Origin of the sequence: Pokkaliibacter plantistimulans (assembly GCF_003194385.1) — a bacterium.
GTDB classification, from domain to species: Bacteria; Pseudomonadota; Gammaproteobacteria; order Pseudomonadales; family Balneatricaceae; genus Pokkaliibacter; species Pokkaliibacter plantistimulans.
The window spans coordinates 1-41,050 of sequence record NZ_LAPT01000066.1; the positions used below are offsets into that span (position 1 = coordinate 1).

44 protein-coding genes are annotated in these 41,050 nt (G+C 58.3%); 35 read left to right on the forward strand and 9 right to left on the reverse strand.

Annotated features, from left to right (window positions below):
* The first annotated feature begins 272 nt into the window (after nucleotides 1–272).
* The 3 genes from WH50_RS13595 to cmoB all read left to right on the forward strand — a co-directional run bounded on the left by WH50_RS13595 (nucleotide 273) and on the right by cmoB (nucleotide 3,836).
* The gene (locus WH50_RS13595; protein WP_110187799.1) at nucleotides 273–1,985 is read left to right on the forward strand and encodes a putative bifunctional diguanylate cyclase/phosphodiesterase; all 1,713 of its coding nucleotides are present in this window, start codon (nucleotides 273–275) and stop codon (nucleotides 1,983–1,985) included.
* 84 nt (nucleotides 1,986–2,069) lie between these two features.
* On the forward strand, nucleotides 2,070–2,792 hold the full coding sequence (gene cmoA / locus WH50_RS13600) for a carboxy-S-adenosyl-L-methionine synthase CmoA (RefSeq protein ID WP_110187800.1): 723 nt from the start codon (nucleotides 2,070–2,072) through the stop codon (nucleotides 2,790–2,792).
* Between the two features lie 102 nt (nucleotides 2,793–2,894).
* On the forward strand, nucleotides 2,895–3,836 hold the full coding sequence (gene cmoB, locus WH50_RS13605) for a tRNA 5-methoxyuridine(34)/uridine 5-oxyacetic acid(34) synthase CmoB (protein WP_110187830.1): 942 nt from the start codon (nucleotides 2,895–2,897) through the stop codon (nucleotides 3,834–3,836).
* Nucleotides 3,837–3,989: 153 nt separating this feature from the next.
* Here cmoB and WH50_RS13610 read toward each other — a convergent pair whose 3' ends face one another.
* Nucleotides 3,990–4,760, reverse strand: a complete 771-nt coding sequence (locus WH50_RS13610; RefSeq protein ID WP_110187801.1) for a methyltransferase domain-containing protein — start codon at nucleotides 4,758–4,760, stop codon at nucleotides 3,990–3,992.
* A 679-nt stretch (nucleotides 4,761–5,439) separates the two neighbouring features.
* On the opposite strand from WH50_RS13610, the gene mnmG reads away from it, so the two are divergent.
* The 14 genes from mnmG to atpC all read left to right on the forward strand — a co-directional run bounded on the left by mnmG (nucleotide 5,440) and on the right by atpC (nucleotide 17,837).
* The gene (gene mnmG, locus WH50_RS13615; RefSeq protein WP_110187831.1) at nucleotides 5,440–7,323 is read left to right on the forward strand and encodes a tRNA uridine-5-carboxymethylaminomethyl(34) synthesis enzyme MnmG; all 1,884 of its coding nucleotides are present in this window, start codon (nucleotides 5,440–5,442) and stop codon (nucleotides 7,321–7,323) included.
* A 72-nt stretch (nucleotides 7,324–7,395) separates the two neighbouring features.
* Nucleotides 7,396–8,040 carry a 16S rRNA (guanine(527)-N(7))-methyltransferase RsmG gene (rsmG, locus tag WH50_RS13620; RefSeq protein WP_110187802.1) on the forward strand — a complete coding sequence of 215 codons (645 nt, stop codon included), beginning with the start codon at nucleotides 7,396–7,398 and terminating at the stop codon, nucleotides 8,038–8,040.
* 56 nt (nucleotides 8,041–8,096) lie between these two features.
* Nucleotides 8,097–8,879, forward strand: coding sequence for a ParA family protein (locus WH50_RS13625; RefSeq protein ID WP_110187803.1), 783 nt, complete (start codon nucleotides 8,097–8,099; stop codon nucleotides 8,877–8,879).
* 9 nt (nucleotides 8,880–8,888) lie between these two features.
* Nucleotides 8,889–9,830: a ParB/RepB/Spo0J family partition protein gene (locus tag WH50_RS13630; protein WP_110187804.1), complete on the forward strand. Its 942-nt coding sequence runs from the start codon at nucleotides 8,889–8,891 to the stop codon at nucleotides 9,828–9,830.
* 208 nt (nucleotides 9,831–10,038) lie between these two features.
* A complete protein-coding gene (locus WH50_RS13635) occupies nucleotides 10,039–10,431 on the forward strand; it encodes an ATP synthase subunit I (RefSeq protein WP_165838423.1) in 393 nt (130 codons plus the stop codon).
* Nucleotides 10,432–10,442: 11 nt separating this feature from the next.
* Complete coding sequence (gene atpB / locus WH50_RS13640) at nucleotides 10,443–11,285, forward strand: F0F1 ATP synthase subunit A (protein WP_110187806.1); 843 nt, start codon at nucleotides 10,443–10,445, stop codon at nucleotides 11,283–11,285.
* A 90-nt stretch (nucleotides 11,286–11,375) separates the two neighbouring features.
* Nucleotides 11,376–11,633: a F0F1 ATP synthase subunit C gene (atpE, locus tag WH50_RS13645; RefSeq protein ID WP_104153085.1), complete on the forward strand. Its 258-nt coding sequence runs from the start codon at nucleotides 11,376–11,378 to the stop codon at nucleotides 11,631–11,633.
* Nucleotides 11,634–11,691: 58 nt separating this feature from the next.
* Nucleotides 11,692–12,162: a F0F1 ATP synthase subunit B gene (locus tag WH50_RS13650; RefSeq protein WP_104153086.1), complete on the forward strand. Its 471-nt coding sequence runs from the start codon at nucleotides 11,692–11,694 to the stop codon at nucleotides 12,160–12,162.
* A gap of 12 nt (nucleotides 12,163–12,174) precedes the next feature.
* Nucleotides 12,175–12,711 (forward strand): F0F1 ATP synthase subunit delta, encoded by a 537-nt coding sequence (locus WH50_RS13655; protein ID WP_110187807.1) that lies wholly within the window; start codon nucleotides 12,175–12,177, stop codon nucleotides 12,709–12,711.
* A gap of 16 nt (nucleotides 12,712–12,727) precedes the next feature.
* Nucleotides 12,728–14,272, forward strand: a complete 1,545-nt coding sequence (atpA, locus tag WH50_RS13660) for a F0F1 ATP synthase subunit alpha (RefSeq protein ID WP_104153088.1) — start codon at nucleotides 12,728–12,730, stop codon at nucleotides 14,270–14,272.
* Between the two features lie 56 nt (nucleotides 14,273–14,328).
* A complete protein-coding gene (gene atpG / locus WH50_RS13665; protein WP_110187808.1) occupies nucleotides 14,329–15,189 on the forward strand; it encodes a F0F1 ATP synthase subunit gamma in 861 nt (286 codons plus the stop codon).
* Between the two features lie 41 nt (nucleotides 15,190–15,230).
* Nucleotides 15,231–16,607, forward strand: coding sequence for a F0F1 ATP synthase subunit beta (atpD, locus tag WH50_RS13670; RefSeq protein WP_104153090.1), 1,377 nt, complete (start codon nucleotides 15,231–15,233; stop codon nucleotides 16,605–16,607).
* A gap of 50 nt (nucleotides 16,608–16,657) precedes the next feature.
* On the forward strand, nucleotides 16,658–17,083 hold the full coding sequence (locus WH50_RS13675) for a F0F1 ATP synthase subunit epsilon (RefSeq protein WP_104153091.1): 426 nt from the start codon (nucleotides 16,658–16,660) through the stop codon (nucleotides 17,081–17,083).
* A gap of 328 nt (nucleotides 17,084–17,411) precedes the next feature.
* The gene (gene atpC, locus WH50_RS13680) at nucleotides 17,412–17,837 is read left to right on the forward strand and encodes an ATP synthase F1 subunit epsilon (protein WP_110187809.1); all 426 of its coding nucleotides are present in this window, start codon (nucleotides 17,412–17,414) and stop codon (nucleotides 17,835–17,837) included.
* Nucleotides 17,838–17,845: 8 nt separating this feature from the next.
* Here the strand turns inward: atpC and WH50_RS13685 are convergent, their stop codons facing one another.
* Together WH50_RS13685 and WH50_RS13690 are read right to left on the reverse strand one after the other, a co-directional pair.
* Nucleotides 17,846–19,018, reverse strand: coding sequence for a pyridoxal phosphate-dependent aminotransferase (locus WH50_RS13685; RefSeq protein ID WP_110187810.1), 1,173 nt, complete (start codon nucleotides 19,016–19,018; stop codon nucleotides 17,846–17,848).
* Nucleotides 19,019–19,127: 109 nt separating this feature from the next.
* Nucleotides 19,128–19,703 carry a helix-turn-helix domain-containing protein gene (locus tag WH50_RS13690; RefSeq protein WP_207780303.1) on the reverse strand — a complete coding sequence of 192 codons (576 nt, stop codon included), beginning with the start codon at nucleotides 19,701–19,703 and terminating at the stop codon, nucleotides 19,128–19,130.
* 189 nt (nucleotides 19,704–19,892) lie between these two features.
* On the opposite strand from WH50_RS13690, the gene WH50_RS13695 reads away from it, so the two are divergent.
* Together WH50_RS13695 and WH50_RS13700 are read left to right on the forward strand one after the other, a co-directional pair.
* Complete coding sequence (locus tag WH50_RS13695; RefSeq protein WP_110187812.1) at nucleotides 19,893–20,408, forward strand: GNAT family N-acetyltransferase; 516 nt, start codon at nucleotides 19,893–19,895, stop codon at nucleotides 20,406–20,408.
* Nucleotides 20,409–20,411: 3 nt separating this feature from the next.
* A complete protein-coding gene (locus tag WH50_RS13700; protein WP_104153096.1) occupies nucleotides 20,412–20,849 on the forward strand; it encodes a DMT family transporter in 438 nt (145 codons plus the stop codon).
* A 19-nt stretch (nucleotides 20,850–20,868) separates the two neighbouring features.
* Here the strand turns inward: WH50_RS13700 and WH50_RS13705 are convergent, their stop codons facing one another.
* Nucleotides 20,869–21,609 (reverse strand): TrmB family transcriptional regulator, encoded by a 741-nt coding sequence (locus WH50_RS13705; protein WP_110187813.1) that lies wholly within the window; start codon nucleotides 21,607–21,609, stop codon nucleotides 20,869–20,871.
* A 154-nt stretch (nucleotides 21,610–21,763) separates the two neighbouring features.
* Here WH50_RS13705 and glmU point away from each other — a divergent pair, with 154 nt between their 5' ends.
* Together glmU and glmS are read left to right on the forward strand one after the other, a co-directional pair.
* Complete coding sequence (gene glmU, locus WH50_RS13710) at nucleotides 21,764–23,134, forward strand: bifunctional UDP-N-acetylglucosamine diphosphorylase/glucosamine-1-phosphate N-acetyltransferase GlmU (protein ID WP_110187814.1); 1,371 nt, start codon at nucleotides 21,764–21,766, stop codon at nucleotides 23,132–23,134.
* A gap of 4 nt (nucleotides 23,135–23,138) precedes the next feature.
* Nucleotides 23,139–24,968, forward strand: a complete 1,830-nt coding sequence (gene glmS / locus WH50_RS13715) for a glutamine--fructose-6-phosphate transaminase (isomerizing) (RefSeq protein ID WP_110187815.1) — start codon at nucleotides 23,139–23,141, stop codon at nucleotides 24,966–24,968.
* Nucleotides 24,969–25,007: 39 nt separating this feature from the next.
* On the opposite strand, the gene WH50_RS13720 is transcribed toward glmS, so the two are convergent.
* Nucleotides 25,008–25,436, reverse strand: coding sequence for a DUF3828 domain-containing protein (locus WH50_RS13720; RefSeq protein WP_110187816.1), 429 nt, complete (start codon nucleotides 25,434–25,436; stop codon nucleotides 25,008–25,010).
* A gap of 157 nt (nucleotides 25,437–25,593) precedes the next feature.
* On the opposite strand from WH50_RS13720, the gene WH50_RS13725 reads away from it, so the two are divergent.
* Nucleotides 25,594–26,238, forward strand: coding sequence for a DedA family protein (locus WH50_RS13725; RefSeq protein ID WP_110187817.1), 645 nt, complete (start codon nucleotides 25,594–25,596; stop codon nucleotides 26,236–26,238).
* 26 nt (nucleotides 26,239–26,264) lie between these two features.
* On the opposite strand, the gene WH50_RS26645 is transcribed toward WH50_RS13725, so the two are convergent.
* Nucleotides 26,265–26,477, reverse strand: a complete 213-nt coding sequence (locus tag WH50_RS26645; RefSeq protein ID WP_207780304.1) for a hypothetical protein — start codon at nucleotides 26,475–26,477, stop codon at nucleotides 26,265–26,267.
* Nucleotides 26,478–26,718: 241 nt separating this feature from the next.
* Between WH50_RS26645 and WH50_RS26120 the strand changes: the two genes are divergently transcribed.
* Nucleotides 26,719–26,910, forward strand: a complete 192-nt coding sequence (locus WH50_RS26120) for a hypothetical protein (RefSeq protein ID WP_133251323.1) — start codon at nucleotides 26,719–26,721, stop codon at nucleotides 26,908–26,910.
* 106 nt (nucleotides 26,911–27,016) lie between these two features.
* Here WH50_RS26120 and WH50_RS13740 read toward each other — a convergent pair whose 3' ends face one another.
* Nucleotides 27,017–27,328: a hypothetical protein gene (locus WH50_RS13740; RefSeq protein ID WP_110187818.1), complete on the reverse strand. Its 312-nt coding sequence runs from the start codon at nucleotides 27,326–27,328 to the stop codon at nucleotides 27,017–27,019.
* 29 nt (nucleotides 27,329–27,357) lie between these two features.
* Nucleotides 27,358–27,630, reverse strand: a complete 273-nt coding sequence (locus WH50_RS13745; protein ID WP_133251324.1) for a hypothetical protein — start codon at nucleotides 27,628–27,630, stop codon at nucleotides 27,358–27,360.
* A gap of 521 nt (nucleotides 27,631–28,151) precedes the next feature.
* Between WH50_RS13745 and WH50_RS13750 the strand changes: the two genes are divergently transcribed.
* From WH50_RS13750 to WH50_RS13805, 12 genes are all read left to right on the forward strand, one after another.
* Nucleotides 28,152–29,468, forward strand: a complete 1,317-nt coding sequence (locus tag WH50_RS13750; protein ID WP_110187820.1) for an MFS transporter — start codon at nucleotides 28,152–28,154, stop codon at nucleotides 29,466–29,468.
* A 53-nt stretch (nucleotides 29,469–29,521) separates the two neighbouring features.
* Nucleotides 29,522–30,274 (forward strand): fructosamine kinase family protein, encoded by a 753-nt coding sequence (locus WH50_RS13755; protein ID WP_110187821.1) that lies wholly within the window; start codon nucleotides 29,522–29,524, stop codon nucleotides 30,272–30,274.
* Between the two features lie 147 nt (nucleotides 30,275–30,421).
* Nucleotides 30,422–31,525: a sensor domain-containing diguanylate cyclase gene (locus WH50_RS13760; protein ID WP_165838424.1), complete on the forward strand. Its 1,104-nt coding sequence runs from the start codon at nucleotides 30,422–30,424 to the stop codon at nucleotides 31,523–31,525.
* A gap of 179 nt (nucleotides 31,526–31,704) precedes the next feature.
* A complete protein-coding gene (locus tag WH50_RS13765; protein WP_110187823.1) occupies nucleotides 31,705–31,914 on the forward strand; it encodes a Flp family type IVb pilin in 210 nt (69 codons plus the stop codon).
* 31 nt (nucleotides 31,915–31,945) lie between these two features.
* Nucleotides 31,946–32,371 carry a prepilin peptidase gene (locus WH50_RS13770; RefSeq protein ID WP_116453722.1) on the forward strand — a complete coding sequence of 142 codons (426 nt, stop codon included), beginning with the start codon at nucleotides 31,946–31,948 and terminating at the stop codon, nucleotides 32,369–32,371.
* A gap of 75 nt (nucleotides 32,372–32,446) precedes the next feature.
* The gene (locus WH50_RS13775) at nucleotides 32,447–32,986 is read left to right on the forward strand and encodes a TadE/TadG family type IV pilus assembly protein (RefSeq protein ID WP_110187824.1); all 540 of its coding nucleotides are present in this window, start codon (nucleotides 32,447–32,449) and stop codon (nucleotides 32,984–32,986) included.
* 34 nt (nucleotides 32,987–33,020) lie between these two features.
* A complete protein-coding gene (gene cpaB, locus WH50_RS13780; RefSeq protein WP_110187825.1) occupies nucleotides 33,021–33,908 on the forward strand; it encodes a Flp pilus assembly protein CpaB in 888 nt (295 codons plus the stop codon).
* Between the two features lie 70 nt (nucleotides 33,909–33,978).
* Nucleotides 33,979–35,253: a type II and III secretion system protein family protein gene (locus WH50_RS13785; protein ID WP_207780305.1), complete on the forward strand. Its 1,275-nt coding sequence runs from the start codon at nucleotides 33,979–33,981 to the stop codon at nucleotides 35,251–35,253.
* Nucleotides 35,250–36,347 carry a CpaE/TadZ family protein gene (locus WH50_RS13790; RefSeq protein WP_104154702.1) on the forward strand — a complete coding sequence of 366 codons (1,098 nt, stop codon included), beginning with the start codon at nucleotides 35,250–35,252 and terminating at the stop codon, nucleotides 36,345–36,347. The genes WH50_RS13785 and WH50_RS13790 overlap by 4 nt, the downstream gene beginning before the upstream one ends.
* Nucleotides 36,348–36,368: 21 nt before the next feature.
* The gene (locus WH50_RS13795) at nucleotides 36,369–37,658 is read left to right on the forward strand and encodes a TadA family conjugal transfer-associated ATPase (RefSeq protein WP_243410109.1); all 1,290 of its coding nucleotides are present in this window, start codon (nucleotides 36,369–36,371) and stop codon (nucleotides 37,656–37,658) included.
* Nucleotides 37,655–38,506 carry a type II secretion system F family protein gene (locus tag WH50_RS13800; RefSeq protein ID WP_110187827.1) on the forward strand — a complete coding sequence of 284 codons (852 nt, stop codon included), beginning with the start codon at nucleotides 37,655–37,657 and terminating at the stop codon, nucleotides 38,504–38,506. Before WH50_RS13795 ends, WH50_RS13800 begins: the two co-directional genes overlap by 4 nt.
* Nucleotides 38,507–38,517: 11 nt before the next feature.
* Entirely contained in the window at nucleotides 38,518–39,420 is a 903-nt protein-coding gene (locus WH50_RS13805) for a type II secretion system F family protein (protein WP_110187828.1), read from the forward strand.
* A gap of 464 nt (nucleotides 39,421–39,884) precedes the next feature.
* Here WH50_RS13805 and WH50_RS13810 read toward each other — a convergent pair whose 3' ends face one another.
* Nucleotides 39,885–40,862, reverse strand: a complete 978-nt coding sequence (locus WH50_RS13810; RefSeq protein ID WP_110187829.1) for an IS110 family RNA-guided transposase — start codon at nucleotides 40,860–40,862, stop codon at nucleotides 39,885–39,887.
* Nucleotides 40,863–41,050: the final 188 nt, after the last annotated feature.

Genomic DNA, 41,050 nt, shown 5'->3' on the forward strand with positions numbered 1-41,050 from the left:
AGTTGCCGATGATCCGGACACCGCGTTAACAGGCTGTTGAAAAACGTTATCGAGGCAGCCGAGACAAGGAAATACCCCGAGGGCACAAGAAACAGGCGAAAAAGCGGAGTTTAGTGGACTAAGTGAGCATTTGACTCGCTCCGCTCACCCCTTCGGGGCCGTGCTAAAGCACGTTCAGCCTGTGGCTGTGAGCCTGTTTTTGACGCGGTATTCGGCAACGCAGATAGATTTTCAACGACCTGTTAAAGGGTGCTGTGCACCAGGGAGCCTATATGCACGTGCTGATAGTGGATGATGACAGCATTGACCGGGAGCATCTGAAGCGCACCCTGTGGGCCGATGATTCCTCCTGCCGGATTGTCGAGGCGGCGACGGTGGATGAAGGCCTGAACTGCTTCAGCCAGGCGCGTTTTGACGTGATGCTGCTGGATTACTCCATGCCGCAACGGGATGGCATCGAAATGCTGATGGAACTGCGCAATGGCAAGCGTGATCACAGCACCGCCATCGTCATGATGAGTGTGTCGGAAGAGGAGCAGCTGGCCCTCGACTGCCTGCGTGCCGGGGCGCAGGACTTTTTACCCAAGTCGGAAATCAACGCACCAAGGCTGCACCGCGCCATCCTGCAGGCACAGACCCGCTTTGCGCTGGAGCAGGAACTGGTGAAGAGCTATCAGCGGGTCAAGCAGCTGGCCGAATCTGACAGCCTGACCGGCCTTGCCAACCGCTACCTGTTCGATGAGTCACTGAAATTCGCCGTCACCGGCCGCAAACGCAGTATCGGCAAGCTGGCGCTGATCCTGATTGATCTTGATCACTTCAAATACGTCAATGACCACCATGGCCACGCGGTCGGCGATCAGCTGCTGCGCAAGGTGGCCAACCGCATGCGCGGCTGCCTGCGCGGTAATGAAATGTTCGCCCGTCTGGGGGGCGATGAGTTCGCCATTACCCTGGGCTATATCGACAACCCTCAGGATGCCAGCCGGGTTGCGCAGCGGCTGCTGCGGGTGCTGGAAAAGCCCTACGAAATCGACGGTGCCTTTATCAATACCGGTGCCAGTATCGGCATCGCCATACACCCTGATAACGGCGATACGGTGGAAGAGCTGTTTAAGCACGCTGATATTGCCCTGTACCGGGCCAAGCGTCATGGGCGCAATCAGTTCTGTTTCTTCCATCAGGAGATGCAGACCCAGTTTTCCCGCCGCTATCAGCTGGAAGTGCGGCTGCGCGAGGCCATGCACCGCAACGAGCTGGTGATGCACTATCAGCCGGTGTTTGAGTCCGGCCAGCGCGATCTGGTCGGTTTCGAGGCACTGATTCGCTGGTCACTGGATGGGCGGTTGTGCAGCCCGGCAGAATTTATCCCGGTGGCGGAGGAGTCGGCACTGATTCATGGCATCGGCCGCTGGGTCATCGAGCAGGCGATCGGTCAGCTGGCGATCTGGCATCGGAGCAGCGGCAAGGCGCTGAGTATGGCCATCAATATCTCTGCGGTGCAGCTCAATGATCCGGGTCTGGCGGCATTCCTGAACAGTTGTCTGATCTTTCATGGCGTGGCCCCGGCGCAGGTGGAAATCGAGCTGACCGAAACCGCACTGCTGGATGATGCCGAAGAGAAACTGGCCAATATTGCCGCCATTCATGCGCTGGGTTGCCTTATCGCGCTGGATGACTTTGGCACCGGCTTTTCCTCCATATCCCATCTGCGCAGCTTCCCTATCAGCATCGTCAAGATCGACCGCAGCCTGATGCCGCCCAATGAGGATGACAGCCGGGCACTGGCGCTGATCCGCGGTGTGGTGCTGATGGTCGATGCACTGGGGTTGCAGCTGGTGGGTGAAGGGGCCGAAACCGAGGCCCATACTCAGCTCTGCCAGCGCCTGGGTATCCACCGCATCCAGGGTTACTACCTGGCGCGACCAGCGGCCTGCGATGATATCGAGCAGCGCTTTTTCGCACCGGCCGCGCCGGTCAATTAGACAGCAACAGGACAACATTCGTGCAGTGATGACGGTCGGAGAGTAGAATAGCCGCCTCTTTTCTTGCCTATCCAGTGTTGAACCATGCGCGATCAAATCTATGCCGCGCCCCTGCCTGAGGTCAGCGGCTTTGCCTTTGACGAAGCGGTGGCCCGGGTCTTCCCCGATATGATTCGCCGGTCTGTGCCCGGCTATACCACCATCATCCCCATGATTGAACTGATTTGCGCACGCTACGCCCGTGCCGGAACCCGGCTGTACGATCTGGGCTGCTCTCTGGGTGCATCCACACTGGCCATGCGCCACGGCGTCAAACAGCGTGACTGCCAGCTGATCGGTGTCGATAACTCTGAAGCCATGCTCAGCCAGTGCCGCGCCTATGTCGAGGCTGACTCTGCCAGTGCGCCGGTGGAGCTGGTGCTGGGGGATATCCGTGATCAGGCAATCGACAATGCCTCGGTGGTGACGCTGAATTTCACCTTACAGTTCCTGCCGCCGCAGGATCGTCAGCCACTGCTGCAGACCATTTTTGACGGCCTGCAGCCCGGTGGTGTGCTGATCCTGTCGGAGAAAATCTGCTTCAACGAACCGGAGCAGAGCATTCAGGAAGTGCTGCATCATGATTTCAAACGCGCCAACGGCTATTCCGATCTGGAAATCAGCCAGAAGCGCACTTCGCTGGAAAATGTGCTGATCACCGAGAGTATCGAGGCCCATCAGCAGCGGCTGAAAGCCGTGGGCTTCAGTCAGGCGCTGGTGTGGTATCAGTGCTTTAACTTTGTTTCCATGCTGGCGGTGAAGGTATAAGGCATGACAACGAACGCCTTACCTTTGTCCGCAGCGCCTCAAGGTGCCGCGCAGCAACCCGGCTGGAATTATCTCGACTGGTTTGGCCCGGCGTTGCAGCAGATGCGCGCGGGCAACCTGCAGGCCTGGGCCGACAGCCTGCCGGCGCATCTGACCCGACTGTTTGAAGAAAAGCCCCACGGTGATCTGGCCCGCTGGCTGGCTGCCTGGCAACAGTTGCCAGAGGTGGCGGATGCCGAGGTCGATCTCAACAGCGATACCCTGACGGTACGCAGTGCGGCGGGCCTCAGCCCTGCCGCCCTGCAGCAGCGGCATGAGGCACTGTGGGGCCTGCGACCCTGGCGCAAGGGGCCATTTGAGTTTTTCGGTGACTTTATCGATACCGAATGGCGTTCCGACTGGAAGTGGCAGCGCGTCAGCCCCCATGTCGATCTGCGCGGTTGCCGGGTACTGGATGTGGGCTGTGGCTCGGGTTATCACTGCTGGCGGATGGCCGGAGCCGGAGCCAGTGAGGTGTACGGTATCGACCCGTCGATGCTGTTCCTGTTCCAGTTCCATGCGGTCAAGCGTTACCTGCCACAGGCGGCGGTGCATTTCCTGCCGATCCGTATGGAAGATATGCCGGCCAGTCTGGCAGCCTTCGACCGGGTGTTCTCCATGGGCGTGCTCTATCACCGCCGGGATCCGCTGGAGCACCTGATACAGTTGCAGCAGACGCTGGTGTCGGGTGGCGAGCTGATTCTGGAAACGCTGGTGGTGGAGGGCGATGAGCGCACCGTGCTGATGCCGGAAGATCGCTATGCGATGATGCGCAACGTCTGGTTCCTGCCGTCGACGGCCATGCTGGAGCTGTGGTTAAGACGGCTGGGCTTTCGTGATGTGCGTACTGTGGATATCTCTGTTACCACGGTGGATGAGCAACGCAGTACGGAATGGATGAGTTTCCAGTCACTGCCGGACTTCCTTGATCCTGAAGATCAGCGCAAGACCATCGAGGGCTATCCTAGCCCGCTGCGTGCCACCGTGATTGCGCGCAAAGCCTGATCACTGTCCACAGCCCTGCGGTCTGACAGGAAGGCGATATTTACCCACAGCCTTCCTGCTTCACTCTTCCTTCTTTATATACACAGCACGCGGGCGCCCGGTAGCGGACACGTTGTGCACACGTCCCCTCGCAGATTCATTTCAGCTGTTTGTTCACAGCGGCCGGTAACACAACATGTGGACATAACGGCCCAGATCCCGGTAGGGCGGCACCCGGGCAAACTGGTGTTCGGCAGGCAGCACCTGTTCAAGGGTAACCTTAGCGCGAAGCTGGCGGGGAATATGATCGTAGACGCCACGAATACCGGTCCAGGTACGCACTTCCAGACCCATGGCCTGCAACCAGTCATGAACCTGCTGGGGTTCCAGCGGGCCGGGTGGGGTCAGGGAGCCCTCGCGGCGGCGGAAGGTGTCGCCCATGCCTTCACTGAACTGGGCACTGCTCAGGTAGCGCCAGCGCAGGGCGTGCTTGTTATAGAACATCACCGAAAAGAAACCACCGGGTCTGACCAGCGGAAGCAGGCGTTGTAATGCCTCGAACGGGTCGACCAGCCATTCCATCACCGCATGAAACAGCAGCAGATCAAACTGACCAAGACGCTCTTCACTGAGTACCTGCAGTGGACCGTGGATAAACTGTACCTCTGCACCGGGAGCGGTACGGGCAAATTCCTCGCGGGCCAGTTTGAGCATTTCCTCCGACAGATCGCACAGGGTGACCTGATGACCACGGGCAGCCAGTGTGGCACTGAACTGACCAATACCTCCGCCGGCATCCAGTACCTTTAATCCGGGCTGGCTGAGATCAGGCCCGGCCTGCTGAAAGTCTTCCTGCAGCAGTGCCAGACGAATCTGGCCCTTGATCGTATCGTAGATCTGCTTCTGAAATTGCTGACTGAGCTGATCAAAGTTCTGGTCTTGCATCTGTTACCACCCCGATATCACGGCTGCAGAGTGTACGCCAAACCGCTGTCAGGCGGTGGGCTTCTCGCAGGATTTCTGCCCGGCACTTTGCCCGTCTGCGCAATTTTTCCCTTTTTATCGCACAAAAAATTTTCCTGTCACTGACAGGCCATGTGCATAACCTGCCTGCGAGTCATCCACAGCCCCGGATGTGGATGATATGCCCTGAGCTATGGCTGTTCAGCACTAACGAGGAGAGTGTGTTGTGTATAACTGGGTGAGAGGTTATGGCGGGGAAATGTGTGTAACTCTGTGACTTATGTGCATAAAGGCTGTCTGTAAGCTCGGTTTGTTATGACCCCTGTGTATAACAGCCCAGGTTCTGCCTGCCTTATCCCCAATGTACCGCCAGCTGCCCCACCTATATAAAACATAGTTATTAATAATATATATATTTGTTTTTATTGAATTTTATTTAGTTATCAACAGATTTTTTCCACATCATTACTATCAAATCTATCATCTTTAAGGCTGATAGCCTTAGACTGTAGCAATGAGCACAGCGTGCAGTGTGGATATATTCAGATTTGCCGGCTATGCAGGTATACTTACCGCCCTTTTCCGAAGGCATGGCCTTCATGGCACCTTTCGTCACCCTTGCTGACGTCCCGGTGCATGGTGTAGATGAACGAGGTGTGTGGTGGATTTCCCAAAACGTTTTGATGTGATCGTGATCGGTGGCGGTCACGCCGGTACCGAAGCGGCCCTGGCGGCAGCACGCATGGGAGTCAGAACCCTGCTGCTGACCCACAACATCGAAACTCTGGGGCAGATGTCCTGTAATCCAGCCATCGGTGGTATCGGCAAGAGCCATCTGGTGAAGGAAATTGACGCTCTGGATGGCGCCATGGCACGGGCTACTGACCTGGGTGGCATCCAGTTCCGCGTACTCAATTCACGCAAGGGGCCTGCGGTAAGGGCAACCCGCGCACAGGCTGACCGCATCCTCTACAAGGCAGCGGTGCGGGATATGCTGGAGAACCAGCCCAACCTGACACTGTTCCAGCAGGCGGCAGATGACCTGATCGTTGCAGGTGGGCAGGTCAAGGGTGTCGTCACCCAGATGGGGCTGAAGTTCTATGCCGAGCAGGTGGTGCTGACCGCAGGTACCTTCCTCGGTGGTCTGATTCATATCGGTCTGGAAAACTACAGCGGTGGCCGGGCGGGTGATCCGCCCTCGATCCGTCTGGCACAACGTCTGCGTGAACTGCCGCTGCGTGTTGACCGTCTGAAAACCGGCACACCGCCCCGAATTGATGCCCGCACGGTTGATTTCAGCGTCATGGGAGTGCAGCCCGGTGATACACCCACCCCGGTGATGTCTTATCTGGGCAACGTCAGCCAGCATCCGCGCCAGATCAACTGTTTCATTACCCATACCAACGAGCGCACCCACGACATCATCCGCGCCAATCTGGATCGTTCACCGATGTATGCCGGTGTGATCGAAGGCGTCGGCCCGCGCTACTGTCCGTCTATCGAGGACAAGGTGGTGCGTTTTGCTGACCGTGATGGTCATCAGGTCTTTATCGAGCCTGAGGGGCTGACGACCCACGAGCTGTATCCCAACGGTATTTCCACCAGTCTGCCCTTCGACGTGCAGCTGCAGATCGTCAACTCCATCCGTGGCATGGAAAACGCCCATATCGTGCGCCCCGGCTATGCCATCGAGTACGACTTCTTCAATCCGCAGGATCTGCAGGCCAGTCTGGAAACCAAGGTGATCAATGGCCTGTTCTTTGCTGGTCAGATCAATGGCACGACCGGTTACGAAGAGGCCGGTGCACAGGGCTTGCTGGCGGGTATCAACGCCGCGCTGCGAGCGCAGGGCAAGGACAGTTGGTCACCGCGTCGTGACGAAGCCTATGTCGGTGTACTGGTGGATGACCTGATTACTCAGGGCACCAGCGAGCCTTACCGGATGTTTACCTCGCGCGCCGAGTACCGGCTGATTCTGCGTGAGGACAATGCTGATTTGCGTCTGACCGAGATCGGTTATCGGCTGGGTGTGGTTGGCGAGGAGCGCTGGCAGGCCTTCTGTGCCAAACGTGAAGCCATCGAGCTGGAACGTCAGCGCCTGAAAGATGTGTGGATCCAACCCAACAGTGACGTGGCCCAGCAGCTGGAGCCGCTGATGGGGCAGCCGATGAGCCGGCAGAACTCGCTGGAAGAGCTGATCAGACGGCCTGAGCTGGATTATGCCAAGGTCATGCAGGCGACGGGTGACGGCGTCAGCGATGAGCAGGTGGCTGAGCAGGTCGAGATCGAGATCAAGTACGCGGGGTATATTGATCGCCAGCTGGAAGAAATCGAACGTCTGCGCCGTAGCGAGAACATGCCGCTGCCACAGGACATGGACTATGATCAGATCGGTGGTCTGTCCAACGAGATTCGCAGCAAGCTGAAAAATATACGCCCCAGCAGTATTGGTCAGGCCGGTCGCATCCCCGGGGTGACGCCTGCTGCGGTATCGCTGTTGCTGGTGCATCTGAAAAAGCGTCAGGTTTTGCAGAAATCAGCCTGAGCGCTGATTAATTAACATCAGGTGTCCGGTCGATGCAGACCGGACCGGTAACGCAGTGATCGTGGATACAAGATGGTGGTAAACGAGCAGATGCTGCAACAGCAGCTCAGCGCAGGTCTGGCGCAGATGCAGATCACGGCCAGTGACGAGCAGCAGCATAAGCTGATGGAATATCTGGCCCTGTTGCGCAAATGGAACAGCACCTACAACCTGACTGCCGTGCGTGACGTCAGCGAGATGGTCTGGCGTCATCTGCTGGACTCCATCAGCGTGCATCCGTATCTGCAGGGCGAGCATCTGATCGACGTCGGTACCGGTGCCGGTCTGCCCGGTATTCCGCTGGCCATCATGAATCCCCAGCGTCAGTTCACCTTGCTGGACAGCAATGGCAAACGCACCCGTTTTTTAACTCAGGTCAAGCTGACACTGGGTCTCGATAATGTTGTTGTAGTGAACACCCGTGTAGAATCCTGGCAGCCGCCGGTTCCGTTCGATGTGATTCTGTCCCGTGCCTTTGCGTCATTGCAGGACATGGTGGATGTCACAGGTCATTTACTGGCCGATCATGGGGTCTTCATGGCCATGAAGGGCCTGTATCCTCAGGACGAGATCGACGCCTTGCCCGCCACCATCCGCATCCAGGCAAGCTATCCGCTGCTGGTTCCGGACTGTGATGGCGAACGTCACCTGCTGGTTATGCAGCAGGCAACGGTATGACCGGCAGTAGCAGCATCCACTCCATCATCACCAAGGGCATCTAAGGGAGCTTCAACGTGGCACGAATCCTGGCTGTGACCAACCAGAAAGGTGGCGTCGGCAAGACCACCACCTGCGTCAACCTGGCGGCCTCATTGGCAGCAACCAAACGTCGGGTGCTGATGGTGGATATTGACCCTCAGGGTAACGCCACCATGGGCAGTGGTGTCGACAAGCATGCACTGGATATGACCGTATATGACGTACTGGTCGGCACTGCCAAAGCATCGGAAGTGCGGATACGCCAGACCCCGGGTGGGTTTGACCTGCTCCCCAGCAATGCCGATCTGACCGCTGCTGAGGTCGAGCTGCTGGATATGGCTGATAAAGAAAAGCGCCTCAAGCATCAGCTGAACGAGCTGGATCAGGACTACGACTACATCCTTATCGACTGCCCACCTTCACTGAACATGCTGACCGTCAATGCACTGGCAGCCGCCGATGGTGTGCTGATTCCGATGCAGTGTGAGTACTACGCACTGGAGGGGATCAGCTCACTGATCAACACCGTCGAGCAGATTCGCGGTGCCATCAACCCGCAGCTGCGCATTGAAGGCATTCTGCGGACCATGTACGACCCGCGCACCAGTCTGGCCAACGAAGTGTCCAGCCAGCTGACTGAGCATTTTTCCGATCTGGTCTACCAGACGGTGATCCCACGTAATATTCGTCTGGCGGAAGCGCCCAGCCACGGTCTGCCTGCGCTGCTGTACGATAAACAGTCACGCGGCGCGGTGGCCTATCTGGCACTGGCGGGCGAGTTGAACCGCAAACAGCAACACACCCAACTGGCGAGCTAAGGCAGGCTGATGAGTACGAAGAAGCGTGGCCTCGGACGTGGACTGGATGCCCTGCTGGGGGCCGGTCGTCAGCCAGTCAGTGTCAGCAGCATTGACGAACCCACTATCGAATCCTGGTTAAGTGAGCCTCAGAGTGGTGGCAGCGAAGAGCAGGCAGAGGACTCTGCCGTGCCAACCCTGCGCTTCCTTGATGTCGCGCTGATCATTCCGGGTATGGCGCAGCCGCGTCAGGTGATCGAACCGGAAAGCCTGGAGCAGCTGGCGGCCTCTATCCGTCAACAAGGTGTCATGCAACCTGTGGTAGTAAGACCACAGGGAGACAAGTTCGAACTGATCGCCGGTGAGCGTCGCTGGCGCGCCAGCCAGCTGGCCGGACTGGACAAGGTGCCGGCACTGGTACGACAGGTATCGGATGCCGATGCCTTGGTGCTGGCGCTGGTAGAAAACATTCAGCGTGAAGATCTGAACCCGCTGGAGCAGGCCAGAGCGCTGCAGCGTTTGCAGGAAAGCAGCCAGCTGACCCAGCAGGAAGTGGCCGACATCGTCGGTAAGTCACGCAGTGCTGTGGCCAATTTGCTGCGATTGCTTTCTCTGGAGGACAGCGTCAAACTGCGCCTCGAACACGGTGACCTGGAAATGGGCCATGCGCGTGCGCTGCTGGCCTTGACCTCGGCCGATCAGATGATGGCGGCGGAGGAAGTGGTCGCCCGTGGTCTGTCAGTGCGACAGACTGAAGCGATGGTACGCAAGTTGCTGGCTCCTGTGCCGGAGCAGACTGTGAAAATGACTGCGGCAGAGCCGTGGATTGAGTCCCACCAAAGCCGGCTGCAACGACTGTTTGGCGACAGTGTCAGCATTCGTCACAGTGCGCGAGGCAGTGGCAAGCTGATCATCGAATACAAGGATGTGGAGCAGCTGGAGAAAATCCTCAATCAGGTGGCACCAGAATAATCATAAGAATGTGATCGAGTGCTAATCCAGATTTCAGTTTGTGTCAATGGTCAGTGCCTGCGAAAACTTTAGTATAAAAAAAGGAAGCATGACCTTTTTTCCAAGCTTTTCAAGTTGAAGCCTCTACTACGAGGCAATATAATGCCCAACGCTTTAATGCTGGGTAAAATTTGTTCGAATCCTCCAGGCAAATCATTGGAGTACTCAGGTGAATGAGCGGCAAAAGGCCAGGCAGGCGCCGGTAAAGCGTATCCTGATCAGCCAGCTCGGCCTGAGTCTGGTGCTGGGGCTGAGTTTACTGGCATTCGATCAAATCGGTGCACTGTCCATTGTTCTGGGTGGGCTGATATGTCTGCTGCCAAATGCGTACTTTGCATGGCGACTGTTCGCTGTTCGGGGCGCGCGTTCAAGCAGGGATATCGCCAAAGCGTTTTATAAGGGCGAAGCGGGGAAGCTGCTGATTACCATGGTGTTGTTCGCTCTGGTATTCAGTATGGTCAAACCTCTTAATGTGTTGGCACTGTTTGCTGGCTTCGTCGCTGTACAGATGATGAACTGGATTGTGCCGCTGGTTTGGAGAGGGCCCTCAACCGGGAGTTAGGCTGAGACACTATGGCAAGCGAAAACATTACTGCAAGCGAATACATCGGGCACCACCTTCAGAATTTGACCTTTGGTCATCTGCCTGAGCGTGGCTGGACCCTTGCACACGACGCTAAAGAAGCGGCTGAGATGGGTTTCTGGGCTATTCACCTGGACTCTATGTTCTTCTCTGTCGTCCTTGGCGCCGTTTTCCTTTATATCTTCCGCAAAGCTGCCACCAGTGTGAGTTCAGGTGTTCCTGGCTGCCTGCAGAACTTTGTTGAAATTCTGGTCGAATTTGTCGACAAGAGCGTCAAGGAAACCTTCCACGGTCGCAATCCGCTGATTGCTCCGCTGGCGCTGACTATTTTCTGCTGGATTTTCCTGATGAACCTGATGGACCTGTTGCCCGTCGATCTGCTGCCCCGTATTGCCGGGGAGATGGGCGTGCACTTCCTGAAAGTGGTTCCCACTACCGATCCCAACGTGACCCTGGGTATGTCCCTGTCCGTCTTTGCCCTGATCATCTATTACAGCATCAAGGTCAAAGGCGTAGGCGGATTCCTGGGTGAGCTGACTCTGCATCCCTTCGGTAAATGGATGCTGCCGTTCAACCTGCTGCTGGAAGGCGTAGGTCTGATCGCCAAACCTATTTCTCTGGCACTGCGACTCTTCGGTAACCTTTATGCCGGTGAGCTGATCTTCATCCTGATTGCACTTATGTATACAGCCGGGGCCGTAGTCGGTACCCTTGGTGGCGTTTTGCAACTGGGCTGGGCGATCTTCCACATCCTGGTTATCGTACTGCAGGCCTTTATCTTCATGATGCTGACCATCGTCTACCTCAGCATGGCCCATGAGGATAACCACTAAGGGCATAGCGCCTTAGTGGTATCAAAGAAAAAGATTTCTCTAACTCGTTAAACCTTTAATCAACTTGCAACCTTAACTGGGAGTCTAAAAATGGAACAAGTAGTAGGTCTTACTGCTATCGCTGTTGCTCTGCTGATCGGTCTGGGTGCTCTGGGTACCGCAATCGGCTTCGGTATTCTGGGTGGTAAGTTTCTGGAAGGCGCTGCGCGTCAGCCTGAAATGGTCCCCATGCTGCAGGTAAAAATGTTCATCGTAGCGGGTCTGCTGGACGCTGTTACCATGATCGGTGTTGGTATCGCTCTGTTCTTCACCTTCGCGAATCCCTTTGTCGGTCAGATCGCTGGTTAATCCCTCCTTCTGAACTTAGTGTCAACTGGTTATTTCTAACCTTTGGGAGGGGTGAAGCGTGAATCTGAATGCGACCTTGATAGGCCAAGCCATCGCATTTGCAGTCTTCGTCCTTTTCTGTATGAAGTATGTCTGGCCGCCGGTGACAGCGGCCCTGGCAGAACGTCAGAAAAAGATTGCAGATGGCCTGGATGCCGCCGACCGTGCGAAGCGTGACCTGGAACTGGCACAAGCAAGTGCCGCTGACCAGTTGCGTTCCAGCAAGGAACAGGCAGCGAAAATTATTGAACAAGCCAACAAGCGGGCAAACCAGATCGTAGAAGAAGCTAAAGAGCAGGCAATGGCTGAAGGCCAGCGTCTGAAAGCTGCAGCCCAAGCTGAGATCGAACAGGATGTAAACCGTGCCAAAGAAGCACTGCGTGGCCAGGTGGCTGTGCTGGCGCTGGCTGGAGCGGAAAAAATCCTGGGTGCCTCTGTCGACGAGAAAGCCCATAGCGAGCTTGTCAGCAAACTGGCAGCCGAACTGTAAGTGAGGTGACCGATGGCGGAATTGACCACATTCGCCCGGCCTTATGCCAAAGCTGCGTTTCAGTTTGCTCTGGACAAGGGTGAACTGGGTCAGTGGTCGGAAATGTTGGCCCTGGCGGCCGCTGTTGCAGAAGACAGCGAGTTTGCCAAGGTGCTCAACAATCCGGCACTGACTGCTGAACAGCAAGCTCAGGCTGTCATTGACGTCTGCGCAGAAAAAGTAACCGAGAGCGGCAAAGCCTTTTTTCAAACCATGGCGCGTAACAAGCGCCTGGTGTTGATTCCTGAAGTTTCACAGCTGTTTGAGCAGTTCAAGGCTGAGCAGGAAAACGCGACTGACGTCGTAGTGACCTCTGCCTTTGAGCTTTCCTCCGCTGAGCAGGAGCAACTGGCACAAGCCCTCAAGGCTAAATTGAATCGGACCATCACCATAACCACCGAAGTCGATAAGAGTTTGATCGGCGGCCTGATCATCAAGGCAGGTGACATGGTTATTGACGGTTCCGTGCGCGGAAAATTGGCAAAATTGGCCGAGGCGATCCAATCCTGATTGTGAGGGATAGAGCATGCAGCAACTGAATCCATCTGAGATCAGCGAGATCATCAAGAAGCGGATCGAAGGTCTGAATCTCAAATCTGAGGCCCGTAATGAGGGCACAGTCGTCAGCGTTTCCGATGGTATCGTACAGATCCACGGTCTGGCTGATGTTATGTACGGTGAAATGATCGAGTTCACCGGCGGCGTATACGGCATGGCACTGAACCTGGAGCGTGACTCTGTAGGTGCTGTGGTTCTGGGTGATTACCAGGGCCTGTCCGAAGGTATGACCGTCAAGTGTACCGGTCGTGTACTTGAAGTTCCTGTTGGTCCAGAACTGCTGGGCCGCGTTGTTGATGCCCTGGGTAACCCCATCGATGGCAAAGGTCCGCTGAATACTACTCGCAGCGAGCCTATCGAAAAGGTTGCTCCTGGTGTTATCTGGCGTAAATCCGTTGACCAGCCTGTACAGACTGGTTACAAGGCGGTTGACTCCATGGTGCCTATCGGCCGTGGCCAGCGTGAGCTGATCATCGGCGACCGTCAGACCGGTAAAACCGCAATGGCGATCGACACCATCATCGCGCAGAAGCACTCCGGCATTAAATGTATCTATGTTGCGATTGGTCAGAAACAGTCCACTATCGCCAACGTAGTACGCAAGCTGGAAGAGCACGGTGCGATGGATCACACCATCGTGGTTGCCGCGGGCGCTGCTGATCCTGCTTCCATGCAGTATCTGTCTGCCTACGCTGGTTGCACCATGGGTGAATACTTCCGTGATAACGGCGAAGACGCACTGATTATTTATGATGACCTGACCAAGCAGGCCTGGGCCTACCGTCAGATCTCTCTGCTGCTGAAGCGCCCACCTGGCCGTGAAGCCTATCCTGGTGACGTGTTCTATTTACACTCACGTCTGCTCGAGCGTGCTGCTCGTGTCAGCGCTGATTACGTAGAGCGTTACACTGAAGGCCGCGTGACTGGCCAGACCGGTTCTCTGACCGCGCTGCCCATCATCGAAACTCAGGCTGGCGACGTTTCCGCTTTCGTTCCGACCAACGTAATTTCCATTACCGATGGTCAGATCTTCCTGGAAACCAACCTGTTCAACGCCGGTATCCGTCCTGCGATGAACGCTGGTATCTCCGTATCCCGTGTTGGTGGTGCGGCCCAGACCAAGATCATCAAGAAGCTGGGTGGTGGTATCCGTCTGGCACTGGCTCAGTATCGTGAACTGGCAGCCTTTGCTCAGTTTGCTTCTGATCTGGACGAAGCGACCCGCAAACAGCTGGAGCACGGTCAGCGTGTGACTGAACTGATGAAACAGAATCAGTTCAAGCCTATGTCTGTTGCTGAAATGGGTGTTGTTCTGTATGCCGCTACTGAAGGCTTCCTGAACGATATCCCTGTTGCCAAGATCGGCTCTTTCGAAGCAGGTCTGGTAGCGTACTTCAACTCTGAGTGCGCTGACCTGATCGCCAAGATTGGTGGAGATGGCAACTACAACGACGGCATCGCTGCTGAAATCAAAGCCGGTATCGAGAAATTCAAAGCGACTGGTTCCTGGTAATCCGGGTGCGGCAGGGGTAACCCTGCCGCTGTCGCTGAACGCTTGAGGCAGAGATTATGGCAGCAGGAAAAGAGATCAAATCGCAGATTGCGAGTATCAAGAGTACGCAGAAGATCACCAGCGCCATGGAAATGGTCGCGGTATCCAAAATGCGGAAAGCCCAGGACCGTATGGCAGCCAGCCGCCCCTACGCGGAGCGTATTGCTGATGTCATTCGTCACGTGGCGAACTCCAATCCCGAATACAAGCATCTGTACCTGCAAGAACGCGACGTCAAGCGCGTAGGCTTCATTGTTATCTCTACTGATCGTGGTTTGTGCGGTGGTCTGAACATCAACGCCTTCAAAGCCATGATCAAGGTAATGAAGCAGTACGCCGACAAGGGCGTCGAGATTGACATTTGTGCCGTAGGCACCAAAGCAGGTTCTTTCTTCCGCAACTACGGTGGCAAGGTTGTCGCATACGCCAACCACCTGGGCGACAAGCCGGAAGTCAAAGACCTGATTGGTATCGTCAAGGTGATGTTGGATGCCTATGACGAAGGCCGCCTGGACCGTCTGTATCTGGTGTCGAACAAGTTCGTCAACACCATGACCCAGCAGCCTGCTGTTGTACAAATGCTGCCCTTGCAGGCAGAAGACAATGATGGTCTGAAGCACCACTGGGACTATCTTTACGAGCCCGATGCCAAAGCACTCCTGGACGGTTTGTTGATTCGTTATGTGGAGTCACTGGTGTATCAGGGTGTGGTGGAAAACGTTGCCTGTGAGCAGGCTGCACGTATGATCGCGATGAAGAATGCCTCCGATAACGCGGGCAACATCATCAAAGAACTGCAGCTGGTCTACAACAAGGCTCGTCAGGCTTCCATCACCCAGGAAATTGCCGAGATCGTCGGTGGTGCGGCAGCGGTGTAACCACCGCAACACAGGCTTACTGAGATTAAGAGGATCCGAGCATGAGTAGCGGACGTGTAGTGCAAGTCATCGGGGCGGTGGTGGACGTCGAGTTTCCGCGCAACGCCGTACCCAAAGTGTACGACGCCCTGACCATTGAAGGAAAAGAGCTGGTGCTGGAAGTTCAGCAACAGCTGGGTGACGGTGTTGTACGCACCATCGCCATGGGTTCAAGCGAAGGCATGAGCCGTGGTTTAGAAGTAAAAAATACAGGCGAACCCGTGTCTGTACCTGTGGGTAAAGCTACCCTGGGTCGCATCATGGACGTTCTGGGTAACCCGATCGACGAGCAAGGCCCCATCGGTGAAGAAGTGCGTATGCCTATTCACCGTAAAGCGCCAAGCTACGCTGATCAGGCAGCCTCCAGCGAACTGCTGGAAACCGGTATCAAGGTAATCGACCTGGTTTGCCCCTTCGCCAAAGGCGGTAAAGTAGGTCTGTTCGGTGGTGCGGGTGTAGGTAAGACCGTCAACATGATGGAGCTGATCCGTAACATCGCGATCGAGCACAGTGGTTACTCCGTGTTCGCTGGTGTAGGTGAGCGTACTCGTGAAGGGAACGACTTCTACCACGAGATGATGGAGTCCAACGTACTGGACAAAGTATCTCTGGTATACGGTCAGATGAACGAGCCGCCCGGCAACCGTCTGCGTGTTGCTCTGACCGGTCTGACCATGGCCGAGCAGTTCCGTGACGAAGGCCGTGATGTTCTGTTCTTCGTTGACAACATCTACCGTTACACCCTGGCCGGTACTGAAGTATCTGCACTGCTGGGTCGTATGCCTTCTGCCGTAGGTTATCAGCCTACTCTGGCTGAAGAGATGGGCGTTCTGCAGGAGCGTATTACCTCCACCAAGACCGGCTCTATCACTTCTGTTCAGGCGGTATACGTACCTGCGGATGACTTGACCGATCCGTCACCTGCAACCACCTTCTCTCACCTGGACGCTACTGTTGTACTGTCCCGTGATATCGCTGCGCTGGGTATCTATCCTGCGGTTGATCCGCTGGACTCTACCTCTCGTCAGCTGGATCCGCTGGTGGTTGGCCAGGAACACTACGAAGTGGCTCGTGGCGTGCAGTCTACTCTGCAGCGCTACAAGGAACTGAAGGACATCATCGCGATTCTGGGTATGGACGAGCTGTCAGAAGACGACAAGCTGGTAGTAACCCGTGCGCGTAAGATCCAGCGCTTCCTGTCTCAGCCTTTCTTCGTGGCAGAAGTATTCACCGGCTCACCCGGTAAGTACGTTTCCCTGAAAGACACTATCAGTGGCTTCAAGGGCATTCTGTCCGGTGACTACGACAACATGCCAGAACAAGCGTTCTACATGGTTGGCAGCATCGACGAAGCAGTTGAGAAAGCGAAGAAGCTGTAATCGTCTCCAGCGACGGTTATTCCCATAACCATAGCTAGAGGGGGTTAACCATGGCTATGACAGTTCACTGCAATATTGTCAGCTCCGAAGAGGCAATCTTTTCCGGGTTGGTGGAACTGGTCGTTGCCAGCGGGAGTCTAGGTGATCTGGGTATTGCCCCAGGTCACGCTCCGCTCCTGACCCAGCTCAAGCCGGGTCCGGTGCGTGTCATCAAGCAGGATGGCGACGAGGAAATCATCTATGTATCCGGTGGTTTTCTGGAAGTGCAGCCCAACATGGTAACCGTGTTGGCTGACACCGCGATCCGTGCCAATGACCTTGATGAGTCCATTGCTCTGGAAGCCAAGAAAGAGGCGGAACAGGCAATGTCGAATCATAACGCGGAGTTGGACTATTCCCGTGCCGCCGTTCAGTTGGCGGAAGCGGCTGCGCAGTTGCGCGTACTGGAACAGTTGCGCAAGAAAACCGGCCGTTAATCGGCAAGCTCAGGTCCATAAAAAGGCAGCTCAGGCTGCCTTTTTTGTTTCTGTTGCCCGGTAATCGACCACGGTATCACCTGTGCTGAGTGTTGTTCTGCTCACTCTTTGTATTCAAACGCTTGCACCGTCTGGAACGCTGAATTGAGGCTGCCCCTGCCTGCCACTGTGGTAGCACTTGTGTCAGGATTGTGGATCTTGCCGTTTCAGCCATGCAGATCAGCCGTTCACAGAAGAGGCTTTGCTAGAGTAGGGCGAATAACTGCTGTTGATGGCTCAGAGCCAAGGCTGCACTGGTCGCACTTCGCTATCGCCCAAGGATGACTCCATGGATAAACATCTATTGCTGGATTTGGTTACGCCAGAAGGATCACTGTTCAGTGGTCAAGCGCGTCATGTGATTCTGACTACCCAGTGGGGGGATGTGGGTATTTACCCCGGTCATGCCCCGCTGCTGGCTGAGTTGGGCCCTGGCCCGTTGCGTGTGTATGACATGCAGGGTGAGGAGCAAATCTATTTTGTACCCGCCGGATTTCTAGAAGTTCAGCCCGGGCGCACCATCGTGCTGGCCGATACGGCCTTGCGTGCTCAGGATCTGGATAAAGTCGCGGCAGAAAAGGCCAAGCGCGATGCCGAAGCAGAGTTTGCTGCTCATCATGACCGCGAGAGTGCTGATCATGTGGCACGTGCAGCGGCGATGCTACGCACACTGCACGAGCTGAGCCTGAGCCGCAAAGGCAACATCAAGCGCTGATCGGGTGATCAGCGCTGACGACGAACAAAGTCATCCAGACGTTGTAAACCTTCCTGCAGACGAACTGGCGACGTCGCGTAACACCAGCGTAGCCAGCCTTCGCCTTCCTCACCAAAGGCGCGACCTGGGGCCAGCCCAAGGCCAACCTCGTTAAGCAGCGCTCGTGCCAGTGCCAGTGAGTCATTGAAGCCATCGATGCGGAAGAAGGCATACATAGCGCCATCGGCGTAAGGCAGGGTTACACCGTCGATAGCGGTTAGCCCTTCGACCATCAGTTGCCGTTGAGCGCCCAGTTGCTGGCGCAGCTGCTCGACATAGGGCTCTCCCTGCTGAATGGCGGCCATTGCACCACGCTGCACAAACTCCGGCACGCACGAGGTGTTGTATTCCACCAATTTGGCCAAATCATCGGCCAGTGCGGCTGGAATCGTCAGCCAGCCAGTACGCCATCCGGTCATGCACCAGGCTTTGGAGAAACTGTTGACGCCGATGATCAGATCATCGTCTTCCTTCCTGGCCAGAAAAGAAGGGGCGCTGTCCAGGCCGCTGCGATACACCAGTCGCTCATAGACGTCGTCAGCCAGAATCCAGATACCGTGTTTGCGGCAATGTTCCAGCACAATACGTTGCTCGTCGTCGGCAATGGTCCACCCTGTAGGATTATTGGGCGAGTTGATCAGTAACAGACGGGTATCGGGAGTCAGTGTGTCCAGCAGGCGTTGCAGATCTAGCTGCCAGCCCTGATCGGTAATCTGCAGAGGTACACGTTCGACATGGGCACTCAGTACGCGTGGAATTTCCACCAGATTGGGCCAAAGCGGCGTAACCGCCACGACCTTGTCACCCGGGCTCAGTAGCAGTTGCATGGCCAGCATCAGGGCGGATATACCTGAGCCCGTCACACCTATCTGTTCGGCAGTGAAGGGGCGGTGATGCAACTGGCTGAGGTAGCTGGCAATCCCTTCGCGCAGCCACGGACGACCCAGATTCTGTGAGTAGAAGGTTTCACCCTGCTGCAGTGAGGCCATGGCCGCTTCACGGATAAATCCCGGCGTAGGCTGGTCACTTTCACCGAACCAGAAGGGCAGCACGCCCTCACGCCCCATAGCGGTATTGGCCACTTCACGGATTAAGGACGCCGACAGGGACTGTACGGCAGTACGGGCACTAGGTTGCGGCATGATCGAACTCGTTCCTGAGTGGCTGAGAAAAGGCTGATTGTTGAACAGTTATGCCAGATTTTCCTCTGCCACGCTACAGCAGACAGTCATCCACCCTCGGGCGAGGCAGTTACTGACGCAACAGTACCACCAGATATTCACAGCTGGTTGTCCCGGGGTTAAAAAAGCGACAGTCACTGGGTGAGCCCAGCTCCAGGCAGTCACCTGTGGATAACTGATGCAGCGTCTCTCCTTCGGTGAACTCCAGCTTCCCTTGCGTCACCCAGATCAGCTGACGGAAAAAGGCGAAGGCCGAGGCGGGATAGCTGACGCTGGCACCTACGGGCAGCTCGACTTGCACCAGATCCAGTGGCAAGTCAGAAGTAGGGGATAACTGACGACGGATAAAGCCGGTTTCAGGGTCACGCCATTGCGGTTGATCCTGACGCCGACGCAGCCGGCCTCCCTGTTGCTCGGTTCTGGCCAGCAGTGTGGACAGGGTCAGGCCAAAGGCACCGGACAGCTTGCCCAGCAGCGTCGCAGTGGGGCTGGTTTCCCCGCGCTCAATCTTGCTGATCATTGCCTTGGAGACGCCGGAGCGCTGCGCCAGTTCATCCAGCGACCATTGCCGCTGCTTACGTTCGATGCGAATGCGTGCTGCCAGCTGTGTGGTAGGGTCTTCGCTGTTCTGTTCAGTCAGGCTCACGGAAGCCTCGGTTGGTGCTGTTGTGGGTATGGTCATGGTGATTTTATGATCAGTTGACTTGTGTCCACTATAGTGGATATTCTTCCGCAATCCCAGCTTCCCGTCAGATTCCTGCGTGACAGTGGCCACGGTTGCCACCGTGGTAGTGCCACAGGTGGCTGGTATTACTTCACCCTTCGGAGCCTCATCATGTTGATTCGTGCTGCCACCCATGCTGATTTGCCCGCCATTCTGGCGATTTACAACGATGTCATCGCCACCTCCACCGCGGTCTATGCTCTGGAACCGGTCAGTCTGGAAGATCGTACGGCCTGGTATGAGGGCCGTCTGGCACAGGGCTATCCGGTGCTGGTGGCAGAGGATCAGGGCGAAGTGGTGGGCTTTTCATCTTTCGGTGAGTGGCGCGGTGCCTGGCACGGTTTCCGTTTTACCGTTGAGCACAGTGTCCACGTGCGCGCTGACCAGCGCGGCAAAGGGGTGGGAGCGCAGCTGGTAGAGGCGCTGTTTCCGTTGGCACTGGCACTCGGCAAGCATGTCATTATCGGTGGTATTGATGCGGAAAATGCCGGCTCGGTGCGCTTCCATGAGCGTCTGGGGTTCAAGACAGTGGCGCATTTCCCCGAAGTGGGACACAAGTTTGGTCGCTGGCTGGATCTGGTGTTTATGCAGCGTTTCCTTGATGCGCCCGGCGCCGAGCGAGACTGAGCCATGCCGAATGCGATAGGGCTGTCCCTGCTGGCGGGCATGGCACTGGTGATGCAGAACGCGGTCATGGTTGCCATGACCGGACGCGGTCTGAGCCTGACTGGCGCGCTGCTGTGCAACTCGCTGGTGGGGCTGCTGATTCTGTCAGCGGTAGAGCTGTACCGCGGCGAGTCCGGCCTGTTCCAGCAATGGGGGCGGGCCGAGCTGTGGTTTGTCGTACCCGGCGTACTGGGCACCTTCTTTGTCTTTGCCAGCCTGTTTGGCTATCGCACTCAGGGCAGTGCGGCGACCATTGTGCTGATCATCACCGGCCAGATTGTCGCCGGGCTGCTGCTGGACCGTCTGGGCTGGGCCGGCATTGTGCGGGAATTGTCAGTGCAGCGCCTGCTTGGCACTGCACTGGTGATTGGCGGAGCCGTGCTGGTAGCGCGTGCGCCCTGAGTAAGTAGCAAACACCCTCTCAGAGCAGGCGCCAGAGGGTGTTGAAAATGATCTGCTGGGCCATCGCGATCTCTTCTGAGTCCATCACCACGGCCACCGGATAGTTGGCGGCGGCCAGAGAAATCATCGCCACCTTGGGGGGATAAATGGCAATGTAGCTGGCGTCGACTTCACCCTGAGTGGGTATCCACTTACGTTCTGAATACTGTGCATCCTCACCCCCTTCACCGATGGCGATAACGCGCACCTGAATTTGCCGCTGTACCCGCTGTTTGGTGAAGTTGGGGAAAGGGCGATAAAGGTGATGTCGAATCGCCTTGGAAGAAAACACCGCATAGGACTTGTCCGCCTGCCTGCTGACGGTATTGAGAATATCCTTGAGGACAAACTCGATGCCGTCATCTCCTTCATAAAAGCGCACGTTGCCCGCACTGAATTCCGGCTTGAGATGGTACAGCTCTGGGATGATGTCTGACTTCAGCTTGCCAATCAGCCCGTTCAGCATCAGCCGCCGTTCTTCGGCCTTCTGCAGCAGGCGCTCTGGCTCCTCCGCCGCAAAAAACCGGCGTTTGCCTTTGGGCAGATACGACACTACGCCCTTGGCCTGCATCTGCTTCAGGGTCTCATAAGTGGTGCCGCGATTGATGCCCGCATGGCTGGCAATATCACGGATGGAAGCAGGCCCGAGGGTCAGCAGGCTGCGGTATAACTCGTACTCGCGCTGGCTCATATCCAGCAGATTCAGCAGGCTTTCGTCCATATTTGTCACTTAATTAATGACAAGCACTCTTGTATGACAGATTCAGATGGCTAAAGTGAGTCCCCAAGAAAAAATTGTCAATTAAAAGGCTGACAACAAAGCCCTGACCGATCTCTGGATAAGGCTTTACCGTTCAGCAAGCGAGGAATGGAAAATGGCACTCGATGTGGTCATTCTGGCAGCAGGCCAGGGCAGCCGGATGCGCTCAGCCCTGCCCAAGGTTCTGCATACCCTGGCGGGCCGGCCCTTGCTGGCGCATGTCATCGATAGCGCACGGCAGCTGGGTGCCGGGCAGATTCATCTGGTCGTAGGCCACGGCGGTGAGCAGGTCGAGCAGCGCTTTGCCGCAGCAGACGTCAACTGCGTCTGGCAGCGTGAGCAGAAAGGCACCGGCCATGCCGTAGCACAGGCACTGCCTGCGCTGGGCAACAGCGGCACCACGCTGGTGTTGTACGGTGATGTACCGCTGATTCAGTCGGCCACCCTGCAGCAGTTGCTGGCGCTGGTATCCAATCAGCAAATGGGTCTGCTGACTGTCGATCTGCCTGATCCCACTGGCTACGGCCGTATCGTCCGCGATGGCAGCGGTCAGGTGTGTGCCATTGTCGAACACAAGGATGCCGATGCCGGGCAGCGTGCCATCCGTGAAGTGAACACCGGCATTCTGGCCGTGCCCACTGAGCGCCTGCAGCAGTGGCTGCCGCAGTTGTCTGCCAATAATGCCCAGGGCGAATACTACCTGACGGATGTGATCGCCATGGCGGTTGCTGATGGGCTTAATGTCGCCACCATTCAGCCAGCGTCTGCGCAGGAAGTGGAAGGGGTGAACACCCGCATGCAGCTGGCGGCACTGGAGCGCGCTTACCAGCAGCAGATTGCCCGGCGTCTGATGGAACAGGGCGTCAGTCTGGCCGATCCTGCCCGTATCGATGTGCGCGGCGAGCTGCAAATAGCGCAGGACTGCTATATCGATATCAACGTCATCTTTGAAGGCAAGGTGGTGGTTGAAACCGGGGTGCAGATCGAAGCCAACTGCATTATCCGCGACTCCATCCTGCGTGCCGGTTGCCATATCAAGGCCAACTCGGTGCTGGAAGAGGCAGAAGTCGGTGCTGATTGCGATGTCGGCCCCTTTGCCCGCCTGCGTCCCGGCACCCAGCTACTGGCCGGTGCCCGCATCGGTAACTTCGTCGAAACCAAGAACGTGGTGATTGGCGTCGGCTCCAAGGTCAATCACCTGAGCTATATCGGTGATGCCAGCGTGGGCGATGACGTCAACATCGGCGCTGGCACCATCACCTGCAACTACGATGGCGTGAACAAACATCAGACCGTGATCGGCAGCGGCGCCTTTGTCGGTTCCAACACGGCACTGGTGGCGCCCGTCAGCGTAGGCGCAGGTGCGACCGTGGGCGCAGGCTCCACCATCACCCGTGATGTGGATGACAATACCCTGGTGGTTGCCCGTGGCCGCCAGATTCCTATTCCCGGCTGGCAGCGCCCAGTGAAGAAGGCGAAGGAGTAATCCCATGTGTGGAATCGTCGGCGCCATCGCCGCCCGTGAAGTCAGCGCCATCCTGCTGGAAGGCCAGCGCCGTCTGGAATACCGCGGTTACGACTCCGCCGGTATGGCCGTGTTTGATGGTCAGGAACTCAACCGCCTGCGCCGTGCCGGTAAGGTACAGCAACTGGCGGATGCCCTTGGCAGCGACCCCCTGCACGGCCATCTGGGCATCGCCCACACCCGCTGGGCCACCCATGGCCAGCCCAACGAACGCAACGCCCATCCGCATATGTCCGGTGAGCGGCTGGCCGTGGTGCACAACGGCATCATCGAAAACTACGCCACCTTCAAGGCTGAGCTGAAAGACAAGGGCTATGTTTTCACCTCGGATACCGACACCGAGGTCATCGCTCACTTACTCTCTGAAGCCCTGAAGCTGGAGAGCGACTTATACGCCGCGTTCCGTCAGGTGATCAATCAGCTGGAAGGTGCCTTCGCGCTGGGCGTGATTCACGCCGACTATCCCGAGCTGCTGCTGTGCGCACGCAAGGGCAGCCCGCTGGTGATCGGCGTCGGAATGGGCGAGAACTTTATCGGCTCGGACCCGCTGGCGCTGCTGCAGGTGACCGACCGCTTTATCTATCTCAACGAAGGCGACACGGCCTGCGTCAGCCGCGAACAGATCGAAGTGCGCAACGCCCGTGGCGAAGTGCAGGCGCTGGACATCAAGCGCTACGAGCACGGCACCCAGTCTGCGGACAAAGGCCAGTACAAGCACTACATGCTGAAGGAAATCTTCGAGCAGCCCGGCGTGATTCAGGCCACCCTCAATGGCCGGGTAGGCAAGGGTGAGATCAACACCCAGCTGTTTGGCGACAGCGCCCAGCAGCTGATGGACAGCGTGCAGGCCGTGCAGATCATCGCCTGCGGCACCAGCTATCACGCCGGAATGGTCGCCCGCTACTGGATCGAAGAACTGGCGGGTATTCCCTGTCAGGTGGAGATCGCCTCCGAATACCGCTACCGCAAGACCATTACCCTGCCCAACACCCTGTTCGTTACCATTTCCCAGTCGGGCGAAACCGCCGATACCCTGGCGGCCCTGCGGGTGGCCAAGGAACGCGGCGCACTGGCCAGTCTGGCCATCTGCAACGTGCCCGGCAGCTCACTGGTGCGCGAGTCTGACCTGTGCCTGATGACGCAGGCCGGGCCGGAAATCGGCGTCGCCTCGACCAAGGCATTCACCACCCAGCTGTCGGCGCTGATGGTGCTGACCCTGTCGCTGGCAAAAACCCGAGGGCTGGACAGCACGCTGGAAGCCGAGCTGACCGACGCCCTGACCACCCTGCCTGCCAAGGTCGAAGAAGTGCTGGCCCTGAGCCAGCGGGTAGAGCAGCTGGCCACCCACTTTGCCGACAAACAGCACTCACTGTTCCTAGGCCGTGGCGCGCTCTATCCCATTGCGCTGGAAGGGGCGCTGAAGCTGAAGGAAATCTCCTACATTCACGCTGAAGCCTATCCCGCCGGTGAGCTGAAGCACGGCCCGCTGGCGCTGGTTGACAGCGAGATGCCGGTCATCACCGTCGCCCCCGGCAACGAACTGCTGGAAAAGCTCAAATCCAACATGCAGGAAGTGCGCGCCCGTGGCGGTGAGCTGTACGTCTTCGCCGACCAGCACGCCGGGATCGAAGATCAGGAGGGCTATCACATCCTCCACCTGCCGAAGATTCACCCGCTGCTGGAGCCCATCCTCTACACCGTGCCGCTGCAGCTGCTGAGCTACTACGTCGCGGTCATCCGCGGCACCGATGTCGATCAGCCACGCAATCTGGCCAAGAGTGTGACGGTGGAATAACGCGAATAGTAGCCCCCGCATTCCGCGGGGGCTTTCCCCTTACGGCTTCTGCACCTCACGAATCCGCCACTGACCCTCCTGCTGTACCAGTCTGACCCGTAGCGGCCACTGCTCCTGTGCGGTGCCGAGGGTCAGCAGCACCTCGCTCTCGTCGTTGCTCGATTCCTGCAGCTGGACGTGCTGTTGTTGGGTCCAGCTGTCGAGAAAGTCCTGCGCCTTGAGGAAGTAGTCTTCATCCAGCGGTTCGTCGCCCTGCAGCTGTCTGGCCAGTGTGCTGGCGAGCTTGGCGGCGACGCCGTGTTCGAGCTGACCCTGACGGTTATCGAGGGGGTCGCGGTTGTCCTGAAGTTCCTGCAGATACCAGTGGTAGAAGTGTTTGACCACCGCAGGCGGTGTGCTGGTGTCAGCCACGGCGGGGTTAAACAGCAGGGCGAGGCAGGCAAACAGGGCGGAGGCGAGGGCTTTCATCGTGCGGTCCTGACAGGTCAGCAAAGGCGTTCCCCACACTATGTGGGCTGGCTGTCGCGGCAGAAAGAGCCTGAGTGTTACGAATTTAGCCAGATCACCCCTGCCAACTGGGATACACTCCTGACTCGCTGTCGCGCGCAGAAGGACGACTTATTCCATGCTCTCCATCCTCACTCCCGATACCCTTCATCATCTGATGCAGAGCTACGGCCTGTGGCTGCTGTTCAGCGTCATCATGCTGGAAAGCATGGGCCTGCCGCTGCCCGGCGAGACGCTGCTGGTGACCGCGGCGCTGTATGCCGCCACCGAGCACGGTTTCTCCATCTATGCAGTGATCGGCGTCGCCGCACTGGCGGCGGTGGTGGGGGATAACCTCGGTTATCTGATTGGTCGCAGCGTCGGCTGGCCGCTGCTGCATCGCTATGGCAAGTATGTGCATCTGACCGCGGCACGGCTGCGGGTCGGCCAGTATCTGTTCCGGCAGCATGGCGGCAAGATCGTCTTTTTCGGTCGCTTTGTCGCCTTCCTGCGTGCCTTCGCGGCTTTGCTGGCGGGTGCCAACCGCATGCACTGGTCACACTTTCTGCTGATGAACGGCCTTGGCGGAGTGGTCTGGGCCACGCTGTTTGGCAGCGGCGCCTATCTGCTGGGGGATCAGATTCACCGCATCGCCGGGCCGGTCGGGCTGGTGCTGCTGGTGGTGGCTATCGTCGCTATCGTGGTGGGGCTGCGCTTCTTCCGTCATCACGAAAAGGAACTGGAGCGCCGTGCTGAAGCAGCGCTGGCGGCACAGGGCGAATAGCCTTTCTCCATTGCGTGGCTGAGCCGTCAGGGGGGCTGCGGGTTGTGCCCCAGCGACTGGATAAACAGCGAAAACAGCTCCTGCTGTGAGGCGATGTCGAGCTTGGCGTAGAGATGGCGGCGATGCACCTTGACCGCACTGACAAGCTGCATCAGTACCTTGATGCATTGGAGACTGCCATTCACGGCATACATCTGGGGCTGCAGGATGGCTCCGTCAATCAGCAGGGCAGTTACCACTTGCTGATGTTTCTTTGTCACGAGTTGCGAAGCAACGTCAGACAAATTTCTGTATTGATCCCCAACTGAGTTGATGGTGCCTCTTGATGAGAGGGGCACCGTTCACCATTGTTTTAACAGGACGAGTATTGATCAGAGCTGGCGGCATGGGGGCTCGAATACAAGGAATAACTGGCTGTCCGGCAGGGAATAGTGCTGAGTCAAACAGAATAAAAATAGCAATTGAAAATGGGAGGCAAGGATGAAAAGTACAAATAAAAAACGGATATCTGCCCGGCTTTTACAAACGATTAAATCTACTCAGACTTTCCAGAAAAGTTTGGCTGAATGTGACCGACCAGTACGTCGATATGTTCAGCAGCAACAACCCGATATGGATGTGGATGAAGGAGATAACCAGGAATATGGGTATCTGGCTTTAGGACGCAGGTAGGGGGAAAGCATCATTATTTGTGATCAGCATGAAAGCAGAATCACACTGACCCCAACCAGAAGTCAGAATGGCCAGGTCAGTCTGTTAGTTGATGCGCCAGAAAGTATCACGATACGAAAAAAAGAATATGCAAATAAACGAAAGGGAAGGCAGAAATAGAAGCTATGTAACGTGGATTGGGCTTGAGCCTCAGCAGGCGGCGGCCTTGTTCCATGCCCAGCTTGCCCAGTGCTTCGGACAGGCTGCGGCGGTTGGTCATGGCGTTGTCGATGTTTTTTAGCAGTGCCTCGGCGGTTTCATTGCCGTACTTTCTGGCCAGATCGTCCGCAATGCCACTGCTTCCGCGACGGATTCCCAGCAGGGAGGCCATGGCTCCTGCTGCCATGCCTTCGGTCGTGCTCAGGGTATGTTGTTGCATCTCCTGTAACGTTTGATAACGCTCAGCGCTCAGCGCTCAGCGCCCAGCGCTTTCAGCGGGTCGTCATACTGCAAGATGCCCATGCTGTTGATGTAGTCAGCAAGGCTGTCGGGCAGGTTGGCATCGACCATCTGACGGATACCCGCTTTGTAGAAGCCGTCCTGCTGCTGGCCGAGCTGATCAGAGGTAAAGGGGGTGGAGGTTGCAGCGAAGGTGCTGGGTGCCAGTTCGGCACCACTGGGGATCATCACACGCCCTGTCCCATCGGGGCCGACATAGGTGACATTTTTTGCTGGCGGCATGGAGTGCATTGCGTGAAATGGCCGCGTAGCCCCGGTCAACCTTGGGGTAAGGCAGGTTGATCTGATACACCCGCAGGTCATGCAAAGCCTGCAAGGCATTGGCATAGGTGTGTGCAGAGGACAGATTCCATCGGGCGAAGTCCAGTATGTAGTGGCTGCATTCCGGCTGACGTAACCACTTCGCCCTTCAGGCATTGCCCAAAAGTAGTCTGGCAGGGGTGGCAAGTTGGCCATATCGCGTGTCCTTATGCGATTAAGAGAAGGCCGGGGGTGTAGCGAGGCGGTCAGTTAATGATCAACACGGGGAGTGTTCAGGATTGGCTCCCGACCGTGGCCATGGAGTAGCGTGGATCACGGGTTGATTCCATCGCCATGTTCAGCTCCTCCAGCGCAAAGCAAGTACCTTCGTTCTTTCATATCCCGTCTCCCGTGCAGTGCTGAGATTTTTTACGGACCCCGCTGTTCTGACGATCCCTGCCTATACTCCCTGAACGCCCACTGCCGTTGTCTGAGGAGATGCCATGTTCAATGCTCTGGCGGGGTTGCCACGCACCGTCTGGCTGATCGGCCTGATCAGTCTGGTCAATGACAGTGCCAGTGAGATGCTGTATCCGCTGATGCCGCTGTATCTGGCATCGGTACTGATGTCTGGCCCCAAGGTACTGGGGCTGATTGAAGGCATCGCCGAAGCAACGGCGAGCCTGCTCAAGCTGTTCTCCGGGGTGATCGTTGACCGCACCCGGCGCAGCAAGATCTGGATTGTGCTGGGCTACGGTCCGGCCAGTCTCGGCAGGCCGCTGATTGCCTTTGTCAGCAGCTGGCCGTGGCTGCTGCTGATTCGCTTTACGGACCGGGTCGGCAAGGGGCTGCGGACCTCTCCCCGTGATGCCCTGCTGGCGGCCAGTGTCAGGGCGGATCAGCACGGGCTGGTGTATGGCCTGCATCGCGCCATGGACAACGCCGGGTCGGTGATCGGGCCGCTGATTGCCGCCCTGCTGCTGGGGATGCAGATGTCATTGCAAGACATCTTCCTGTGGTCGGCACTGCCTTCGCTGTTGTGCCTGCTGCTGGCACTGATGATCCGCGAACCCGAACCTGCCAAAGCAGCGGGCCGTGAGCACCGCTTTGACTGGCGGCTGGGTGACATGCCGCCGGTATTTCGCCGTTATCTGCTGGTCATGGCGCTGTTCACCCTGGGTAACTCATCCAACATGTTCCTGCTGTTGCGGGCCGGTGAGATGGGCGTGGAGCCCGCCGAGATTCCCTTGTTATGGGCGGCGGTCTCGCTGGTGGCCACGGTGCTGTCGACGCCCCTGTCTGCGCTGTCTGACCGGGTCGGACGGGTACGGATGCTGATGGCGGGCTATCTGGCCTATGCCCTGTTTTATCTGGGCATGGGCATGATCAGCCACGATGGCTGGGTGATGTTTGCCCTGTTCGGCTTCTACGGCGTCTTTGTCGCCGCCACCGAGGGAGTGGAAAAAGCGCTGGTGGCCGACATCGCGCCAGCAGGGCGGCGTGGCACAGCCTTTGGCTGGTTCAATCTCACCGCCGGCGCTTTTCTGTTACCTGCATCCATCGTGTTCGGCTGGCTGTATGAAGGTTTCTCGCCGGTGGTGGCCTTTGTCTGGTCGGGCAGCTGTGCGCTGCTGGCCACCGTATTGCTGGGGGTATGGGTAGGGCCGGCGAAGGTCAAGGCCCTGCGTCAGCAACTGCTGGCCGCCGAACAGGCCTCGTCAGCCGTCACAGTGCCGTCAGCCGACACAGTGCCATCAGCGGCCACCGCACAGTCAGAGCGTGACAGCAAAGTGTCATCGCCCGATGGGAACCTGAGCTGACCATCCGCGCGCAGCAGATCGGACGATCTGCTGCATCCTGACAGGAGCAGCCCATGCCACATTTCGTCAAACACCGCCGTCGCGGCAGCAAGGCACTGATCTGTGAAGCGCAGGGGCTGGCATTACTGCGTGACACCCTGCGGGCCGCCGGCAATCAACTGCTGCAGATACCAGAGGTCTATGCCGTCAGCGAAGTGCGGATGGAGCTGCAGCTGATCGAACAGGCTCCGCAGCAGAGCGCCCTGATGGCGCAGCTGGGGCAGGGGCTGGCACGCCTGCATCAGCTGCCGATGGAGCGGTACGGGCTGGGCTATGACAACTACATCGGCCTCGCCCCGCAGGCCAATGGCTGGTATCAGGACTGGGGACGATTCTTTGTCGAGCGGCGTCTGCAGCGGCAGATTGCCGCCATCGAAGATCAGGCCATAAGGCGACGTTTTGACGGCGAACTGCGGCATTATCAGCACCGTTTGACTGATTTTCTCCATCAGCACTGTGCCCAGCCCAGTCTGGTACACGGTGATCTGTGGTCGGGCAACGTGCTGTTCGGCCACGATCAGGTATGGCTGATTGATCCGGCCGTGCACCATGCCGACCGCGAGGTCGATCTGGCCATGACGGAGCTGTTCGGCGGGTTCTCCATCGAGTTCTATCAGGCCTACGATGCCGTCTTCCCCCGTTCAGCGGTCTATGACCTCAAGCGGCCGCTGTACAACCTGTATCACTACCTCAATCACTTCAACCTGTTTGGCCCGTCCTATCTGCCGGGGTGTGAACGGGGGCTGGCGGCGCTGGCGAGCCTGTAAGCGTGTGCTCACAAGCACGCTCCACGAACCTGCATCCTTTCCGGCTTTTGCCAAAACGCACAATCAGGTTGCATGAACGCTGGTTGCATCGGTGACGATCAGCATCTATTCCTTTATGAATGTGCGAACAGGCAGGAGAGGGGGGTCATGGATACCCTGATCAATGGGAGCAACGGGGTGCTAGCGCTGCTGTTTGACCAACACAGCATTCCGGCCTGGCTGGCTGCGCTGGTGCTGCTCCTGCTGGCGGCGGCGGTGCTGATTCTGCTGGTGTTCGTGGCCCGTCATCAGCGCTATATCGAACGTACTAACCGTGAACTGTTGCTGGCTAATCGTCGCCTGTCGCTGGCCACCTCGGTGGCAGGCGTAGGCATCTGGGAATGGGAAAAGGAGACCGACCAGCTGCTGTGGAACCCGGTGATGTACCGCATCTACGGCCTGCCGCCAGAGCGCAGGCTGAGTATTGACAGCCTGCGTGCATGGATTCTGCCGGATGACTGGCAGCGCATGAAGGCGCTGTTCCAGTCGGCTCTCAGCAGTGGTCGCAATGAGCTGACCTTCTCCATTATCCGTGATGACGATGGCAGCATGCGCCACCTGCACGCCACCTGCCACTGGGTACACACCGGCCGTCGTCATCGCCTGATCGGCACTCAGGTGGATATCACCGCAGAGTACACCGCCCGGCAGCAGATCTATCGCGAAGCCTATCAGGATGCCCTGACCGGCCTGCCCAACTCCCGTGCCCTGCGCATGCAGCTGCATGCCGGTTTGCAGCAGGCCCGTCAGCAGGGGCTGATGCAGGGCGTATTTTTTATCGATCTGGACGGCTTCAAGAAGGTCAACGATACCCTTGGCCATGATATTGGCGATCTGTTGCTGAAGGGTGCTGCCGGGCGCATGCGGCAGGTGTTGCGCCAGACCGATCATGTCTACCGGCTGGGTGGTGATGAGTTTGTGGTGTGGATTGCCCACCTGCGGCAGGACGAAATCACGGTGCTGGAAACCATCGCCAGCAAGCTGATCGAGACCCTTTCGCAGCCGTTCCACTTTACTCCTCTCAAGAGCGGAGAGGTCGAGTGCCGGGTGTCTGCCAGCGTGGGTATCGCCACCAGTCCGGACGATGCCGATGAGCTGGAAGCCCTGCTCAAGGCCGCGGATGTGGCTATGTATCAGGCCAAGAAAGGCGGTAAGAACCAATTCCGCCGCTTTCAGGCAGGCACGGCCGTTGAGCAGCAGGCGGGCGCTTAAGTCAGCGGCTGCTATTGAACACTTCTTACCTGTCTTAAACGTTAATGGTGCCAATCACGCCAATTTATCCAGTTTCATGGACAGCTTTTTTAGCCTGTCCTAATTTAAATTTATCGGCGATAGCGTCAGGAAGTCCTATCTGCGGCCCAGGTTTTAACTGAACCCTTGAGGTAATAGCCATGAACCTTGTACGTCGAATCCAGTATCAATCCCACCTGTTTTTCACTCGCCTGTTGTATGAAGAGAAGGGAGCCAGCGGTATCGAATATGCGCTGATTGCTGCCATGGTGGCAGCGGTCGTGGCGTTGTTCGTGCCGGGTGTCAGCGACAGCGTCAAAACTATCTTCAATACCATCATTACTGCCCTCGGTGGCACAGCCGTTAGCTGACAGAAGCTTCGGGTCAGCGGAAACGGCAGTCATGACCCTGCAAGTGCTTAGTCTGCTGCTGATGCTGTGGACGGGTTGGCAGGACCTGCGCAGGCAGCGCATCCCCAATCTGGCACTACTGGCGTTGCTGGCCTGTGCCCTGTTGTACCTGTACGGATACGGACAGCTGCTGGGCGGCGCCACGGCTGAGCTGAAAGACATCCTGCTGGCGTTGCTGCTGGTGGCGGCGCTGACGCTGCCCGGCATGGCGCTGGGGCAACTGGGCGCCGGCGATGTGAAGCTGCTGTGGGTGTTGTGCTGGGTGTTTTCCCTGCCGCAGCTGCTGCTGGTGATGGTGGCGGGGTTTCTGCTGCTGGCCTGCAGTAGCCGCTGGATGGTGCAGCGACCGCTGCCGCTGGCGCCCTGTCTGACTCTGGCGGGGCTGCTGGTGTGGCTGGGGGGAGAATATGGACGTTAGAACGTATTCACGATATCGCGAGCTAGAGCCAGGCAAGGCGAAAGGCGCTGAGGAAGCGGAGTTTACCTGTCGTAAATGAGCATTCCGAACCGCTTTTCAACGCCGCATGGCCGACGCGCAGCAGATCGTGAACACGTTCTGAGACCGCCGCTGGCCGGGCGCTGGCAAACAGGCAGTGCCGGTATCGAATTCGTGCTGGTGTTTCCGCTGTTCTTCATGATTTTTTACGCCATCACCAACTATGGCCTGATCTTCACCGCTGCACAGCTGATGCAGTACGCCGCCGAGGAAGGATTGCGCCGCAGTATCGACTACGTCGATGAAGAATGCCTGTTCAGTGCTGCCAGCTGCAGCAGCGATGAGGTCCGGCAGGAAGTGCTGAACGAGACCCGTGCGGTGATCGGCAATGTCGCGCAGGGCAGTAATGCCGGCAGCCTTGGCACCCTGTTCGGCCAGTCGCTGGACGATGCCCTGACCATTACCGCCAGTGAAGACAGCAGTGGCGGCTGCTGTGTGCTGTCACTGGTCTACAACTACGCCGATTTTCCCTTTGTACCGCCACTGGTGTTGCCGGTACCGGCACAGCTGAATATCACCGCCAATCTGAGCCTGTAACCGGCGCGGATGTGAACCGAGGTGAAAAGAACTGATGCAAGGACGAACCCTGACCCTGATTGCCGCGCTGCTGTTTGCCCTGGCGCTGGCGCTGGGCTTCTACAGCCTGACACTGGGCGACAAGAAGGCCCCGCCGCCACAGATTCAGGCACCGACCCTGACCATCTGGCGCTTCAGCGAAGATGTGCCCGCAGGCAGCCTGCTGCAGCTGGATATGCTCAGCGAGCAGCAGGTCGATGAACGTGAAGTAGACGATGTGGCGGACGCCAAAGCGGTGCTGGGGCGGGTGCTGGCGACAGCGGTGAAGGAGGGGCAACGCCTGCAGAACAGTGTGCTGGCGGCCGAGCGGCCCATGCTGGATGGTCTGGAGCCGGGCTTTCGTGCGGTGGCCATCAAAGTGGATGAAGTGACCGCGGTGGGTGGGCATGTGCAGGCCGGTGATCGGGTCGATGTGCTGTTCTACCTGCGGGCCAACAAGGAAAGCGGCGAGTCCACCAGTGCCCGGCGGCTGTTTACCGATCTCAGGGTGTTGGCTTATGGCGATCAGGTTGCCAGCCCGCGCACGGGCAGCCCGGGTGAGAAGGGCCGTCAGACCCGTGAACGCTCGGCGGTGCTGGCGGTGCCGCAGAGCAGTGTGGCCGAGCTGCTGCTGGCGGCCAGCAGTGGTGAGCTGCAACTGGCAGTGATTGGCCCGCGGGAACAGCACAGCGGTAGCAGTGAGTTGACGGAACCCCCCGTCACCCTGGCCCGTTTCGGTAGCGGTGAAGCCGGGCCGCCCGCCCCTGCAGTACAACCCAGCCTGCCGGTAGCGCTGGCAGCGCCCGTACCGGCAGCCGCACCCGTGGTGAAAACGAAAGTCAGCAGCCAGCCTGCGGGGCTGGAGGTGTTGCTGGGGGAGGAGAAGGTCATGCTGCGACCTTAGCAGGTCGTGAACATCGATCTGCGTTACCGGCAATAGCCCCATGGAGGGGTGTCACAGAAGGATGCGCTTTGTGTTGGATAGCTCTGTGTTAGCCGATGTTGGCCTGACTGACGTCACTTATCCGCAACGGTCGCGCTCAAGCCGTCTGAGCCTGCGGGCAGTGGTGCTGTGGTTGCTGAGCGCCTGCCTGACACTGCTGGCGCCCTGGAGCTGGGCGCAGCAGGAGATCAATGTGGCGGTCGGTGGCCAGCAGTCGTTCGATCTGCCCAGCGGCGTGATCCGGCTGGCGGTGGGCGACCCCAGTCTGGTCGGCATCAAGCTGCTGTCACGGGAGCAGGCCCTGCTGACCGGCAAGGCGGTAGGCATCACCACGCTGCAGCTGTGGCAGCGCGGCAGCCAGACGCCGACCCTGTTCAGCCTCCGGGTATTTCCCACCGGGGTGGCCCATGACAACGTGCAGGTGCAGACCGACATCCGCGTGGTGGAGATCAGCAAGGAGGCGCTGCACTCGGCAGGCTTCTTCTTTGGCAAGAATACCGGCAACACCACGCTGGCCATTGGCAGCGGTGCGCTGACCGGGGTGCAGACCAATGACAGCGGTGGTTTTACCCTGCAGAGCAGCTCCGGTTTCCTGTCTGACAGCAGTGCTTTCAATATCGTCGCCGGAGATGCCAGCCGGGGGTTGCTGGCCACCATCAGCGCCCTCAGCAGCAATGGTTACGCCTACACCCTGGCCGAGCCCAGTCTGGTGACGCTGTCCGGGCAGCAGGCGTTCTTTCTCGCCGGGGGCGAGTTTCCCTATCCGAAAAGCAACAGCAACGGCGATATCAGCGTCGACTTCAAACAGTTCGGCGTGCGCCTGAGTCTGACGCCGACCGTCATGGCCGACAGTCGCATCCTGCTGAAAGTGGCGCCGGAGGTCAGTGAGCTGAACTTTATCGACGGCCTGCAGACGTCCGGTGTGTCGGTGCCGGCCCTGACCGTCAGACGAACCGATACCACGGTGCAGCTGGGGGATGGAGAGAGCTTTATTATCAGCGGGCTGGTCAGCCGCACCACCCTGAAAAATGCCGCACGGCTGCCGCTGCTGGGCGATCTGCCGATCATCGGTGCCTTTTTCCGCTCGACCCAGTTCCAGAGCAATGACAAGGAACTGCTGATGGTGGTGACGCCCCATCTGGTCAGACCCATCGCCCGCGATGCTCCTCTGCCTGCCTTGCCGGGAGAAATCTACCGGCAGTTCCAGCCGTCGTTCTTCAAGCTGGTGTTTCTCAACGCGGAACCGGGTCAGGCCACAGTTGGCATGCCCGCCGGTATGGGCTTCTCCGAAGGAGGCAGTCAATGAAAGTGCTGGCCTACAGTGAGACAAGTGAGATGCAGGAGGCCATTCGTCAGAGTCTGGCGGACGGCAATCAGGTGGTGTGGCTGCATGAGCTGGAACAGCTGGAGGCCAGCTTCGACTGGGCATCGGCACGGGTACTGATTCTGGTGGCCCAGCACTGGCCGGACCGCAAGCTGGAAGCCTTGCTGGAAGGGTTTCTGCCACGGCCGGTGGTAGTGCTGGACCAGACCGCCGAAGGGGCATGGCATAACCGCGAGCCCAATCCCCATGTGCATCTGGTGGATCGTCAGGAGCTGGCCGACAAGCTCTATGCGCTGACCTCCCCGCAGGTGGACAACCCGCCGCACATGCTCGGCCTGTTTTCCTCACGCAATGACAGCGATGCCGCGCTGCTGGCGATCTGTACCGCCTGGAGCCTGCGCCGTCAGCATCAGGCGCGGGTGCTGGTGCTGGATCTGGCCATGCCACAGGCCGATGTGGCGGCCTATCTTGACCTGCCGATACACAACAACTTTGCCGATCTGGTCAGTGGCCATATCAGCATCGACAAGCTGGAGCGCGACCGCCGCGATGGCTCCAACCTGATCGATATCGACATCATCGGCCTGCCGCCGGAAAGCAGTCTGGCGCAGGTCACGGCCGAGGAAGTCAGCCGCACCCTGCAGGCGCTGTCCACCCGTTATGACCATCTGGTGGTCAACCTCAATGGCATGCAGCCGTCGCCCTTGCTGCGGCTGGTCGCGCGTGGCTGTGACCAGCACTGGGTGCTGGCTGATCAGAAGCACCTGAGCATTACCGCCGCCATCGAGATGGGCGAATACCTGCTGCAAATGGGGGTACGCCCCGGTGCGGTCGGGCTGGTGCTGGCGCCCTGTTACAAGGACGTGCTGCCGGATCAGCACACCATTGGCCAGCACAGTTCACTGCCGCTACGCGGCACCTTACCCTGGTCACCCCATTACCTCACCGCCATCAACGCCGGTACCCTGCTGCCGCCGCAGGGGGAGCTGCATGCCTATCTGCAGGCACTGGAGCTGATGCTGCATGCCCGCAAGGTCGAGCGCTGGTGGCGCAAGTTCAGCATTCGCTCCGCCTGATGCTGAAGCGAAGGAGGCGTCATGAAAAATGCACCCATAGAAGACACCCTGCGCTGGCCCAGCCGCCAGCTGGATCTGATGGAAGATGACCACCGTCTGAGTCTGAAGGCCAGCCTGCACCGCTTTATCATCGACCGGCTGGAGGAAGATGACCTGCTGTTCGAGATGGATCGCCACCAGATGCGGCCCCATGTGCAGGGCTATGTGCATACCTATCTCAATGAGCACAACATCGACTCCCTGCGCGCCGACAGTGCCCGGCTGGTCAATGAACTGCTGGATGAGATTGTGGGTTTCGGCCCGCTGCAGGCGCTGCTGGAAGATGATCAGATCGACGACATCCTGATCAACGGTGCCTCGCAGGTGTATGTGGAGCGCAAGGGCAAGCTGGAGCGGATTCCGCTACGTTTTATCAACGATCAGCACGTATTGCGGGTTATTCGCCGCATGATCGCGCCACTGGGCCGCCGTATCGACGAATCCAGCCCGATGGTGGACGCCCGTCTGGCCGATGGCAGCCGCATCAATGCCATCATTCCGCCGCTGGCCATCGACGGCCCCTGTCTGTCGGTGCGCAAATTCCGCAAGGAAGCGCTGACCGCCGAGTATCTGGTCAAGCAGGGCAGCCTCAGCATGGCCATGCAGGAGTTTCTCGCCCGCGCGGCCCGCAGCCGCTGCAACATGCTGATCAGCGGCTCCACCGGCTCGGGCAAGACCACCCTGCTGAATATCCTCAGTCAGAACATCGGCCAGAGTGAAAGGGTGGTCACCATTGAAGATGCCGCCGAGCTGCAGCTGCTGCACGGCCACGTGGTGCGGCTGGAAACCCGTCCGCCCAATGCCGAAGGGCTGGGTGAAGTCACGGCCCGTGATCTGGTCAAGAATGCCCTGAGGATGCGCCCCGACCGCATTATTCTGGGGGAGAGCCGCGGCGCCGAAGTGCTCGACATGCTGCAGGCCATGAACACCGGCCATCAGGGCTCCATGAGTACCCTGCACGCCAACTCGGCACGGGATGCGCTGATGCGACTGGAGCTGATGGTGGCGCTGTCGGGCTTTTCCGCCACGGAGCTGCTGGTCAAGCAGATCATTTCCTCCGCCCTCGACATCATCGTCTTTGTCAGCCGCATGCCGGACGGCAAGCGGGTGGTGACGCAGGTGGTGGAAGTGCTGGACGTTGCCGACGGCATGATCCGCATCGCGGAGCTGTTCCACTATGACCTGCTCCAGCTGCAGTTCCACGAAGTGGACAAGCCCTCGGCAAAGCTGCTGGGCAGGCTGAAAGATCAGCAGCAGAGGGATGCATCATGATGCTGCTGGCCGCTGCCCTGATGCTGATCGGCGCGGTACTGTTACTGCTGGCGGCACGACGGCAGCAGCCGGTCGTAGCAGCAGCGCGAGGTGGCCGGGCCCAGCAGGGCTGGTCGCAGCAACGGCTGCAGGAAGGGTTGCTAAGGGTAGGGCTGCCGGGCTCGGTGCCGCTGTTTGTGATGCTGATTCTGGCCAGTCTGATCAGCGTCGGGCTGGTCCTGCGCAGTCAGGGCTGGCCTGCAGCCTGCGGCCTGCTGCTGGCCATCATCATTGCCGTGCTGATTCTGGCGCAGGTGCGACGTGAACGGCAGCGTCGTCAGTTACTGCAGCAGCTACCGGGCTTTATCGGACAGGTCAGCCGCCGGGTGGTGGTGGGGATGTCAGTGGCCAAAGGCGTCGAACGGGCGGTGGCAGAAACCCGCATGCCGCTGCAGGAAGTGCTGCAGCGCGCCATGTTGCGTTCCCAGCTGGGTGATGAACTGCCTGACAGCCTTGACCATGAAGGGCGGATCACCGGGGTGAGGGAGCTGTACCTGCTGGCGTCCATCCTGCGTATCCACTACCAGTACGGTGGCAGTGTCACCTCGGCGCTGGAGCATCTGGTCAAGCTGCTGCATCAGCGTGAACGGGCGCACCGCGAACTGTGGGCGCTGACCGGTGAAACCCGGGTGACGGCCATCGTGCTCGGCATCGTGCCGGTGCTGATGGGGCTGTACATGCTGGTGGCCAACCAGCGCTATCTGCTGGCCATGTGGGATGATCCGGGCGGACGCATAGCGCTGCTCGGCGGGCTGGCCCTGCAGGGGCTGGGCAGCTTTATTCTCTGGCGCATGCTGCGCTCGATCTGAGGCGCTGGGCGATGTTGAGTCAGTTGTGGATCCTGCTGCTCAGTCTGGCACTGATCATCTGCTGCTCGGTGCTGCTGCTGGTGGCTCATCGTCAGCGTCGCCGCCGTCAGGTGGAGCAGCGGCTGCAGCGTTCGGTGCAGCGAGTCATTCGCGCCCGGCTGGTGGATCACGGCAAGGCCATGTGGCGCCGCACTACCCGGCGCCGGGAAACCCTGGCGGAGCTGGGGCTGATGCTGCGGCGGCTGGGCATGGCCAGCAATCGGGAGCAGTGGCTGTTTCTGCTGCGCCTCGGGCTGGTTTGGCTGCTGGCTATCGTCGCCACCCTCGCGCTGGTGATGATGCAGCCGATGACCGTGCAACAGCAGACGGCGCTGCTGCTGATCTGTCTGGTGGGCGTGCCCTACATGATGCTGGTGTGGCTGCGGCAACGGGTGAAGGCGCGAATGCGGCAGATCAGTGAGGAGATGCTGCTGGTACTGCAGATGATCCGCATCCTCTGGGATGTGGGTATCTCACTGGAAAGCATGCTGCGGGTGATGACCCGCGAGCTGAAAGAGCTGGCCCCAGAGGTCTGCTGCGAGCTGCAGATCATTCTGGTCAAGATCGATACCGGCAAGACCCGTGATGAGGCCATCAGTGATGTGTTCTGGCTGATTGATGCCGAAGGCTTTCAGGACTTTCTGATGCTGCTGGCGCAGGTGTCGGAAACCGGCGGCAGCATGAGCCAGCACCTGCAGGATCTGTACGAACTGCTGATCGACCGCCGCCGCACGGATCTTCAGGAAAACGTCAGCCGCCTGTCCGGGCGTATGTCGGCGGTGATGATGATGTGCCTGATGCCGGTGCTGCTGATCGTGCTGGCCGGGCCGGGGTTTATGGCGCTGGTCAAGGCGCTGGGCAAGATGGGCCATTGAGTGCGGCCTGGCACGGTCAGTGTGGCGTAACGCGGTAAGTACGGCGCAATACGGTGCGGTTCGTTCCTCACCGTCACCCTACCGACCTGCAGGATAAGGCAAACATTGTGAGATGCGGTGTGTCCCTCACCGCCACCCTAGGGTGATAACCGAACACGAACCCTCGGTAGGGTGTGGTGAACGCAGTGAACCGCACCGTCAGTTATCAGCGCGGTGTTTTGTGAGCGATGCGGGCATTGTGAGGTGCGGTGTGTCCTTCACCGCCACCCTAGGGTGATAACCGAACACGAACCATCGGTAGGGTGTGGTGAACGAAGTGAACCGCACCGGCAGTTATCAGCGCGGTGTTTTGTGAACGATACGGGCATGGTGAGGTGCGGTGTGTCCCTCACCGCCACCCTAGGGTGATAACCGAACACGAACCCTCGGTAGATACCATCTCTCCTAACTGCCCTCAAATCGCATCACGCGACTTGAGGGCAATATTCGTTTTGATGTTTCACCACACCAAAACAAATCTGTACCAGCTTGCGCATCGCCGCGCCTAGCGCCTGCATTTTGCTCTTGCCGTTCTGTGTCAAACGCTCGTATTGGCGCCGGATATCCGGGTTGCTGCGTATGGAGGTGACCGCTGCCATGTATAACTTGGCTCTCACTCGGGCTGGACCCTGTTTGCTTAGTCGGCTACGACCTTTCCATTGCCCGGACTCCTGAATGCGTGGCACCAGCCCAAGATAGGCAGCCAGCTGTCCCGCCTGTTCAAATGACCGGCTGCGGATCACGCTTAGCATCAAGCGTGACATAACGGGCCCAATACCAGGAATACTCAGCAACAACACCCGGTCTTTCTTCAGATGTGGATAGCGGTCGATATGATCATCAATATCCTCCTCCAGACGCTGCTTCTCCTGGCGCAACTGCGTCATCATCAGTTCCAGTGAGGCGATCACCCGTTCGGAGCTACGATTGAACTCCGCCTTTTCATGGCGGTTGGATTCACGTTGCAGATCCGCCTCCAGGGCCTCCAAACGGCTGATCAGTGCCTTGAGTTCTCTGACTTCCGGGGCTTCTGGCTGCCACTGTTCTGGTTGCATCCGATGCCCATACAACGCCAGTATCTGGCTGTCTTTCGCATCGGTCTTGTGGGTGTTGCCCAAGCTGTTAGCAAACTCACGTACACGGGCTGGATTCACTACGCAGACCCGAAATCCCCGTTCATGCAGTGCATAGGCCAGGGGCTCGTGATACACCCCGGTGGCCTCCATCACGATCTGGATTCCCTCGGCGGACGTGCCTGTTTGATGCAGCAACCAGTGCACCAATACGTCATGATCCATTGACGTGTTTCTGAATACTTTCGTTTTGATCTTGCTCTTTTCCGCTTCTCGTAGCCAGCAACAATCGAGTTTGGCTTTACTGATATCGATTCCAACAATGTGCATCTCTCATTTCCCTTGTCCATTCAGCGTCACTGACAATTCAGGCGCTTGGATACCATTCAATGTGGGAGAACAAGAGCTCGGGAGTGAATCTACGTCACGACATCATGTGCCCAGGGTGCGGTCCACTTCACCGAGCTCTTTGGAGTCGCTGGTAGCTAATCAGAAACTCCAGAAGAGATACAAGGGTG

Coding starts and splice junctions, on each gene's coding strand:
- WH50_RS13595 (WP_110187799.1), top strand. CDS start 273: ATGCACGTGCTGATAGTGGATGATGACAGCATTGACCGGGAGCATCTG.
- cmoA (WP_110187800.1), top strand. CDS start 2,070: ATGCGCGATCAAATCTATGCCGCGCCCCTGCCTGAGGTCAGCGGCTTT.
- cmoB (WP_110187830.1), top strand. CDS start 2,895: ATGCGCGCGGGCAACCTGCAGGCCTGGGCCGACAGCCTGCCGGCGCAT.
- WH50_RS13610 (WP_110187801.1), bottom strand. CDS start 4,760: ATGCAAGACCAGAACTTTGATCAGCTCAGTCAGCAATTTCAGAAGCAG.
- rsmG (WP_110187802.1), top strand. CDS start 7,396: ATGGTGGTAAACGAGCAGATGCTGCAACAGCAGCTCAGCGCAGGTCTG.
- WH50_RS13630 (WP_110187804.1), top strand. CDS start 8,889: ATGAGTACGAAGAAGCGTGGCCTCGGACGTGGACTGGATGCCCTGCTG.
- atpB (WP_110187806.1), top strand. CDS start 10,443: ATGGCAAGCGAAAACATTACTGCAAGCGAATACATCGGGCACCACCTT.
- atpE (WP_104153085.1), top strand. CDS start 11,376: ATGGAACAAGTAGTAGGTCTTACTGCTATCGCTGTTGCTCTGCTGATC.
- WH50_RS13655 (WP_110187807.1), top strand. CDS start 12,175: ATGGCGGAATTGACCACATTCGCCCGGCCTTATGCCAAAGCTGCGTTT.
- atpA (WP_104153088.1), top strand. CDS start 12,728: ATGCAGCAACTGAATCCATCTGAGATCAGCGAGATCATCAAGAAGCGG.
- atpG (WP_110187808.1), top strand. CDS start 14,329: ATGGCAGCAGGAAAAGAGATCAAATCGCAGATTGCGAGTATCAAGAGT.
- atpD (WP_104153090.1), top strand. CDS start 15,231: ATGAGTAGCGGACGTGTAGTGCAAGTCATCGGGGCGGTGGTGGACGTC.
- WH50_RS13675 (WP_104153091.1), top strand. CDS start 16,658: ATGGCTATGACAGTTCACTGCAATATTGTCAGCTCCGAAGAGGCAATC.
- atpC (WP_110187809.1), top strand. CDS start 17,412: ATGGATAAACATCTATTGCTGGATTTGGTTACGCCAGAAGGATCACTG.
- WH50_RS13685 (WP_110187810.1), bottom strand. CDS start 19,018: ATGCCGCAACCTAGTGCCCGTACTGCCGTACAGTCCCTGTCGGCGTCC.
- WH50_RS13695 (WP_110187812.1), top strand. CDS start 19,893: ATGTTGATTCGTGCTGCCACCCATGCTGATTTGCCCGCCATTCTGGCG.
- WH50_RS13700 (WP_104153096.1), top strand. CDS start 20,412: ATGCCGAATGCGATAGGGCTGTCCCTGCTGGCGGGCATGGCACTGGTG.
- WH50_RS13705 (WP_110187813.1), bottom strand. CDS start 21,609: ATGGACGAAAGCCTGCTGAATCTGCTGGATATGAGCCAGCGCGAGTAC.
- glmU (WP_110187814.1), top strand. CDS start 21,764: ATGGCACTCGATGTGGTCATTCTGGCAGCAGGCCAGGGCAGCCGGATG.
- glmS (WP_110187815.1), top strand. CDS start 23,139: ATGTGTGGAATCGTCGGCGCCATCGCCGCCCGTGAAGTCAGCGCCATC.
- WH50_RS13720 (WP_110187816.1), bottom strand. CDS start 25,436: ATGAAAGCCCTCGCCTCCGCCCTGTTTGCCTGCCTCGCCCTGCTGTTT.
- WH50_RS13725 (WP_110187817.1), top strand. CDS start 25,594: ATGCTCTCCATCCTCACTCCCGATACCCTTCATCATCTGATGCAGAGC.
- WH50_RS26120 (WP_133251323.1), top strand. CDS start 26,719: ATGAAAAGTACAAATAAAAAACGGATATCTGCCCGGCTTTTACAAACG.
- WH50_RS13740 (WP_110187818.1), bottom strand. CDS start 27,328: ATGCAACAACATACCCTGAGCACGACCGAAGGCATGGCAGCAGGAGCC.
- WH50_RS13745 (WP_133251324.1), bottom strand. CDS start 27,630: ATGCCGCCAGCAAAAAATGTCACCTATGTCGGCCCCGATGGGACAGGG.
- WH50_RS13750 (WP_110187820.1), top strand. CDS start 28,152: ATGTTCAATGCTCTGGCGGGGTTGCCACGCACCGTCTGGCTGATCGGC.
- WH50_RS13755 (WP_110187821.1), top strand. CDS start 29,522: ATGCCACATTTCGTCAAACACCGCCGTCGCGGCAGCAAGGCACTGATC.
- WH50_RS13760 (WP_165838424.1), top strand. CDS start 30,422: ATGGATACCCTGATCAATGGGAGCAACGGGGTGCTAGCGCTGCTGTTT.
- WH50_RS13765 (WP_110187823.1), top strand. CDS start 31,705: ATGAACCTTGTACGTCGAATCCAGTATCAATCCCACCTGTTTTTCACT.
- WH50_RS13770 (WP_116453722.1), top strand. CDS start 31,946: ATGACCCTGCAAGTGCTTAGTCTGCTGCTGATGCTGTGGACGGGTTGG.
- WH50_RS13775 (WP_110187824.1), top strand. CDS start 32,447: ATGAGCATTCCGAACCGCTTTTCAACGCCGCATGGCCGACGCGCAGCA.
- cpaB (WP_110187825.1), top strand. CDS start 33,021: ATGCAAGGACGAACCCTGACCCTGATTGCCGCGCTGCTGTTTGCCCTG.
- WH50_RS13790 (WP_104154702.1), top strand. CDS start 35,250: ATGAAAGTGCTGGCCTACAGTGAGACAAGTGAGATGCAGGAGGCCATT.
- WH50_RS13795 (WP_243410109.1), top strand. CDS start 36,369: ATGAAAAATGCACCCATAGAAGACACCCTGCGCTGGCCCAGCCGCCAG.
- WH50_RS13800 (WP_110187827.1), top strand. CDS start 37,655: ATGATGCTGCTGGCCGCTGCCCTGATGCTGATCGGCGCGGTACTGTTA.
- WH50_RS13805 (WP_110187828.1), top strand. CDS start 38,518: ATGTTGAGTCAGTTGTGGATCCTGCTGCTCAGTCTGGCACTGATCATC.
- WH50_RS13810 (WP_110187829.1), bottom strand. CDS start 40,862: ATGCACATTGTTGGAATCGATATCAGTAAAGCCAAACTCGATTGTTGC.